General features: G+C 71.2%; 57 protein-coding genes (1 of these 57 only partly in view). 25 read left to right on the top strand and 32 right to left on the bottom strand.

Features of this window, described 5'->3' with window-relative positions; genetic code table 11:
- The first annotated feature begins 315 nt into the window (after window positions 1–315).
- The 3 genes from LNK82_RS27595 (at window position 316) to LNK82_RS27605 (ending at window position 5,059) form a co-directional block, all read left to right on the top strand.
- Complete coding sequence (locus tag LNK82_RS27595) at window positions 316–1,737, top strand: MBOAT family O-acyltransferase (protein WP_230569928.1); 1,422 nt, start codon at window positions 316–318, stop codon at window positions 1,735–1,737.
- 383 nt (window positions 1,738–2,120) lie between these two features.
- Window positions 2,121–3,350, top strand: coding sequence for an MFS transporter (locus tag LNK82_RS27600; protein WP_230569929.1), 1,230 nt, complete (start codon window positions 2,121–2,123; stop codon window positions 3,348–3,350).
- Window positions 3,351–3,652: 302 nt separating this feature from the next.
- The gene (locus LNK82_RS27605; RefSeq protein WP_230569930.1) at window positions 3,653–5,059 is read left to right on the top strand and encodes a GGDEF domain-containing protein; all 1,407 of its coding nucleotides are present in this window, start codon (window positions 3,653–3,655) and stop codon (window positions 5,057–5,059) included.
- Window positions 5,060–5,295: 236 nt separating this feature from the next.
- Here LNK82_RS27605 and LNK82_RS27610 read toward each other — a convergent pair whose 3' ends face one another.
- From LNK82_RS27610 to LNK82_RS27625, 4 genes are all read right to left on the bottom strand, one after another.
- Window positions 5,296–6,126, bottom strand: coding sequence for a metal ABC transporter permease (locus LNK82_RS27610; RefSeq protein WP_230569931.1), 831 nt, complete (start codon window positions 6,124–6,126; stop codon window positions 5,296–5,298).
- Window positions 6,127–6,133: 7 nt separating this feature from the next.
- Complete coding sequence (locus LNK82_RS27615) at window positions 6,134–6,961, bottom strand: metal ABC transporter ATP-binding protein (protein WP_230569932.1); 828 nt, start codon at window positions 6,959–6,961, stop codon at window positions 6,134–6,136.
- A complete protein-coding gene (locus tag LNK82_RS27620; protein ID WP_230569933.1) occupies window positions 6,958–7,902 on the bottom strand; it encodes a metal ABC transporter solute-binding protein, Zn/Mn family in 945 nt (314 codons plus the stop codon). The genes LNK82_RS27615 and LNK82_RS27620 overlap by 4 nt, the downstream gene beginning before the upstream one ends.
- Before the next feature lie 160 nt (window positions 7,903–8,062).
- The gene (locus LNK82_RS27625) at window positions 8,063–9,163 is read right to left on the bottom strand and encodes an ABC transporter ATP-binding protein (protein ID WP_230569934.1); all 1,101 of its coding nucleotides are present in this window, start codon (window positions 9,161–9,163) and stop codon (window positions 8,063–8,065) included.
- 115 nt (window positions 9,164–9,278) lie between these two features.
- On the opposite strand from LNK82_RS27625, the gene LNK82_RS27630 reads away from it, so the two are divergent.
- The 3 genes from LNK82_RS27630 to LNK82_RS27640 are packed head-to-tail and all read left to right on the top strand — an operon-like array spanning window position 9,279 to window position 10,573.
- Window positions 9,279–9,845, top strand: coding sequence for a histidine phosphatase family protein (locus LNK82_RS27630; protein WP_230569935.1), 567 nt, complete (start codon window positions 9,279–9,281; stop codon window positions 9,843–9,845).
- A 52-nt stretch (window positions 9,846–9,897) separates the two neighbouring features.
- On the top strand, window positions 9,898–10,176 hold the full coding sequence (locus LNK82_RS27635; protein WP_230569936.1) for a type II toxin-antitoxin system Phd/YefM family antitoxin: 279 nt from the start codon (window positions 9,898–9,900) through the stop codon (window positions 10,174–10,176).
- A complete protein-coding gene (locus tag LNK82_RS27640) occupies window positions 10,169–10,573 on the top strand; it encodes a PIN domain-containing protein (protein ID WP_230569937.1) in 405 nt (134 codons plus the stop codon). The genes LNK82_RS27635 and LNK82_RS27640 overlap by 8 nt, the downstream gene beginning before the upstream one ends.
- A gap of 40 nt (window positions 10,574–10,613) precedes the next feature.
- Here LNK82_RS27640 and LNK82_RS27645 read toward each other — a convergent pair whose 3' ends face one another.
- The 3 genes from LNK82_RS27645 to LNK82_RS27655 all read right to left on the bottom strand — a co-directional run bounded on the left by LNK82_RS27645 (window position 10,614) and on the right by LNK82_RS27655 (window position 13,749).
- Entirely contained in the window at window positions 10,614–11,507 is an 894-nt protein-coding gene (locus tag LNK82_RS27645) for a sugar ABC transporter permease (protein ID WP_230569938.1), read from the bottom strand.
- A complete protein-coding gene (locus LNK82_RS27650) occupies window positions 11,507–12,427 on the bottom strand; it encodes a carbohydrate ABC transporter permease (RefSeq protein WP_372470666.1) in 921 nt (306 codons plus the stop codon). Before LNK82_RS27650 ends, LNK82_RS27645 begins: the two co-directional genes overlap by 1 nt.
- A gap of 65 nt (window positions 12,428–12,492) precedes the next feature.
- A complete protein-coding gene (locus LNK82_RS27655; protein WP_230569939.1) occupies window positions 12,493–13,749 on the bottom strand; it encodes an extracellular solute-binding protein in 1,257 nt (418 codons plus the stop codon).
- Between the two features lie 226 nt (window positions 13,750–13,975).
- Between LNK82_RS27655 and LNK82_RS27660 the strand changes: the two genes are divergently transcribed.
- The 4 genes from LNK82_RS27660 to LNK82_RS27675 all read left to right on the top strand — a co-directional run bounded on the left by LNK82_RS27660 (window position 13,976) and on the right by LNK82_RS27675 (window position 18,785).
- A complete protein-coding gene (locus LNK82_RS27660) occupies window positions 13,976–15,025 on the top strand; it encodes a LacI family DNA-binding transcriptional regulator (protein ID WP_230569940.1) in 1,050 nt (349 codons plus the stop codon).
- Window positions 15,026–15,132: 107 nt separating this feature from the next.
- Window positions 15,133–16,236, top strand: coding sequence for a LacI family DNA-binding transcriptional regulator (locus LNK82_RS27665; RefSeq protein WP_230569941.1), 1,104 nt, complete (start codon window positions 15,133–15,135; stop codon window positions 16,234–16,236).
- 366 nt (window positions 16,237–16,602) lie between these two features.
- Window positions 16,603–18,366 carry a hypothetical protein gene (locus LNK82_RS27670; protein ID WP_230569942.1) on the top strand — a complete coding sequence of 588 codons (1,764 nt, stop codon included), beginning with the start codon at window positions 16,603–16,605 and terminating at the stop codon, window positions 18,364–18,366.
- A gap of 56 nt (window positions 18,367–18,422) precedes the next feature.
- A complete protein-coding gene (locus LNK82_RS27675; protein WP_230569943.1) occupies window positions 18,423–18,785 on the top strand; it encodes a hypothetical protein in 363 nt (120 codons plus the stop codon).
- Between the two features lie 47 nt (window positions 18,786–18,832).
- On the opposite strand, the gene LNK82_RS27680 is transcribed toward LNK82_RS27675, so the two are convergent.
- Window positions 18,833–19,474 carry a hypothetical protein gene (locus LNK82_RS27680; protein ID WP_230569944.1) on the bottom strand — a complete coding sequence of 214 codons (642 nt, stop codon included), beginning with the start codon at window positions 19,472–19,474 and terminating at the stop codon, window positions 18,833–18,835.
- A gap of 139 nt (window positions 19,475–19,613) precedes the next feature.
- Here LNK82_RS27680 and LNK82_RS27685 point away from each other — a divergent pair, with 139 nt between their 5' ends.
- The 3 genes from LNK82_RS27685 to LNK82_RS27695 all read left to right on the top strand — a co-directional run bounded on the left by LNK82_RS27685 (window position 19,614) and on the right by LNK82_RS27695 (window position 21,555).
- On the top strand, window positions 19,614–20,105 hold the full coding sequence (locus LNK82_RS27685) for a beta-class carbonic anhydrase (protein WP_230569945.1): 492 nt from the start codon (window positions 19,614–19,616) through the stop codon (window positions 20,103–20,105).
- Window positions 20,106–20,178: 73 nt separating this feature from the next.
- Window positions 20,179–21,054 (top strand): HhH-GPD family protein, encoded by an 876-nt coding sequence (locus LNK82_RS27690; RefSeq protein ID WP_230569946.1) that lies wholly within the window; start codon window positions 20,179–20,181, stop codon window positions 21,052–21,054.
- Between the two features lie 3 nt (window positions 21,055–21,057).
- Window positions 21,058–21,555: a 2'-5' RNA ligase family protein gene (locus tag LNK82_RS27695; protein ID WP_230569947.1), complete on the top strand. Its 498-nt coding sequence runs from the start codon at window positions 21,058–21,060 to the stop codon at window positions 21,553–21,555.
- Here the strand turns inward: LNK82_RS27695 and LNK82_RS27700 are convergent.
- Window positions 21,504–22,250 carry an alpha/beta fold hydrolase gene (locus LNK82_RS27700; RefSeq protein ID WP_230569948.1) on the bottom strand — a complete coding sequence of 249 codons (747 nt, stop codon included), beginning with the start codon at window positions 22,248–22,250 and terminating at the stop codon, window positions 21,504–21,506. The genes LNK82_RS27695 and LNK82_RS27700 overlap by 52 nt on opposite strands.
- Before the next feature lie 17 nt (window positions 22,251–22,267).
- On the opposite strand from LNK82_RS27700, the gene LNK82_RS27705 reads away from it, so the two are divergent.
- From LNK82_RS27705 to LNK82_RS27720, 4 genes are read left to right on the top strand one after another with little or no spacing between them, the layout of a single operon-like run.
- Window positions 22,268–23,740 (top strand): M1 family metallopeptidase, encoded by a 1,473-nt coding sequence (locus LNK82_RS27705; protein WP_230569949.1) that lies wholly within the window; start codon window positions 22,268–22,270, stop codon window positions 23,738–23,740.
- A gap of 39 nt (window positions 23,741–23,779) precedes the next feature.
- Window positions 23,780–24,391 (top strand): CGNR zinc finger domain-containing protein, encoded by a 612-nt coding sequence (locus LNK82_RS27710; protein ID WP_230569950.1) that lies wholly within the window; start codon window positions 23,780–23,782, stop codon window positions 24,389–24,391.
- Between the two features lie 9 nt (window positions 24,392–24,400).
- Complete coding sequence (locus tag LNK82_RS27715; RefSeq protein ID WP_230569951.1) at window positions 24,401–24,709, top strand: antibiotic biosynthesis monooxygenase family protein; 309 nt, start codon at window positions 24,401–24,403, stop codon at window positions 24,707–24,709.
- 25 nt (window positions 24,710–24,734) lie between these two features.
- The gene (locus tag LNK82_RS27720; protein ID WP_230569952.1) at window positions 24,735–25,532 is read left to right on the top strand and encodes an SIR2 family NAD-dependent protein deacylase; all 798 of its coding nucleotides are present in this window, start codon (window positions 24,735–24,737) and stop codon (window positions 25,530–25,532) included.
- On the opposite strand, the gene LNK82_RS27725 is transcribed toward LNK82_RS27720, so the two are convergent.
- Window positions 25,504–26,475: an endonuclease/exonuclease/phosphatase family protein gene (locus LNK82_RS27725; RefSeq protein ID WP_308257283.1), complete on the bottom strand. Its 972-nt coding sequence runs from the start codon at window positions 26,473–26,475 to the stop codon at window positions 25,504–25,506. The genes LNK82_RS27720 and LNK82_RS27725 overlap by 29 nt on opposite strands.
- Window positions 26,476–26,493: 18 nt before the next feature.
- Here LNK82_RS27725 and pcp point away from each other — a divergent pair, with 18 nt between their 5' ends.
- The gene (gene pcp, locus LNK82_RS27730) at window positions 26,494–27,126 is read left to right on the top strand and encodes a pyroglutamyl-peptidase I (protein ID WP_230569953.1); all 633 of its coding nucleotides are present in this window, start codon (window positions 26,494–26,496) and stop codon (window positions 27,124–27,126) included.
- A gap of 72 nt (window positions 27,127–27,198) precedes the next feature.
- Here the strand turns inward: pcp and LNK82_RS27735 are convergent, their stop codons facing one another.
- Window positions 27,199–29,757 (bottom strand): ATP-dependent Clp protease ATP-binding subunit, encoded by a 2,559-nt coding sequence (locus LNK82_RS27735; RefSeq protein WP_230569954.1) that lies wholly within the window; start codon window positions 29,755–29,757, stop codon window positions 27,199–27,201.
- A gap of 351 nt (window positions 29,758–30,108) precedes the next feature.
- On the opposite strand from LNK82_RS27735, the gene LNK82_RS27740 reads away from it, so the two are divergent.
- Entirely contained in the window at window positions 30,109–30,909 is an 801-nt protein-coding gene (locus LNK82_RS27740) for a (2Fe-2S)-binding protein (RefSeq protein WP_230569955.1), read from the top strand.
- Window positions 30,910–31,097: 188 nt separating this feature from the next.
- Here LNK82_RS27740 and LNK82_RS27745 read toward each other — a convergent pair whose 3' ends face one another.
- The 5 genes from LNK82_RS27745 to lysS all read right to left on the bottom strand — a co-directional run bounded on the left by LNK82_RS27745 (window position 31,098) and on the right by lysS (window position 36,184).
- Window positions 31,098–31,889 (bottom strand): ABC transporter ATP-binding protein, encoded by a 792-nt coding sequence (locus tag LNK82_RS27745; RefSeq protein WP_230569956.1) that lies wholly within the window; start codon window positions 31,887–31,889, stop codon window positions 31,098–31,100.
- The gene (locus LNK82_RS27750) at window positions 31,886–32,965 is read right to left on the bottom strand and encodes a FecCD family ABC transporter permease (protein WP_230569957.1); all 1,080 of its coding nucleotides are present in this window, start codon (window positions 32,963–32,965) and stop codon (window positions 31,886–31,888) included. The genes LNK82_RS27745 and LNK82_RS27750 overlap by 4 nt, the downstream gene beginning before the upstream one ends.
- Window positions 32,962–33,951 (bottom strand): FecCD family ABC transporter permease, encoded by a 990-nt coding sequence (locus tag LNK82_RS27755; protein ID WP_230569958.1) that lies wholly within the window; start codon window positions 33,949–33,951, stop codon window positions 32,962–32,964. Before LNK82_RS27755 ends, LNK82_RS27750 begins: the two co-directional genes overlap by 4 nt.
- Window positions 33,952–34,210: 259 nt before the next feature.
- Window positions 34,211–34,558, bottom strand: a complete 348-nt coding sequence (locus tag LNK82_RS27760) for a histone-like nucleoid-structuring protein Lsr2 (protein WP_053715841.1) — start codon at window positions 34,556–34,558, stop codon at window positions 34,211–34,213.
- A 114-nt stretch (window positions 34,559–34,672) separates the two neighbouring features.
- Window positions 34,673–36,184 carry a lysine--tRNA ligase gene (gene lysS / locus LNK82_RS27765; protein WP_230569959.1) on the bottom strand — a complete coding sequence of 504 codons (1,512 nt, stop codon included), beginning with the start codon at window positions 36,182–36,184 and terminating at the stop codon, window positions 34,673–34,675.
- A 62-nt stretch (window positions 36,185–36,246) separates the two neighbouring features.
- On the opposite strand from lysS, the gene LNK82_RS27770 reads away from it, so the two are divergent.
- The gene (locus tag LNK82_RS27770) at window positions 36,247–37,002 is read left to right on the top strand and encodes a class I SAM-dependent methyltransferase (protein ID WP_230569960.1); all 756 of its coding nucleotides are present in this window, start codon (window positions 36,247–36,249) and stop codon (window positions 37,000–37,002) included.
- Window positions 37,003–37,011: 9 nt separating this feature from the next.
- Here the strand turns inward: LNK82_RS27770 and LNK82_RS27775 are convergent, their stop codons facing one another.
- From LNK82_RS27775 to LNK82_RS27795, 5 genes are all read right to left on the bottom strand, one after another.
- Window positions 37,012–37,797, bottom strand: coding sequence for a type III pantothenate kinase (locus tag LNK82_RS27775; protein WP_230569961.1), 786 nt, complete (start codon window positions 37,795–37,797; stop codon window positions 37,012–37,014).
- A gap of 11 nt (window positions 37,798–37,808) precedes the next feature.
- A complete protein-coding gene (gene panD / locus LNK82_RS27780; protein WP_230569962.1) occupies window positions 37,809–38,291 on the bottom strand; it encodes an aspartate 1-decarboxylase in 483 nt (160 codons plus the stop codon).
- Window positions 38,292–38,301: 10 nt separating this feature from the next.
- Complete coding sequence (gene panC / locus LNK82_RS27785) at window positions 38,302–39,192, bottom strand: pantoate--beta-alanine ligase (protein ID WP_230569963.1); 891 nt, start codon at window positions 39,190–39,192, stop codon at window positions 38,302–38,304.
- Complete coding sequence (locus LNK82_RS27790) at window positions 39,189–40,079, bottom strand: Rossmann-like and DUF2520 domain-containing protein (protein WP_230569964.1); 891 nt, start codon at window positions 40,077–40,079, stop codon at window positions 39,189–39,191. The genes panC and LNK82_RS27790 overlap by 4 nt, the downstream gene beginning before the upstream one ends.
- A 91-nt stretch (window positions 40,080–40,170) precedes the next feature.
- Window positions 40,171–41,343 (bottom strand): PrsW family intramembrane metalloprotease, encoded by a 1,173-nt coding sequence (locus LNK82_RS27795; RefSeq protein WP_230569965.1) that lies wholly within the window; start codon window positions 41,341–41,343, stop codon window positions 40,171–40,173.
- A 30-nt stretch (window positions 41,344–41,373) separates the two neighbouring features.
- Between LNK82_RS27795 and LNK82_RS27800 the strand changes: the two genes are divergently transcribed.
- A complete protein-coding gene (locus LNK82_RS27800) occupies window positions 41,374–42,285 on the top strand; it encodes an SAM-dependent methyltransferase (protein ID WP_230569966.1) in 912 nt (303 codons plus the stop codon).
- A gap of 3 nt (window positions 42,286–42,288) precedes the next feature.
- Here the strand turns inward: LNK82_RS27800 and LNK82_RS27805 are convergent, their stop codons facing one another.
- Window positions 42,289–42,612: a cupin domain-containing protein gene (locus tag LNK82_RS27805; protein WP_230569967.1), complete on the bottom strand. Its 324-nt coding sequence runs from the start codon at window positions 42,610–42,612 to the stop codon at window positions 42,289–42,291.
- A gap of 64 nt (window positions 42,613–42,676) precedes the next feature.
- On the opposite strand from LNK82_RS27805, the gene LNK82_RS27810 reads away from it, so the two are divergent.
- The 3 genes from LNK82_RS27810 to LNK82_RS27820 all read left to right on the top strand — a co-directional run bounded on the left by LNK82_RS27810 (window position 42,677) and on the right by LNK82_RS27820 (window position 44,723).
- Entirely contained in the window at window positions 42,677–43,105 is a 429-nt protein-coding gene (locus LNK82_RS27810) for a MarR family winged helix-turn-helix transcriptional regulator (RefSeq protein ID WP_230570123.1), read from the top strand.
- Window positions 43,106–43,168: 63 nt separating this feature from the next.
- Complete coding sequence (locus LNK82_RS27815) at window positions 43,169–43,654, top strand: DUF1203 domain-containing protein (RefSeq protein ID WP_230569968.1); 486 nt, start codon at window positions 43,169–43,171, stop codon at window positions 43,652–43,654.
- Between the two features lie 4 nt (window positions 43,655–43,658).
- The gene (locus tag LNK82_RS27820; protein ID WP_230569969.1) at window positions 43,659–44,723 is read left to right on the top strand and encodes an NADH-quinone oxidoreductase subunit D; all 1,065 of its coding nucleotides are present in this window, start codon (window positions 43,659–43,661) and stop codon (window positions 44,721–44,723) included.
- Window positions 44,724–44,729: 6 nt separating this feature from the next.
- On the opposite strand, the gene LNK82_RS27825 is transcribed toward LNK82_RS27820, so the two are convergent.
- Genes LNK82_RS27825 through ftsH form a run of 8 tightly spaced genes read right to left on the bottom strand, consistent with a single transcriptional unit; the run spans window position 44,730 to window position 52,244 of the window.
- Window positions 44,730–46,463, bottom strand: coding sequence for a DUF6779 domain-containing protein (locus LNK82_RS27825; RefSeq protein WP_230569970.1), 1,734 nt, complete (start codon window positions 46,461–46,463; stop codon window positions 44,730–44,732).
- Between the two features lie 50 nt (window positions 46,464–46,513).
- The gene (locus tag LNK82_RS27830; protein WP_230569971.1) at window positions 46,514–46,966 is read right to left on the bottom strand and encodes a DUF3180 domain-containing protein; all 453 of its coding nucleotides are present in this window, start codon (window positions 46,964–46,966) and stop codon (window positions 46,514–46,516) included.
- 17 nt (window positions 46,967–46,983) lie between these two features.
- Window positions 46,984–47,640, bottom strand: coding sequence for a maleylpyruvate isomerase family mycothiol-dependent enzyme (locus tag LNK82_RS27835; RefSeq protein ID WP_230569972.1), 657 nt, complete (start codon window positions 47,638–47,640; stop codon window positions 46,984–46,986).
- A 53-nt stretch (window positions 47,641–47,693) separates the two neighbouring features.
- Window positions 47,694–48,176 carry a 2-amino-4-hydroxy-6-hydroxymethyldihydropteridine diphosphokinase gene (gene folK / locus LNK82_RS27840; RefSeq protein WP_230569973.1) on the bottom strand — a complete coding sequence of 161 codons (483 nt, stop codon included), beginning with the start codon at window positions 48,174–48,176 and terminating at the stop codon, window positions 47,694–47,696.
- Window positions 48,169–48,531 carry a dihydroneopterin aldolase gene (gene folB / locus LNK82_RS27845; RefSeq protein ID WP_230570124.1) on the bottom strand — a complete coding sequence of 121 codons (363 nt, stop codon included), beginning with the start codon at window positions 48,529–48,531 and terminating at the stop codon, window positions 48,169–48,171. The genes folK and folB overlap by 8 nt, the downstream gene beginning before the upstream one ends.
- A gap of 28 nt (window positions 48,532–48,559) precedes the next feature.
- Entirely contained in the window at window positions 48,560–49,348 is a 789-nt protein-coding gene (gene folP / locus LNK82_RS27850; RefSeq protein ID WP_230570125.1) for a dihydropteroate synthase, read from the bottom strand.
- A 29-nt stretch (window positions 49,349–49,377) separates the two neighbouring features.
- On the bottom strand, window positions 49,378–50,001 hold the full coding sequence (gene folE, locus LNK82_RS27855) for a GTP cyclohydrolase I FolE (protein WP_230570126.1): 624 nt from the start codon (window positions 49,999–50,001) through the stop codon (window positions 49,378–49,380).
- A 17-nt stretch (window positions 50,002–50,018) separates the two neighbouring features.
- On the bottom strand, window positions 50,019–52,244 hold the full coding sequence (ftsH, locus tag LNK82_RS27860; protein WP_230569974.1) for an ATP-dependent zinc metalloprotease FtsH: 2,226 nt from the start codon (window positions 52,242–52,244) through the stop codon (window positions 50,019–50,021).
- A 422-nt stretch (window positions 52,245–52,666) separates the two neighbouring features.
- Here ftsH and LNK82_RS27865 point away from each other — a divergent pair, with 422 nt between their 5' ends.
- A complete protein-coding gene (locus LNK82_RS27865; RefSeq protein WP_230569975.1) occupies window positions 52,667–54,367 on the top strand; it encodes a substrate-binding and VWA domain-containing protein in 1,701 nt (566 codons plus the stop codon).
- Window positions 54,368–54,526: 159 nt separating this feature from the next.
- Here the strand turns inward: LNK82_RS27865 and hpt are convergent, their stop codons facing one another.
- Both hpt and tilS read right to left on the bottom strand, forming a co-directional pair.
- Window positions 54,527–55,078, bottom strand: coding sequence for a hypoxanthine phosphoribosyltransferase (gene hpt / locus LNK82_RS27870; RefSeq protein WP_106616505.1), 552 nt, complete (start codon window positions 55,076–55,078; stop codon window positions 54,527–54,529).
- Window positions 55,079–55,095: 17 nt separating this feature from the next.
- On the bottom strand, window positions 55,096–55,581 hold the 3' portion of the coding sequence (tilS, locus tag LNK82_RS27875; protein WP_230569976.1) for a tRNA lysidine(34) synthetase TilS. The gene runs 426 nt beyond the window's last position; only the last 486 of its 912 coding nucleotides appear in the window; its start codon lies beyond the right edge, outside the window; the stop codon is at window positions 55,096–55,098.

The raw sequence follows: 55,581 nt of genomic DNA on the forward strand, positions 1-55,581 counted from the left end.
CCTGACCGAACTCCCAGCGATCATCCGCATCGTGACCAGCCTCGAGTACTACCGCCTCGGCTGGTGACCAACTTCTGAATAACGCTCTAGGACTCTCGCACCGCGAACGTAGGACTCTCGCGTCACTCTCACGGACCTGAGCGTTCGACACACGGGACCTGAGTGTTCGACACGCCCGACCCGAACGTTCGACACACGGGACCTGAGTGTTCGACACGCGGGACCCGAACGTTCGACACGCGGGCGGTGTGAGGTGTGGCCGTTTGTGGGTGATCCGGACCGGAGGGGCGTGAGCGGCGGATAAGGTCTGCGGCGATGTCCTTCGCCAGCCCGCTGTTCCTGTGGTTCTTCCTCCCGGTCGTGCTCGCGGCCGTCCTCGTCACGCCCAGGAACTGGCGCAACGGCGTCGTCGCCGTGGCGAGCCTGCTGTTCTACGTCTCCGGCGCGGGCGGCACGACGCTGTTGCTGCTCGCCTGCATGGCGGTCAACTACCTGGCCGGGCGGCGCCTGGAGCCGGGCGCGCCGGGCGACCGCAGGCTGGTCCTGGTCGGCTCGATCGCGCTCAACCTCGGCGTGCTGCTGATCTGGAAGTACGCCGGGTTCGCCACGGGGCAGTTGCACGACATCGCCGCCGTCGTCGGCGCCGACCTGCCGGTGATCGAGCTCGCGCTCCCGATCGGCATCTCCTTCTACACGTTCCACCACATCTCGTACGTGGTCGACGTGTACCGCGGCGAACGCCCCGCCCTGCGCGAGCCGGTCGCCTTCGTCACCTACATCGCGATGTTCCCGCAACTCGTCGCCGGTCCGATCGTGCGGTTCCGCGAGATCGCCGACCAGCTGCCGCAGCCCCGCCTGCACCGCTGGGACGACGTCGCGGCCGGCTTCCCCCGCTTCGCCCTCGGCCTGTGCAAGAAGGTGATCATCGCCGACTCGCTCGCGCCGATGGTCGACGCCTGCTTCGCCACCCCGGCCGACGAGATGACCACGTCGATCGCCTGGCTCGGCGCGATCGGCTACACGCTCCAGCTCTACTTCGACTTCTCCGGCTACTCCGACATGGCCATCGGCCTGGGCCGGATGCTGGGCTTCCGGCTGCCGGAGAACTTCGCCCGCCCGTACTCGTCGGTCACGATCACCGACTTCTGGCGCCGCTGGCACATGTCGCTGTCGCGCTGGTTCCGCGACTACGTCTACATCCCGCTCGGCGGCAACCGCGGCGGCGTGCTGCAGACCTACCGCAACCTGTCGATCGTTTTCGTGCTCACCGGTTTCTGGCACGGCGCCAACTGGACGTTCCTGGTGTGGGGTTTGTTCCACGGCGGGCTGCTCGTGCTGGAGCGCCGATTCGGCTGGGATTCGACGCCTGCCGCCACCCGCACCCGAATTGCCCGCCGGGTCCTGACCATGCTCCTGGTGGTAATCGGCTGGGTGTTCTTCCGCTCCGCCGATCTCGGTACGGCGTTCACAATCATCGGCCACATGTTGTTGCCGGATCTCAGCGGGTTGACCGACGCCGTCGCGGCCGCGGCGACCAATCAGCGCATTGTGCTGCTGGTGCTCGCGCTGGCGATTGTCGCAATGCCCGATCACCCGGTGAGCGGGCCTTACCTGGAGTCTTCCCGGGACCGGATCGCCACCGCCGCCAGGGTCTCGCTGATGACGGTCGGCGTCGGCTACGCGGCGATCCTCGTCGCGAGCGGCACGTTCAGCCCGTTCCTCTACTACCAGTTCTGAAGATCGCCCCACCACGGGCCGCGAAGATCGACAAGCGGGCGATGTTCAACAATTGACTCACCAACCGGCTCGAGGCCGTCGGCGACCGCAGGAACGCGCTGGCCCGGTCGGACCAGCCGTCCGTGCCCAATGGTGGTCGCGGTCGACGTAGGGTAGGCGAGGATTGCTCACGCCGAGTCACCTACCGTCAACTGTCAAGAATAAGTGGGCGATTTTTCGCCGTTGCAACTACTTTATGTAACCGACCTGCTCCGTTCGGGTACACAGTGTGGTAGGACAGAGATTGCACATCCGGCAGCTTCTACCGTGCTAACCGAGGGAATTGTTACTTCGGGTGGGGGTAACGTGACTCACTCATCGGGGCCGACCAACCTGGGGGAGTTGTGACTTCCGGGGGGACCATCCGCGCGCTCGTGGGCAACCGCGAGTTCCGCGGCATGTGGATCGGCTCGACGGTGTCCACCGTGGGCGATCAACTCGCGGCGGTCGCGCTCTCCCTGTTGGTGTTCGAGCGCACCCAATCCGCCGCGTGGACCGCCCTCACGTGGTCGTTGACGCTGTTCCCGCCGCTGGTCTCGGGCCCGCTGCTGGGCTGGGTCGCGGACCGGTTCCCCCGCCGCACGGTGATGGTGTGGTGCGCGTGGCTGCAAGCCGCCCTGGTCGGTCTGATGGCCATTCCCGGCACGCCGCTGTGGCTGATGATCGTGCTGCTGGTCGTCGTGCTGATGATCTCTTCGCCGTTCCTGGCGGCGCAGGAGGCGAGCCTGCCCCACGTGCTGCCGGACAAGCGCTACGACGACGGCGTGGCGTTGTTCGGCACGTCGGTGGACGTCGCCCAGATGGTCGGCCTGGCCGCCGCGGGCTTCCTCGTCACGAACGCCGGCGCCGGCGTCGCGCTCGCGATCGACGCGGCCTCGTTCGTGTGGGTGGCGATCCTGGTGCAGCTGTCGGTCAAGCACCGGCCGGCCGCCGACCCGCGCGGCGCGAAGCGGGAGCCCGATCCCGAAGCCCCGAAGAGGGCGTTCACGCTCCTGGTCACGGAACCGCGGCTGCGCAGCCTGATGGGCATGCGCCTGCTCGCCGGCCTCGCGATGGTCCCCGAGGGACTCGCCGTGCCCCTGGCGGCGAGTCTGGACGCGGTGTGGGCCGTCGGCCTGATCCTGGCCATCGAGCCCGCCGCCAACGTCCTCGGCGTGGCCGTGCTGTTCCGGTTGGTGCGTGATCCGGCGAAACGCGAGCGGCTGATCGGTCCGCTCGCCATACTGTCCTTGGCCCCACTGGTCATGTTCGCGTTGCACCCGAACCTGACCTGGACCATCGCACTACTGGTGATCGCCGGTATGGCCGGCGCGTACCACACGCCCGCTCGCTCGGCGTGGATGCGCATCCTGCCCGACGCCTACCGCGGTCGCGCGTACGGCATCGGCCGTGCCGCTCTGCGCTCGTCGCAGGGCGGCGGGATGGCGTTGGCCGGTGTCGTGGCGCACTCGATCGGCTCGGTGACCGCGACGATCGCGGGTGCAGGCGGCATCGGGCTGTTGCTCGCCACGCAGGCGACCGTAGCCTGGCGACGGGCCCGCACCCGGAACGATCCGAAAGCGGTGGCGATCTGAAACGGACTCATCACATATCGCGATTGTCAAACATGAAGGACCCCTCGGCTGCGGCCCGCTAGCCCGCGGGCACGTACGGTGAACATTCGGTCCGGGATGGAGGGAGCGGCTCACATGTCGCGGTTGCGCATGGCGAACACCTCCTCAGTGCGCATCTCGGGCACGGACGTGCCGCTGCGAACGGCGTTCGCCACGCGGCGCCGGGCAGAGGGTAGGGGGTCGTGGTGAAGAACAGTTTGACTGACCAGAAGGCCTCTGGGGCAGTCGGCCGGCCCTCGATTCGCAACTGGGATCTGTGGACGTTGCGACCGGCCGCGCTGGCGTACTTCTTCTTCATCGAATCGGCGGTGGCGGCTGCCGCCATTTGGCTGCTCACCGGCCTCGACTCGGTCTCGAACGCCGACTGGCTCAGATTCGGCGCGGTGATGTTCGCCATCACCGTGCACCTGATGATCGTGCGTCGGGCCGAGGAGTCGCGCCGCAACGAGTCGGCCGGCCCGCACATCGACCTGACCTCGGTCTGGACGTTCGCCGCCGCCATCGCGCTGCCCGGCGCGCTGGCGGTGCTGGCCACGATCTGGATGCGGATCCTGATCCAGCCGATCGCGCGACGCCAGCCGTACCGGTTCGTGTTCAGCTCCGCGAGCATCCTCGGCGGCACCATGCTGGCCTGGGCCGTGGTGCACCTGTCCGGCACGTCGCTGCTGGCCACCGGCAGCATCCCGACCGACCTGGGCCTCGTGCTCGTGCTCATCGTGGCCGGGGTGGTCAACTGGGGCGCGCAGGGCATGAACATCGCCGTCGCGTTGAAGATCGTCACCCCGCACACCCGCATCCAGGAGTTCCTGGGCTCGCGCGCGGACAACATGCTGGAGCTGAGCACGCTCGGCGCGGGTGCCATGCTCGGCATGCTGATGACCACCCACTGGGTGGGTCCGCTGCTGCTGGTCTTCCCGGTGATCCTGGTGAACTCGCTGCTCTACCACGCCGCGCAAAGGCGGGCGCACCTCGAACGGCTGCTGCGCGAGCAGGAGCAGCTGCAGGCGCGGCTGGCCGAGGACGCGCACACCGACTACCGGACCGGCCTGCTCAACACCAACGGCCTCGCCGAGTACGGGGGCAGGCTCACCGACCGCTGCCGCCACGACAACCAGCCGGTGACCGTGCTGGCCATCGACCTGGACCACTTCAAGCGGATCAACGACACCTGGGGCCACCCGGCGGGCAACGCCGTGCTGGCCGAGGTGGGCCGGATCCTGCGGGAGAAGCTGCGGCCGGGCGACGTGGCCGGGCGCGACGGCGGCGAGGAGTTCGTCGTGGTGCTCGCCGACACGGGCCTGGCCCAGGGCACGGCCATCGCCGAACGGGTGCGCGAGGCGATCGGCGAGATGTCCGTGATGACCACCGACAAGCACCGCAACACCGTCACCCTGCGCGGCCGGAACCTCCCACTGACGGCGGACGGGCCGGACGTGCGCGCCATCTCGGCGTCCATCGGCGTGGCCGTGCTGCCGGACAACGGCGACTGCCTGATGGACGCGCAGCACTGCGCCGACGCCGCGCTCTACGCGGCCAAGGAGAACGGGCGCAACCAGGTGCGGGTCGCCGGCGGCGAGATCCGGCTGCTGCCCGCGCCGCGGGGCGACCAGCCGGTGGCCGAGGGCGCCGCGGACCAGTCGGCCGCCGCCGAGGTCACCCGCACCGCGTAAGTCCCCCACCTGCCGGCCGCGACCGGCGCTCGGCGCACGGGCGTGGCGGGCGTGACGACGCGGGACCGGACAGCCGGGAGCACGACCGGGCCCGCCACCGCAGCCGCGGTGGTCGGCCGACGTGGTCGTCCTGCTTCGCATGGCACCTGTCGTCTCCGCACGGCCCGCGTCCGGCGACCGGGCCTCCGGTGCCCCCTACGACCGCGAGTACCCACTCGCGGGGCATCCCAAACGTGTTACTGGACTCTTTCCCTCTTGCGGCTCATGAGGCGGCAGACCAGGTAGATGAAGAACGAGACCGCGGTGACGAACGCGCTCACCGGCATGCCTGGCGCGAGCGACAGGATCATCCCGCCCAGCACGGACACCTCGGCGAACACCACGGCCAGCACCGTGGCCCGCAGCGGGCTCGCGGTGACCCTGGTCGCCGCCGCCGCGGGCGTGATCATCAGCGACAGCACGAGCAGCGCGCCCACCAGCTGCACGCTCAACGCCGTCGCCACGCCCACCAGCACCGCGAACACCACCGACAGGGCCCGCACCGGCACACCGCGCGCCACGGCCACGGCGGCGTCCACGCTGGCGAAGTGCAGCGGACGGTAGATGACCGCGAGCACCGCCAGCACGGCGACCGACGCGCCGATGAGCAGCCACAGGTCGGTCGACCCGACGCTGACCACCTGACCGGTCAGCAGGCCGAACTTGTTCGCCGCACGCCCGTTGTAGAGGGCCAGGAACAGCACGCCGAGGCCGAGGCCGAACGCCAGGATCGCGCCGATCACCGAGTCGCGGTCCGAGTCGCGCGTGCTGAGCAGGCCGAGCAGCAGCGCGGCGACGACCGAACCGGCCAGCGCGCCGTACCCGACGCCGACGCCGAGCAGCAGGGCCGCCGCGCCGCCGGTGAACGCCAGCTCGCTCGTGCCGTGCACCGCGAACGCCATCTTGCGCGTCACCACGAGGGGGCCGAGCAGCCCCGCCACCAGCCCGAGCACGGCGCCCGCGACGAGCATCGGCTGGACGTAGCGCAACAGGTCCAGCGTCTGCCCGATGTCGAAGAAGTTCTCCATCAGTCCTTCACTCCGCCACGTGGTGCGGCTCGTCCTCGCACACGTGCTGCGCGCCGACCACGTGGATCTGGTCGCGCACGCGGACCACTTCGACGTTCGTGCGGTACAGCTCGGTCAACGTCCGCGAGGTCATCACCTCGGCGGGCGGGCCGATCCGGAACCGGCCCTCGACCAGGTACAGCACCCGGTCGACCAGCGGCAGGATCGGGTTGATCTCGTGGGTCACGAACAGCACGGCCGTGCCCTCGGCCCGGCGCCGGGCGTCGATCAGGTCGCTGACCACGCGCTGGTGCGCGAGGTCGAGCGAGAGCAGCGGCTCGTCGCACAGCAGCACCTCGGGGTCGCCGACCAGGGCCTGCGCCACCCGCAGCCGCTGCTGCTCGCCGCCGGAGAGCAGGCCGACGGGCTCGTCGGCGTACCTCGTCGCGCCGACGGACTCCAGCGCCGCGTCCACCCGGGCCCGGCGTTCGCGGCGGGTGCGCCAGCCGACGCCCCAGCCGTGCCCGTCCAGGCCGAACCCGACCAGGTCACGGCCGCGCAGCGCGAGGCTCGAGTCGATCGCCCGCTGCTGCGGGATGTAGCCGATGCGCCGGTTGCCGCCCGCGACCCGGACCGTGCCCGCGGACAGCGGTTGCAGGCCGAGCAGCACCCGGATGAGGCTGGTCTTGCCCGAGCCGTTCGGCCCGAGCACGGCCACGAACTCGCCGGGGGCGACGTCCAGGTCCAGGCCGTCCCACAGCACGCGGTCGCCGTAGGACAGCCGCGCGCCGCGCAACGCGACCGCCGCGCGCGTGGACCTGTCCGCCACCTGAGCCGTCCCGCCCGACAACGTCATGCGCCGAGCGCTCCCACCAGCGAGTCGACCTGCTTCGTCATCCAATCAAGGTAACCCGTGACGCCTTCCGGCAGCGTCTCGGTCACCTCGGCGATCGGCACGCCCGCCGCCTTGGCCTGGTCGACCACCTGCCGCGTGCCCGCGTTCTCCGTCTGCGCGTTGTTGACCAGCGCGGCGACCTGCTTCTGCTCGATCAGGCGGATGACGTCGGCGAGCGCGGCGGCGGGGATGTCGGTCTCGTTCTCCACGGCCTCGCTGAACGACTCCGGCGTGACGTCCTCGACGCCCGCGGTGTCGAGCAGGTAGTGCGCCACCGGCTCGGTCGCGACCACCTTCTTGCCCGCGCCCTTGCCCTCGACGCGCTGCTCCAGCTCGGTCAGCTTGGTCGTGAAGTCCTCGGCGTTGGCCTCGAAGGTCGACTTCTTGTCCGGCGCGATCGCGCCGAGGTCGGCGGCGGCCTGGTCGGCGACCTTGCGGACGGTCTCGAAGTCGTACCAGACGTGCTCGTTGACGGCGTGGTCGTGGTGCTCCTCGCCCTCCGGCTCGGCCGACGTCTCGGGCTCCTCGTGCTCGGAGGCCTTGCCGGACACCGGGAACGCCTCGATCTTCTTCGCGCCCTCGGTCTCGGGGCCGAGCAGGGTGGCGAAGAAGTCGTCGTAGCCGCCGCCGTTGAAGATGACGAGCTTGGCGTCGCGCACCGCGGCCAGGTCGGACGGCTTGCTCTCGTAGGAGTGCGGGTCGCCGGACGGGTCGTCGATGATGGCGCTGACCTGCACGGCGTCGCCGCCGACGGCCTTGACCACGCTGCCCCACACGTTGGTGGAGGCGACGACCTTGATCGCGCCGTCGTTCGCGGCGGGGGTGTCCTGGGCACCGCAAGCGGTGAGGGCGACGGCGGTCGCGGCGGCCACCGCGCCGAGCAACACGTTGCGGACAGTCATCAGAGCACTCCTCGACAGGCGGACGCACAGGCAATGGAAACCGTTGTCGAGTTCAGTTTAGAACGCTCCGCTACCGACACGCCCACCGACCGGGTGTTTTACATGCCACAGGGGCCACTTCACCGTCGCGCGGGAGGTGGCCCCTGTGGCTCGAAGATCGTCAGTCGGTCAGGCGGTGGCCGGACTCCGGGTGGAACAGGTGGACCTCGCCGGCGTCACGCACGGCGACCTTGACGGTCTGGCCCAGGGTCGGCGGCGTGCGGCCGTCGACGCGGACCACGAACCGCTCGGGCACGTCGCCGATGCGGACAGAGCCGTGCATGAGCGCGTCCGCGCCCAGCTCCTCGACCAGCTCGACGGTCATGTCCATGCCCTGCTCCGAGGAGCTGACCAGGGCCAGCGACTCGGGCCGGATGCCGAACGTGACCTCGGACAGGCCCTCGCCCGCCGCCTTGTCCAGCGCGCGGCGCTCCAGCGGCACCACGATGCCGTCGAGCTTCGCGCCCTCCGACGTCAGCGGCACGGTCTTGAGGTTCATCGCGGGCGAGCCCATGAAGCCGGCGACGAACGCGTTGGCCGGCTTGTCGTACAGGGCGCGCGGGGTGTCGCACTGCTGGAGCAGGCCGTCCTTGAGCACGGCGACCCGGTGGCCCATGGTCATGGCCTCGACCTGGTCGTGCGTGACGTAGATCGTGGTGGTGTCCAGGCGGGCCTGGAGGGCGGCGATGTTCGCGCGGGTCTCCACGCGGAGCTTCGCGTCCAGGTTGGACAGCGGCTCGTCCATGAGGAACACGGAGGGCTCGCGGACGATCGCGCGGCCCATCGCGACGCGCTGCCGCTGGCCGCCGGACAGCGCCTTCGGCTTGCGGTCCAGGTACTTCTCGAGGTCCAGCATCTTGGCCGCCTCGGCGACCTTCTCCCGGATCTCGGTCTTGTTGACGCCGCGCAGCTTGAGCGCGAAGCCCATGTTCTCCGCGACCGTCATGTGCGGGTACAGCGCGTAGGACTGGAACACCATCGCGATGTCGCGGCCCTTGGGCGGGACGTTGGTGACGTCCTTGCCGCCGATGTGGATGGCGCCCTCGTCCACGTCCTCCAGACCCGCGAGCATCCGCAGCGCGGTGGACTTGCCGGAGCCGGACGGACCGACCAGAACCAGGAACTCGCCGTCGGTGACGTCCAACGACAGCTCGTCGACCGCGCGGACCGGCGGGTTGCCGGAGAAGATCCGCGAAGCCTTGACGTAGGCGACCTCAGCCATGCCACGCACCTTTCACTACCCAAGCTTTGCCGCAACGCTAGGGATTGCAAGCGCTTACGGGAACGGGTGAATTGGTCTAGTTCCGGATCGGTTCAGGCCCTGGTAGTGGTGGTACATGGCCACCGAACTCGTGCTCGTCCGCCATGCGACCTCCGTTGCGCCCACGCCGGGCGGCCCCGACGAGCTGGCTCGTCCGCTGCGGGACTCGGGCCTGGTCCAGGCCCGTGACCTGGTGGAACAACTGCGGGCACTGCGTCCGACGGCGGTCCTGTCGAGCCCTTACCTGCGTGCCGTGCAGACGGTCCAGCCGACCGCCGATGCCCTGGGTGCGACCGTCGAGACCAGGTGGGACCTGCGGGAGTGGGACTCGGGCATCCCACCGACGCCCGACTACGCGCGGCACTACGCGCACAGCTGGGACCACCCGGACTTCGCGCGGCCGGGCGGCGAGAGCCTGGCCGCGCTCAGCGACCGGGTGCGGCGGGCGTTGACGGCGGTGGCCGAGGAGCACGACGGTGGCGTGGTGCTCATCGGGACGCACGGCACGTTCGCCGCACGCACCCTCCTCGCGGCCGGCCACCCGGTCGGTTGGACGTTCCTGAAGGACATGCCGATGCCCGCTGTCCACCGGGTCCGATGGGGCGGCGATCACCCGATCGAGGCGTCCGGACCAGGCCTTTGACCAGCGGTATTGCCGCTGGCGCGCGGCACGCCGGCTCCCTAACCTCTCCGCCATGAAGGTCATCGATCAACGGGAGTTCGACCAGAACCCCGCTCAAATCATGGAAGCAGTCGAGGCGGGCGAGACCTATCACGTCACCCGCGACGGCACCGAGGTCGCCGAACTGCGCCCCCCGACGTACCGGCAGCCCTTGAACACCGACGAGGTCATCGCCGTGGTCAAGGACCTGCCGCCGGTCGACTACGCGGAGATGCGCGCGGAGGCGGACGAGTTCTGGGGCAACGAGGACCGCCTCGGCGACGACGACCCGTGGGAGCGTCGGCGTGGCTGAACGTCGACCGGCCGGTGTCCTCGACACCAACGTTTACATCGACCTGGCGAAGGTCGACCGGATGGAACTCCCGGAGCGCTTCGAACTGACCACCATCACCTTGGCGGAACTGCAGCAGGGCGTCGCGCTGGCGAAGGAGGCGACAGCCCGCGACGATCGCGGCAAGCGGTTGCGTGCCGCGATCGCGGGTTACTACCCGCTGCCCTTCGACCGACGGGCGTCCGCTCGGTTCGGCAGCCTGGTCGGCCTGACGATCGCAGCCGGCCGCGACCCCCGATCGCGCAAGTTCGACCTGATGATCGCCGCCATCGCCTCGTCCAACGACCTGCCGCTCTACACCCGCAACCCGAAGGACTTCGTCGGCCTGGAGGAGTTGGTCGAGGTCGTCGAGGTGTGATGGGAGGGCCTCCACGACGAGGTGGAGGCCCCCGTCCGCATCAGCCCTTCACCGCGCCCGACGACAGGCCCGTCACCAGGAACTTCTGCACCAGGTAGAACACCACGATCGCGGGGATCGCGACCAGGATCGAGGCCGCCGCCAGGTGGCCCCACTCGGTCCGGTTCTGCTGGACGAACACCTGCAGCCCCACGGCCAGCGTCTTCGACTCGTCCGCCGCCGACAGGAACGCCGACGCGAACGCCACCTCGCCCCACGCCGTCAGGAACGCGTAGAACGCCGTCACGGCCAGCCCCGGCCGGGCCAGGGGCAGCACCAGCCGCCAGAACACGCCGAACGGCGACAGGCCGTCCACCCTCCCCGCCTCGTCGATGTCGGTCGGGATGGTGTCGAAGTAGCCCTTCAGCATGTACGTGCAGAACGGCACGGCGGTCGTGCAGTAGACGAGCACCAGGCCGAGCGACGTGCCCTGCAACCCGAGCGCCAGCAGGATGTTGTACAGCGGCACGATCAGCACCGCGAACGGGAACATCTGCACGACCAGGAACGACAGCATCAGCGACCGCTTGCCCGGGAACCGGAACCGCGACGCCGCGTACCCCGTCGTGGCGGACAGGAACACCGCCAGCACCGTGGTCATCAGCGCGATCAGCACCGAGTTGCCGAACCACGACAGGAAGTCGCCCTTCTCGCCGGCCAGGATCCGCCCGTAGTTGTCCAGGCTGGAGTCGTTGACCAGCTTCGGCGTGGTCTCCACGGCCTTGGCGTCCGGCTTGAACGACGTCACGAGCACCCAGAACACCGGGAACACCGCGATCAGCGACGCCACGACCAGCGCGCCGTGCAGCCCGACGCTGGCCAGCGGCGACCGCTGCGAGCGCTTGAGCCCCCGGGCCGGCTGGACGGCCTTCAAGGAAGCGGCTTCGACCGTCATCACCACACCTCGCCTTGCTTGCGCAGCGCGCGCCGGTACACGCCCGCGAACACGAGCAGCACGGACAGGATCAGCACGCCGTAGGTCGACGCCACCGCGAAGTCGCGGGACGCGCCGGAGAAGAACCGCTCGAACGCGTAGGTCACCAGGATCCGGGTGTTCGGGTTCGGCCCGCTGATCAGGTAGATGATCGCGAACATGTTGAACGTCCAGATGATGCCCAGCAGCACCACCGTGCTCGACACCGACCGCAGGCCGGGCAGCGTCACGTTGCGGAACCGCTGCCACGGCGTCGCGCCGTCCACCTCGGCGGCCTCGTAGAGGTCGCCGGGGATCGACTGGAGCCCGCCGAGCAGCGCCACCATCATGAACGGCACGCCGAGCCACACGTTGACGATGATCACCGCGACCAGCGCCCAGTCCGACTGGCCGAGCCACACCGGCGGGTCGTCCAGGCCGAGGAAGCGCAGGAACTGGTTGATGATCCCGTACTGCGCGTTGAACATGTACTTCCACGCGAACGCGCTGATGAACGCGGGCACGGCCCACGGCAGGATCAGCAGCACCCGGTACGCCGCCCGGCCTCGCACCTCCCGGTTGAGCAGCAGCGCGAGGCCCAGGCCGATCGTGTAGTGGAAGAACACGCAGCCGAACGTCCAGACCAGCGTGCGCACCAGCGTCGACCAGAACGCGCCGTAGCTGGGGTCGCCGGACAGGACGTTCAGGTAGTTGTCGAGGCCAACGGAGACGTAGGTCGCCGGCCGGTCGAGGATCGGGTTGGCGATGTTGCCCTCGTTGATGTTGGTGAAGGTGAAGAACACGCCCTGCGCGAGCGGGAACAGCACCAACACCGCGATGACCACCACGACCGGCAGCACCATCGCGTACGCGTACCAGTGCCGGTCCAGGAACCTGCGCACCGAAGTCTCCCTTCGCCGCCTCGCGGCGCCCGGCCCACGACCGGGCCGGGCGCCGCGAGGGATGGTCAGCCGACGGTGTACTCGGGGACGACGGTGTCCTGGTACTTCTTGGCCACCTCGTCCAGCGCCGTCTTGGCGTCCTTCTTGCCCGCCAGCACGTCGGCGTAGGCGATCTTCAGCGGGTCGAACAGCTCGCCGCCCTCGGGGATCCACGCGCGCGGGTGGGCGGCGGTGACGACCGGCTCGAAGGCGGACACGACCGCGTTGGCCTTCACGTCGGCGTTCCCGTAGGCCGACTTGCGGGTGGGCAGCAGGCCCAGTTCCTTGGCGATGCGCACCTGCGACTCGGTGCTGCTCATGCAGGCGATGAACTTGACCGAGGAGTCCTTGGCCTTGGTGCCCTGGCGGATCACGTAGTCGTGGCCGCCGACCGGCGCGGAGCCCTTGCCGGCGGTGGCGCCGGGGACGGGCGCGATGCCCAGGTTGGCGGGGTCGGCGAACGCGGCGCCCTTGAGGTAGTCGGCGACCGACCACGGGCCGTTGACCACCATGGCGACCTCGCCCGAGGTGAACGCGGCCTGCATGTTGTTGTAGGAGTTCGTCGGGTCCAGCGCGGTGGACGCGGCCTTGGCGTCCAGCAGGCCCTTGGCGGTCTCCAGCGCCTTCACGTTGTCCGCGGAGTTGACCACGATCTTCTTCGCGTCGGCGTCGACCAGGTCGCCGCCCTCGCCGTAGATGAACGGCAGCGCGTAGTAGGCGTCGTTGTTGACGAAGATGGTCTTCTCGCCGCCGAGCTTGGCCGCGGCGGCCTTGACCTCGTCCCACGTCTTCGGCGGCTCGACACCGGCGTCGGCCAGCAGCTTCTTGTTGTAGAACAGCGCCAGCGAGTCGGTGACCTGGGGGACGCCGTAGGTCTTGCCGTCGTACTTGGTGGAGCCGAGCGGCGTGTCCAGGAAGTCGGACGTGTCGTTGACCAGCTCCGTGCCGGCCAGGTCGACCACGTAGCCGAGCTTGGCCAGCTGCGACACCCACGCGACCTCGGCGCGGAAGACGTCCGGGCCCTGACCGCCCTGCGCGGCGGTCTTGTAGTTGTTCAGGGCCGCGTCGAAGGGCACGGTCTCGGTCTTGACCTTGTAGCCGCCCTTGGTCGCGCACTCCTGCGCGATCGCGGCGAACACCGGGCCCTCGTTCGGGCCGCTGGTGTCCCAGAAGGTGATCTCGCCGGAGTCGCCGGACGCCGATCCGCCGTCGCCACCACCGCACGCGGTGAGGACGAGGGCGGAGACGGCCGCCACTGCGGTCACGAGGGTGGTACGTCGCATCGTTGCTGTCGTCCCTCCTGCGGGCCTCCACCGTGATGAAGGCTCTTGCAAGAACTTGCGAAATTGTTGACGCGGATTTCATCCCGCCGACCAGGGCCGGGTCAAGGGTCTTGACGTAACCAAGCCGTAACGGCCCAGGCCGGGCGGAGGAAACCAAGGTGGGCGTTGCAAAAATTTGCCGCTGACGGCAGGCTGCACGTCACCCACAAGTCTGCGAGGAGGCACGGTGTCCGGTCTGTCCGAGATCGCCAGGGCAGCCGGGGTGAGCATCTCCACGGTCAGCCGGGTGCTCAACCGCCGGGCGGGCGTGAACGACGAGACGCGCCAGCGGGTGCTCGCGGTGCTTGCGGAAATGCCTTACACGCCGCGCGGCCTGGGCGCGCTGCAACGCACCGGTGTGATCGGCCTGCTCGTGCCCGAGTTGTCGAACCCCGTGTTCCCGGCGTTCGCCGAGGCGTTGGAGGTGCGGGCCGCGCGGCTGGGGTACTCGTCGCTGCTGTGCAACACGCGTGCCACCGGCGCGGGGGCGATGGGCGAGGAGGAGTACGTGCGGATGCTCCTCGCGCGCGGCGTCGAGGGCATGGTGTTCGTGTCGCCGGAGATCACCAACGTCGAGGTGCCGCTCGGCCAGGCGCCGCGGCCGTCGTACTACGCGAAGCTGCTGGCGGACGGCGTGCACATGGTGTTCCTCAACGGCGCGACGCCGTCGTTGGACGTGCCGGACGTGACCGTGGACGAGCAGCACGCGGGGTACGCGGCGACCCGGCACCTGGTCGAGCTGGGCCACCGGCGGATCGGGTTCGTGTCGGGGCCGGCGCGGGCGCTGCCGTCGCGGCTCAAGCGGGCCGGGTGGGCGGCGGCGCTGGAGGAGGACGGGCTGCCCGCGACCTCCGACTTCGTGGCGCACGCGCCGTTCGGGCCGGAGGGCGGGGCGGAGGCGGTGGCGACGCTGCTGGACACCGTGCGGCCGACGGCGGTGATCTGCTCGTCCGACCACATGGCGATCGGCGTGCTGCGGGAGGCGCACCGGCGCGGGCTGACCGTGCCGCGGGACCTGTCCGTGGTGGGGTTCGACGACATCCCGCTGGCGTCGTACTGCTCGCCGTCGTTGACCACGCTGGCGCAGCCGATCGAGGAGATGGCGGCGGCGGCCGTGGACGAGTTGGTGCACCGGCTCGACCCGGATCGGCGACGACGTCCGGCGGGGAATTACACGCGTGTTTTCCGGCCGCGGTTGGTCGTGCGCGAGTCGTCCGCTGAGCCCCTATTGGTTTAGACCATTGTACCCCGAGGTAACCATCCCTCATCTGCACTGATGACGATTTAGAGGGACGCCGGTCACCCCCACTTCTGCAAATGGTTCTGAACCGTTACGGTCACTTCATGGCGCGGTCGATGCATGTGCGACGCCCCGCGACGCTCGCCTCACTGGCGGCGGAGCTGGGTGTTTCCCGGACAACGGTGTCCAACGCGTACAACCGTCCCGACCAGCTCTCGCCAGAGCTGCGACGCCGGGTGTTGGAGACAGCGAGACGACTCGGGTACCCGGGGCCCGACCCCGTGGCCCGTTCACTGCGGACGAGGAAGGCCGGTGCGGTGGGCCTGCTGCTCACCGAGAACCTGTCCTACGCGTTCCGCGACCCGGCGGCGATCGGGTTCCTGGAGGGGTTGGCGCTCGCGTGCGAGGACGCGGGCACCGGGCTGCTGCTCGTGCCGGCGAACCCCGAGCGCGAGGACGTGGCGGCCGTGCACCGGGCCGGGGTGGACGGTTTCGTGGTGTACTCCGTGCCCGACGACGACCCGCACCTGGCGGCGGTGCTCGAGCGGCCCGTGCCGACGGTCGTGTGCGACCAGCCCGACCTCGGCAACGTCGACCGCGTCGGCATCGACGACCAGGCGGCCATGCACGCGTTGGCGCAGCACCTGATCTCGTTGGGGCACCGGCGGGTCGGCGTGGTGTGCATGCGGCTGGCCCGTGACCGCAACGACGACTTCGTCGTGCCGGAGCGGCAGCAGGCGGCGCACTTCCACGTGCAGCGGGCCCGGTTGGCCGGGTTGGCGCAGGCGTTCGCGTCGGTCGGCGTGGACTGGGAGACCGTGCCGGTGGCCGAGCGGTTCGACCACACCATGGCCTCCGGCGCGTCGGCGGCGGCGCAGGTGCTGGAGCGCGACCCGCAGATCACCGCGCTGATCTGCACGTCGGACATACTGGCCCTGGGCGCGATGGCGGAGGTCCAGCGGCGCGGCCTGCGCGTGCCGGTCGACATCACCGTCACCGGTTTCGACGGCATCCGCGAGGCGGAGCAGGCCGGTCTGACGACGGTGCGCCAGCCGGTCCTGGAGAAGGGCCGCGCGGCGGGCAAGCTGCTCCTGGACTCGGCCGAGCGCACCCGCCCCCGAGCCGTCACCCTGTCCACCGAACTGATCCACGGCACCACCGCCGCCCCACCGCGCGGGACGGCGGAGGAACGCTGGTTCGGCCCGTGACCGGAACCCGGTCCTGACGGCCACCACCCACCGCTCTTGAACCCTTCGCAGGGGTCCTCGCCAAGGGGACCCCTGCTTTCGTTTGCGCGAGGGCTCCCGGCCGGGCGCGGACGTGAGCCCCGCTCACCGATCGACATGATTCCGAATGGCTGCGGAATACCCATCGGCCACCTATCCGAGAAATGCGGAATGGGCCAATCCGGTCACTACCGTGGATACGGGTAACACCGCGGGTATGCCACCGATAGTACCGGCGAGGTTCCACCGAGCGGAGCTAGGTCGCCGGAGCGACCGCAAGGACAATGGTGGCGGGCCGGGAGGCAGCATGAGTCGCGATCACCGTGACGCGCACGGCAGGTGCGGGCGATGAGCGTCGCGACCGGGACGGGCACCGCCGAAGAGGTGCTCGACCCGGCCGAGAAGAAGCGCCTGCACGAACGCGGAGCTCTCCGCTTCGCGTTCGCCGTGACCATGGTCCTGTCCTTTTCCTCGGTTGTCGTGACCGCCAGCGGGTCATGGCAGTACGCGGAATCGCACTGGTACGTCTACCTCGGTTTCTCATTCTTCACGCTCATCTCCTCCACCGCGTGCCACGTGTTCATCTTCCAATTCCTGCCCACGCGCAAGCGGTTCAAGTCCGACATGCAGGTCGTGGACGCCGACTACGACCGATTCCGGGATGAGAAGAGCGAGTTCAGCACTTCCCTCTCCGAAGCGCAGCTGCCGATGTTCGTCGACTCGCTGATCAACCCGAAAGCGACCCGCGGCCGGATCATCGAGGAGATCCGGCCGATCCGCCGGGTCCTCCACCAGTCCGTCTCCACGACGGTGAAGTCCGCCGACGCCGACGTCGACGTCATCTACCCGCTGATGACCCCTCAGAAGGGGTCGCTGCAGGACCACCTCGTGCTGCGGATCAACGGGGACGACACGGCCGCCACGTTGACCTACCACGAGTACCTCGTCCTCATGGCGAGCATGCTCCGCGCGCTGGTCGCGGCGCCGAAGCTCAAGGTGAGCCAGGCCGACTGCGATCGGCTGGACACCATCACCGCCAAGGCGTTCGGCCACATCGCCAGGCGCGGCCGGATCGAATCCGCCCAGGCGAGGGATCTCGCGGAGTGCGTCTCCGAGATCGAGCGGATCGCGACGAGGCTGAAGGACGACCAGCCCGGGCAAGCCGATGACGAAGTGGAACTGCTCAGGCTGACCGTGGGCCTGATCACGAAGATGGCCGGCAACTACGCCATCGTCGTGGTGCTGCCGCACGACGTGTTCCAAGGCGGCCGGGCCATCGTGACGTACCAGCGGTACATCATCCCGCAACTCGTCCGCGCCCCGGTCAGGCAGTTCGCGCGATACCTCCGCGATCGCGCCCGAATGCTGCTGGGCACCCGGCCCATCAGCCTCGAGATCCAGCTGAACAACGCCGCGCTCGCCCGCTCCTACCACCTCAACGTGTTCGCCCCGGACGGCATGCACCTGGGCGAACAGGAGCTGATCAACGGAAACGGCCGGTTCAGCTCGCGCAACGAGGCGCGCAAGCCCTCCGATCCCTACAAGCGCTTCCGCAAGCGCCTCGGCCAGGGGTACCTGCACCTGTACCTGCGGTCCATCCCGGCCGACCTCGCCGACAACCTCCGAGTGCGGATGCGCTTCTACGAGACCCCGCCCGGATCCATGGCCCCGACGATGATGGCGGCGCTCGCGAGCTTCGCGTTGATCTACATCGCGGGCGCGGTGATCTCGGCCGCGAACAAGACGTTCGACAGCGACTTCCCGGCGCTCGTCCTCGCGTTCCCCGCGCTGGCCGCGGCGTTCGTGGGATTCGACAAAGGCGCCGGCCAACTGCTCGGCGGCACCTTGGCGTCACGCGCGTCGTCCCTGACGACGATCATCGTCTCGCTACTGGCGAGCGGTCTGTACATGGCGCAGACGGCGGACGAGATGACCATGAAGTCAGCGTTCGAGCTGATGCTGATCGACAGCACCTGGTGGCAGGTGCTCGCATCCTTGGCCTTGCTGAACTTCACGGTTTCTTCATTCGTCTGGGTGACAAGGACGTACAGCTACTACTGGCTCGCCTCGCGCGAGACGGGCGAGAACACCGGATGGGACGGTCACCGATGAGTTTGACCAGCGACCAGCGCATTGACCCGGGCTCACAGTTACCCCATACTCCGACCATGCCGGGCGACGGGTTACGCGACGGGTCGGGACACGATCTCGGCGCGGGTTTGCTCGGCAAGCTCCTGCGTCTGCTCGAAAGGCTTTCCTCGCGAGCCGCGCACTCCGATTCCGAATCGAAGTGGTCGGTGTACACGGGTGAAGGACGGGCCACCGCCGCGGGCAACGAGTGGATTCAGAACATCGATGTGGAAAGGTTGCTCCGGCGGCCCGTCGCCCGAGCGGCGTTCGCCGCGACCGTGGCGATCAACAATCAGCCCGAGGCCACCGGCGAGGCCGGCGAGGCGGCGTTGCTGGAGGAGTACCGGCGACAGTTGCGCCGCATACAGGACGAAGATCGCGCCAACCGCCCGTCCACCTGAACCGTCGTCATCGGATCGGCCCACTACTCGGCCGGCGGCGATAGGCCTCACGTCACGCGGAAGATCACCGGGTTGCTCGCCTTGCCCGCCACGACCGCCGTGAGCAGGTAGTCGCCCGCACCCAGCCTGGAGTGCTTGCGGCAGCCCGGTTCCGACGTGCCGCCCGTCCACCGCAGGCCGTAGGCGAACCGCTCACCCGGCCGCATCACGCGCACCTCGGACCCCTGGGTGGCGAAGCAGTCGTTGCTCGACCACAGCCGCGTCGCGCCGTCCACGCTCGTCACGACGAGCTCGCGCACCTGCCGCCCGATCTCCTTCGCGCACGGCAGCGGGCCGGTGTTGGAGATGGCGATGGTGAACTCCACGGGGCGCCCGGCGGGAGCCGAGGGGTTGTCCACCTCGGCCACCACGGCCACCTGCGCGTCGTCGCACGGCGGTGGCGGCCCCGGCGGCAACGTGGGAGGCGGAGGCGGAGGCGTCGTCGAGGACGACGAGGTGACCACCGGCGTCGCGGGCGGCTCCGGCGGGCGGGACGACGGCTGGGCGGCCACCGGCGCCTGCTCGCCTCGCCCGATCAGGACGCCGACCAGCCAGACCGCGAGCACCAGCGCCACCACCGCCCCGGCGACCGCGAGCGCGCGCCGCCGCCAGTACACCGACCGCGGGTGCGGGCCTGTGTGCTCGGTCACGCGGTCGAAGGTAGCCGGGTCGCGTGGAATTGCCGGGGAAGCATCGGTCCCCCGATGAGGTGAACGTGAGGTTCGCCCGATTCACTTGCCCGCCATCCGGGAGGCAGGTTCCAATCCCAGGGAACAACGGAGGTGTGCGATGACCGCGATCGACGAGCTGCTCCACCGCAACGCCGAACTGGGCAACGTGGTCCCCGGCGACCGTTCCTCGCCGAAGCCCTCGATGCAAGTGACGATCCTGACCTGCATGGACTCCCGCATCCGGGTGTTCGAGATCTTCGGCCTCAAGCAGGGTGAGGCGCACGTGCTGCGCAACGCGGGCGGTGTGGTGACCGACGACATGATCCGCTCCCTGGCGCTGAGCCAGCGCAAGCTCGGCACCCGCGAGGTGCTGCTGGTGCACCACACGAACTGCGGCCTGCAACTGGTCACCGAGGACGAGTTCAAGGACGAGCTGGAGGAGGCCTCGGGGATGCGCCCGCCGTGGTCGGTGGAGGCGTTCCGCGAGGTGAAGGACAGCGTGCGCGGCTCGATGAACCGGGTCCGCAACAGCCCTTACCTGCTGCACCGCGACCAGGTGCGCGGCTTCGTCTACGACGTGCACACCGGCGAGCTGACCGAAGTCGTCTGACCGAAGTCGTCCGGCCGGAGTCGCCCGAACCGGAAGTGGGCGGCGAACCGGTCGTGGAAGACTGTGCGGCGCTATGAGCCTGGACGCCGAGCTCCTCCTCGACTGGTTCGCCGACACCGCCCGCGACCTGCCCTGGCGACGGCCGGAGTGCACGGCGTGGGGCGTGCTGGTCAGCGAGATCATGCTGCAGCAGACCCCGGTCGCGCGGGTCGAACCCATCTGGCACGAGTGGCTGGCCCGCTGGCCGACGCCGTCGGCGATGGCCGCGGCGAGCCAGGGCGAGGTGGTGCGCGCCTGGGGCAAGCTGGGCTACCCGCGCCGCGCCCTCCGGCTGCACGCCGCCGCGCAGGCCATCGCCGAGCAGCACGACGACGTCGTCCCGAGCGACGTGGACACCCTCCTCGCCCTGCCGGGCATCGGCGCGTACACGGCGCGGGCCGTCGCGGCGTTCGCCTACGGGCAGCGGTGCCCGGTGGTCGACACGAACGTCCGCCGCGTCGTGGCACGGGCCGTGCACGGCGCGGGCGACGCCGGTCCGCCGTCCACCACCAAGGACATGAAGGACGTCGAAGCCCTCCTCCCCGAAGAGGAGGCGCGCGCCGCCGTCTACTCCGCCGCCCTGATGGAGCTGGGCGCGCTCGTCTGCACGGCACGCGCGCCCAAGTGCGCCGACTGCCCCGTGTTCGACGCGTGCGCGTGGCAGCTCAACGGCCGCCCCGCGTACGACGGCCCGGCCAAGGTCGTGCAGAAGTTCGCGGGCACCGACCGGCAGGTGCGCGGCCTGCTGCTGGACGTGCTGCGCGGCACCAGCGAACCCGTGGCGAAGACCCGGCTCGACGTGGTCTGGTCGGACGCGGGCCAGCGGGACCGGTGCCTGCACTCGCTGCTCGTCGACGGCCTGGTCGAGCAGACGCACGAGGGCCTGTTCGCGCTGCCCGGGGAGCACTGACCCGTGCACGCGCTCGTGGTGTTCTTCGACGCCGAGGCCGACGAGGCCGTGCGGTCGCTGTGGCGGCGGATCGGCGCGAGGTCCGGGCTGCCGCCGCACCTGACCTACGCGGCGGCGGGCACGATCGGGCCGAAGGTGCGCGCCGAGCTGCGCGAGGACCTGTCCCGGCTGTGGCTGCCCGACGTCTGGCTGCACACCCTCAGCGCCACGGGGAACACCCTCCAGCTCGGCGCGGTCGTCGACGCCGAGCTGCTGGCCGTGCACTCGGCCGTGCACGACGTCCTCGCGGGCCGCGTGAAGCACCCCGACGCCGAGCACCTGCCGGGCAACTGGGTGCCGCACTGCACGCTGGTCGACGGCGAGGACGCCGACGTGAAGGCCGCGTTCGCCGAGCTGCACCCGATCACGCCGATCCGCGCCAAGACCCGCGAGATGGCGATCGTGGACACTCAGACGGGGTCGATCGACCCGCTCAGGAACGCCTCCACCGCGCCCCGGTAGACCTCCGGCGCCTCGTCGTGCACGACGTGCCCGGACTCCGGCACCACCAGGTGCGTGGCCCCGGTCCGCCGCGCCACCTCGGCCATCTGCCCGGCGCGCAGCCCGCCGCGACCCGCCTCGACGACGAGCATCGGGCACCGGATCGCGTCCACGTGATCCCAGTACGCCCGCTCGCCCCACTCGGCGGCGATCTCGTACAGGTCGGGCAGGTGCGCGATGAGGTGCCAGCCGTCCTCGCGCTCCTCGAACATCTCCTCCACCCGCGGCACGTCCACGACCGTCCGCACGTGCGCCAGGGACTCGAACGCCGGCGGCCACGAGTCGAAGTACCACTTCCACTCCTCCACCGTGCGGCCTCGGTTGTCCGGCACCACGTCCTCGGCCACGACCGCGCGCACCAGGTCGGGCCGGGTCGCGGCGAGCGCCCACGCGTGCAGCCCGCCCATCGAGTGCCCGATCACCACGGCGGGCGCGAGGTCGTGCCGCTCGATCACCTCGGCCGCGTCGGCGACGAAGTCCTCCGTCCGGTACGGCCCCCGCACCGGGTTGCGGCCGTGCCCCCGCGCGTCCGGGGCGACCACGCGCCCGTACGGCTTGAGCCACTGCGCCACGGTCCACCACGTGCTCGCCCGGCTCATCAGGCCGTGGAGCAGCAGGATGCCCTGCCCCGATCCCCCGAACTCCGCAACGCTCATGCGTGCATCATGTCGGCATGGCCATCAGTCCCAAGGCGCGCCCGTACCTGATCGTCGTCATCGTGGTGCTGGTGGTGGCCGGGATCGTGGTGGCCAGGCTGCCGAGGGACCAGCCGACCGCGACGCCGACGACGCCGCCCGCGACCACCCCTCCCGTGGTGAACGCGGAGGGCGGCGACGGCGCGGGCGACGCGTACTACCCGCAGGACGGCAACACCGGCTACGACGTCCGCGCGTACGACGTGTCGGTCACCTACGACCCGGCGACCAAGCGGCTGGACGGGGTCGCGAAGATCACCGCCAGGGCGACCGCCGACCTGTCCCGGTTCAACCTCGACCTGTACGCGCTGAAGGTCTCCGGCGTCGACGTGCGCGACCAGGCGGCCGACTACCGCCAGGAGGGCGACCACGAGCTGGTCGTCACGCCCGGAGCGCCCCTGGCGAACGGCGAGGAGTTCACGACCACCGTCCGGTACGGCGGCGAGCCGACCGTGTTCGAAGACCGCGCGCTGGGCCGCAGCGGTTGGCAGACCTCCTCGTCCGGTGGGGCGTTCGCGGCGGGTGAGCCGCACTCGGCGACCACCTGGTTCCCCGCCAACGACACACCGCGCGACAAGGCGTCGTTCGCGCTGACCGCACGCGTGCCGGAGGGCTGGTCGGTGATCTCCAACGGCGTCGAGGGCGGCTCCACCACCGCCGACGGCTGGACGTCGTTCCGCTGGGTCGCCGAGCAGCCCATGGCCACCTACCTGACCACGATCGCGATCGACCGGTGGACCGTCGAGCGGTCGACGCTGCCCGACGGCACGCCCGTGGTGGACGCCTACGCGCCGGGCGCGGAGGCCGGCAGGCGGCACCAGGAGCGGCTGCCCGAGGTGCTCGCGTTCCTGTCGGAGAAGTTCGGGCCCTACCCGTTCTCCTCGGCGGGCGGGATCTTCCTGGCCGACGACATCGGCTTCTCGCTGGAGACCCAGACCCGGCCCATCTACGCGGGCTGGGCCGACCTCGACACCGTCGTGCACGAGCAGGCGCACCAGTGGTTCGGCGACTCGGTGAGCCTGGAGAACTGGGCCGACATCTGCCTGAACGAGTGCTTCGCCTCCTACGCCCAGTGGCTGTGGGCGGAGGCCAAGCAGGGCGTCGACCTGGACGACCGCTACCTCGCCGAGGTCGAGCGGGTCGCCGACCGCGAGACGTACTGGGGCCGCAAGCTCTACGACATGGGTCGAGGCAACGAGTTCCGCGGCGTCTACGACAAGGGGCAGCTCGCCCTGCACGCGTTGCGCCGCCAGATCGGCGACCCGGCGTTCGACCGCGTGGTCAAGGACTGGACGGCGGCGAACCGGGACGGCAACGCGTCGTGGCCGGAGTTCGAGGCGCACGTGGAGCAGGTGTCGGGGCAGGACCTGGACGCGTTCTTCACCGCGTGGTTCCGCGGCGACGAGGCGCCCGCCGACGAGTTCCTGTACCCGGGTCCGCTGCGCAGGTGACTCCCCTGACCGGCTCGTGAAACTGGCTACAGTGGTTACATGGCGACGTGGACGAGGACGCTGACGCGCCCGGACGGGCAGAGCTTCCGCTTCGACCCCGGCAGCTTCGCGATGGAACTGCTGGTCAGCGGCGGCCCGGGCGAGCTGCGGGTGTTCGAGGCGCTGCACCGGCCGGACGACCTGGCCGCGTGGCTGGTCGACTCGCGCCTCGCCGCGACCGCGCCGTTCACGGCGGCCGACGTGCGCGTCACCGAAGCCGAACTGGTCGCGGTGAAGCGGCTGCGCGACGCGTTCTGGGGCGTCGCGCGGGCGATGGTCCGGGGCGCCGACCTGCCGGCGGAGGGCCTGGAGGTCTTGAACGCGGCCACCGCCGAGACGCCGCGGCCCGTCGTCGACCCGCGCACGCGCGCGCTCACCTGGGCCCGGCCGATCACCGGCACGCAGGTGCTCGGCGCGGCGGCCCGTGACGCGGTCGAGCTCGTCGCGCACGGCGGTGTGCGCGCGTGCTCGGCGGCCGACTGCGGCCTGCTGTTCGTGGACGCCTCCCGGGCGGGCAACCGCCGCTGGTGCTCGATGGAGCGGTGCGGCAACAGGCACAAGGTCCGCGCGCACCGGGCCCGCCACGAGACGGAACCGGCCGCGGCGCAGTAACGTCGGGGCATGGCGGTTGTGAAGATCAATGCGATCCACGTGCCCGACGGCTCGGGCCCGGAGCTGGAGAAGCGGTTCGCCGCGCGACTGGGCGCGGTGGACTCCGAGCCCGGCTTCCTCGGCTTCCAGCTCCTGCGGCCGGTCAAGGGCGACGACCGGTACTTCGTGGTCACGCAGTGGGAGACCGAGGAGGACTTCCAGAACTGGATGGGCGGCCGGGCCAAGGAGGCGCACTCGGGCGAGCGCGCCAAGCCGGTCGGCACCGGGTCGGACCTGCTGGAGTTCGAGGTCGTGCTCAGCTCCGAAGCGAAGAAGTGATCCCCCCGGAAGTGTCATCCCAGCGGTGAACGAGGCGCTCGACCGCGCGGCGGAGCTGATCTCCTCCGCCGACGCGGTGCTGGTGTGCGCGGGCGCGGGGATCGGCGTCGACTCCGGCCTGCCCGACTTCCGCGGCGCGACCGGCTTCTGGCAGGCGTACCCGCCCTACGAGCGGCTCGGGCTGCGGTTCGAGGAACTCGCCGACCCGGTGCACTTCGCGGAGGACCCGACGCTCGCGTGGGGCTTCTACGGGCACCGGCTCGACCTGTACCGGCGCACGGTGCCGCACGACGGGTTCCGCGTGCTGCGGGAGTGGGGCGCGCGGGTGTTCACGTCGAACGTGGACGGCCAGTTCCAGCGCGCCGGGTTCGCCGACGTGGCCGAGGTGCACGGGTCGATCCACCACCTGCAGTGCGTGGAGCCGTGCACGGACGACGTGTGGCCCGCCGACGACGTCGTGGTGGACGTGGACCCCGGGTCGATGCGCGCGACCGGGCCGCTGCCGTCGTGCCGCAACTGCGGTGGGCTCGCGCGGCCGAACATCCTCATGTTCGGCGACTGGTCGTGGGTCGGCGGGCCGTCGCAGAAGGCGTTGGACGCCCTGGCGCAGTGGCGGCGCGCGCACCGGAACCTCGCCGTGCTCGAACTCGGGGCGGGTGTCGCGGTGCCGACCGTGCGGCGTCAGGCGGAGCTGGCCAGTGCCGCGTCGGGCGCGCTGATCAGGATCAACCCGCGCGAGCCGGAGGTGCGGCACGGGCGCGGCGTGTCGTTGCCGATGGGCGCGTTGGCGGCGATCACCGAGCTGGCACGACGAATCGGGTGACCACGGCCCGGTGGTCCGAGCCGGGGATGTCGACCACCGTGAACTCCTCCACCGGGCACCGCTCGTCGACCAGCACGTGGTCGATGGCCACCGGCGGCGGCCACAGCGCGCCGGACGGCCAGGTCGGGTCCAGGCCCGCGCCCACCTGGTCGGCCGCGTCGACGTAGCCGGTGTTGAGCAGCCGGCGCAGGCCCACGTGGTCCAGGGTGGCGTTGAAGTCGCCCGCGAGTACGCGCACCGGCCCGTCCAGCTCCCGTTCCGGCAGGCCCGCCATGTCCCGCTGCCAGTTCTCCGGCCCGGCGTCGACCACCGGCGGCAGCGGGTGCACGGACAGCACCTCCAGGTCCTCGCCGGGCACGTCGACCAGCGCGCCCGCCTGGCGCAACGTGCTGGGCGGCGTGAGCGTGCGCGGGAACACCGGGTAGCGCGACGCGACGCCGGAGCCGGAGCCGCCCGGCTCGTCCAGGAAGTGCCGGTACGGCAGCACCTCGGCCAGGCCCGCGCGCTCGAGGTCGCGCACCATCTCCGGGGTCAGCTCCTGCAACGTGAGCACGTCGACGTCGTGCGCCTTCACCGCCGCCACCACCACCTCCGCGTCGGCCATCCCGACCAGCAGGTTCGCCGCCATCACGGTGACCTCCTGGCCGACGCCGACCGGCCGTGAGTCGGGGAACGCCCGCGGCGCGACCGCCGCCACCAGCACCACCGCGACCAGCAACGTCACCGTGCCGACCGCCCAGCGCCGCAGCAGCAGCGCCAGCGCGCCCAGCGCCACGCCCGCCGCCGTGAAGTAGGGCGTGAGGGCGGTCGTGGCGAGCATGTGCCGGGTGCCGTCGATGCCGAGCAGCCGGGTGAACGCCGCGAGCAGGAACGCGATGGCCGCCACCACCAGCAGGAACGTCGTCCCCTTGCGCCTGGTGCGGCGTTCCTCGATGTCGACCACGCGATCTAGTCTGCCCGAGTGGACGTGTTGCTGACGGGGTTCGAGCCGTTCGGCGGGGAGCGCACCAACCCGTCGTGGGACGCGGTCGACGTGGTGCGACCGGACGGTTACCGCCTGGTGAAGTTGCGCCTGCCGTGCGTGTTCGGCGAGTCGATCGCCGTGCTGCGCGACGTCCTCGCCGCCCGCCGCTACGACCTCGTCGTGTGCGTCGGGCAGGCGGGTGGACGGGCCGGGATCACGCCGGAGCGCGTCGCGGTGAACCTGGACGACGCCCGGATCCCGGACAACGCGGGCGCGCGGCCCATCGACGAGCCGGTGGCGCCCGGCGGGCCGGCGGCGTACTTCACCGGGCTGCCGGTGAAGGCGTGCGTGGCGGCGTTGGAGGCCGAGGGCATCCCGGCGTCGGTGTCGCACTCGGCGGGCACGTTCGTGTGCAACCACGTGTTCTACGGCCTCATGCACCTGATCGCGACCGAGCACCCGGACGTGCGCGGCGGGTTCGTGCACGTGCCGTTCTCGCCCGAGCAGGCCGAGGCGGGCGGTCACCCCAACCTGCCCGTCGCCACGACGGCGCGGGCGCTGGAGCTGATCGTCCGCACGTCGCTGACCACGTCCACCGACCTGCGCGTCACCGCCGGCACCCTGCACTGACCCGGCGCCCACCGGCCGGAACGCGAAACGCCCCCCGGGCGGACCCGGGGGGCGTTTCGGTCGATCGTCACATCAGGCGGACTCGGAGTCCGAGTCGCCGCCCGAGTCGCCACCGGAGGCGGCCAGGTCGACCGGCGGGGCGTCCGGCACCTGCAGCGGCTTGGTCTCGCCGCGGAAGGTGAAGTGCGCCTTGTCGTCGGCCTCGGACTCGCCGTCCCAGCCCTCGACGTCGGTGATGATGATCTGGCCGGGCTGGATCTCCCCGAACAGGATCTTCTCCGACAGCTGGTCCTCGATCTCGCGCTGGATCGTGCGACGCAGCGGCCGGGCGCCCAGCACGGGGTCGAACCCGCGCTTGGCCAGCAGCATCTTCGCGCGATCGGTGAGCTCGATCGCCATGTCCTTGTTCTTCAACTGCGTCTCGACACGGGCGATCATCAGGTCCACCATCTTGATGATCTCGTCCTGCGTGAGCTGGTGGAAGACGATGATGTCGTCGATGCGGTTGAGGAACTCGGGCCGGAAGTGCTTCTTCAGCTCGTCGTTGACCTTGTTCTTCATGCGCTCGTAGTTGGACGCGGTGTCCTGACCCGAGGTGAAGCCCAAGCCGACGGCCTTGCTGATGTCCGACGTGCCCAGGTTGGACGTGAAGATGATGACGGTGTTCTTGAAGTCCACCGTCCGGCCCTGACCGTCGGTCAGGCGGCCGTCCTCCAACACCTGGAGCAGCGTGTTGTAGACCTCCTGGTGCGCCTTCTCGATCTCGTCGAACAGCACCACGGAGAACGGCTTGCGGCGCACCTTCTCGGTGAGCTGGCCGCCCTCTTCGTAGCCGACGTAGCCGGGAGGGGCGCCGAACAGGCGCGACGCCGTGTAGCGGTCGTGGAACTCGCCCATGTCGATCTGGATCAGGGCGTCGTCCTCGCCGAACAGGAAGTTCGCCAGCGCCTTCGACAGCTCGGTCTTGCCGACACCGGACGGGCCGGCGAAGATGAACGAGCCCGACGGGCGCTTCGGGTCCTTCAGACCCGCCCGCGTGCGGCGGATCGCCTGGCTGACCGCCTTGACGGCGTCGACCTGGCCGATGATCCGCTTGTGCAGCTCGTCTTCCATGCGGAGCAGACGCGTGGTCTCCTCCTCGGTGAGCTTGAACACGGGGATGCCGGTCCAGTTCGCCAGCACCTCGGCGATCTGCTCGTCGTCCACCTCGGCGACGACGTCGAGGTCGCCGTCCTTCCACTGCTTCTCCCGCTCGGCCTTCTGGCCCAGCAGCGTCTTCTCCTGGTCGCGGAGCTTCGCGGCGCGCTCGAAGTCCTGCGCGTCAATCGCGGACTCCTTGTCCCGGCGCACGTCGGCGATCTTCTCGTCGAACTCGCGCAGGTCCGGCGGCGCGGTCATCCGGCGGATGCGCATCCGCGCGCCCGCCTCGTCGATGAGGTCGATCGCCTTGTCCGGCAGGAACCGGTCGTTGATGTACCGGTCGGCCAGCGTGGCGGCGGCGACCAGCGCGGAGTCGGTGATCGAGACGCGGTGGTGCGCCTCGTACCGGTCCCGCAGACCCTTGAGGATCTCGATCGTGTGCTCCAGCGACGGCTCGCCGACCTGGATCGGCTGGAACCGGCGCTCCAGGGCGGGGTCCTTCTCGACGTACTTGCGGTACTCGTCGAGGGTGGTCGCGCCGATGGTCTGGAGCTCGCCCCGGGCCAGCATGGGCTTGAGGATCGACGCGGCGTCGATCGCGCCCTCGGCGGCGCCGGCGCCCACCAGGGTGTGGATCTCGTCGATGAACAGGATGATGTCGCCGCGCGTGCGGATCTCCTTGAGCACCTTCTTCAGGCGCTCTTCGAAGTCACCGCGGTAGCGCGAGCCCGCGACCAGCGAACCCAGGTCCAGCGTGTAGAGCTGCTTGTCCTTCAGCGTCTCGGGCACCTCGCCCTTGACCACCATCTGGGCCAAGCCCTCGACGACGGCGGTCTTGCCCACGCCGGGCTCGCCGATCAGGACCGGGTTGTTCTTGGTGCGGCGGGACAGCACCTGCATGACCCGCTCGATCTCCTTGGTGCGCCCGATCACCGGGTCGAGCTTGCCCTCCCGCGCGCTGGCGGTCAGGTTGCGCCCGAACTGGTCGAGGACCAGGGACGAGGACGGGGTGCCCTCACCGCGGCCGCCGGACTCGGCCGGCTCCTTGCCGCCGGAGTAGCCGGACAGGAGCTGCAGGACCTGCTGGCGCACCCGGTTGAGGTCCGCGCCGAGCTTGACCAGCACCTGCGCGGCGACGCCCTCGCCCTCGCGGATCAGGCCGAGCAGGATGTGCTCCGTGCCGATGTAGTTGTGTCCGAGCTGCAGCGCTTCGCGCAGTGACAGCTCGAGCACCTTCTTGGCGCGCGGGGTGAAGGGGATGTGGCCGGATGGGGCCTGCTGACCCTGGCCGATGATCTCTTCGACCTGCTGGCGGACGCCCTCCAGCGCGATCCCCAACGACTCCAGCGCCTTGGCGGCGACACCTTCACCCTCGTGGATCAACCCCAGGAGGATGTGCTCGGTGCCGATGTAGTTGTGGTTGAGCATCCGGGCCTCTTCTTGGGCCAGGACAACCACCCGCCTCGCGCGGTCGGTGAACCTTTCGAACATTCGCACTCCCTGACTGCTGCGCCGGCGGTCCTCGGGCTCACCCCTGGCCGACCGTCTGGCTGACCGTTGGAGAGCGCGGCACCGTGGGACCACTGTAGTCGTCAGCCCCGACACTCTCAGTTCCCGATCGCAGGCAGCCGTCTTCGGGGATCTCTGACATCGGTATCAACGCGTGATCTGCCAGCGGGATTCCACGGAACGGACGTTGTCCGCTGAGCGCGAACATTCAGCCGTTCGGCGACACCGGGGGTGACCGGGGTCACCGAGGCGGTGCAAGTTAGGGGAACCTCGGTAAGGTTAGGCAAGCCTCAACCCAAGCGAGCATCTCCAACCGACGAGGACCTTCTGGACATGACCGTACCGGCGCGGACGACGGTGTGCGACGTGACGACCCCCGTCGCGCGGTCGCTCGGGCAGGTGTCGCTGTACGAGGGTTTCGAGGTGCGGTTCGGCCTGCCGGCCGAGCGTGGCGACTGGGTCCTGTGCTCGGAGTTCACCGGCGAGCCGCAGCGGTTCGACGCGTGGCGCAAGGCGCTGGCGGAGTGGCTGCGGGAGCAGCACGGCGAGGCGCCCGAGCGCACCACGGCCGGTTACGTCATGAGCTGGTACCTCAACGTCGTCGGCGTGCTGGGCGGGCTGCTGTTCCACACCGCGCGGCGGGTGCCGTCGCTGCGGCCGGCCGACGTGGCGATCAAGGTGGCGGCCGGTGGCCGGCCGCACGTGGTCGGGGTGGCGTTGCTGAACGACGAGTTCGCGTGCCTGCCGGACGACCCGGAGGCCGACCACCCGGCGGCGACGGTGGTGGCCGACGAGACGGCGTTGGCGGCGTTGCTGAGGGCCCGGTTCGCGGCGCACAGCGCGCAGTTCGTGGGCGCGTTCGGGCCGACCGTGCGGCTGGGGCGGCGGATGCTGTGGGCGGCGGCTACGGACGCGCTGGACAGCGCGGCGTGGACGGCGGGCCAGGTGTGCGGCGACGAGACGGCGGGCGTGATGGACTCGGCGCTGCTGCTGCCGGCCAAGCTCGACCCGTTCACCTCGGCGTCGACCCTGAAGGCGACGGACACGGGCTGGACCCGCCGCCGCGAGAGCTGCTGCTTCCACTTCGTGCTGCCGAACGCCGACGCCTGCGCCACCTGCCCCCGCGTCTGCTGACCCGGCGTGTCGAACCTCCAGCGCCCGCGTGTCGAACCTCCAGGTCGCGCGTGTCGAACCTTCAGCGCCCGCGTGTCGAACCTTCAGGACCCCCGAGTTCAACACTCAGGTCGGCTCGCGTGTCCTGAACGTTGAATTCGGGGGTCCTGAGCGTTCGACACGCGGGACCTGAAGGTTCGACACGCGGGTCAGTGGTGGTGGCTGATGGGGATGACCAGCGGGGTGTGGGAGACCGGGTCGGGGACGACGCGGGCGGTCAGGCCGAAGACGTCCAGCAGGTTCGGTTCGGTCAGCACGTCGGACGGGGCGCCGGACACGACGATCCGGCCGGCCTTCATCGCGACCAGGCGGTCCGCGTAACGGGCGGCCAGGTTCAGGTCGTGCAGGACCATCACCACGGTCCGGCCGAAGTCCCGGTGCAGCCGGCGCACGAGGTCCAGCACGTCGATCTGGTGCGCCAGGTCCAGGTAGGTCGTCGGCTCGTCCAGCAGCAGCAGGTCCGTGCCCTGCGCCAACGCCATCGAGATCCACGCCCGCTGCCGCTGCCCGCCGGACAGCTCGTCCACGGTCCGGTCGGCCAGCTCCGCCATCCCCGTCATCTCCAGGGCCGAGGCCACCGCCGCCTCGTCCTCCGGCGACCACTGCCGGTACCACGCCTGGTGCGGGTGCCGCCCGCGCGCCACCAGCTCGGCCACGGTCAGCCCCTCGGGCGCTTGCGGCGACTGCGGCAGCATCGCCAGCACCTTCGCCACCTCACGGGTGGGCGTCCGGTCGATCCGCTTGCCGTCCAGCACCACCGCGCCCGCACGCGCGGGCAGCAGCCGCCCCAGAGCGCGCAGCAACGTCGACTTGCCGCACCCGTTGGGCCCGATCACCGCCGTCACCGAACCGGACAGCACGTCCAGATCCAGCCCGGACACCACCAGCCGCTCCCCGTACCCCACGGACAGCGACTGCGCCTGCAGCCGAACAGCGGTCATACCCGTGCCTCCCGGCGACTGCGGACGAGCAGGTACATCAGGTAAGGGGCGCCGAGCACCGCCGTCACCACGCCGACCGGCAGCTCGAACCCGCCGAACGCGAGCCGCGCGACCAGGTCCGACACGACCACCAGCAGCCCGCCGACCACGGCCGACCCGAGCAGCGGCGGCGTGGCGGTCCCGGCCACCCGCAGCGCGATCTGCGGCGACGCCAGCGCCACGAACGCCACCGGTCCGGCCGAAGCCGTGGCCACGGCGGCCAGCACGACCGCGATCAGCAGCATCACGCTGCGGGCCCCGTTGAGCCGCACGCCGAGCCCGCGCACGGTGTCGTCGTCGAACTGCAGCGCGCCCAGCAGCCGCGAGCCGACCAGGGCCGCCGGGATCAGCACCGCCAGCGCCAGCCCGACCGGCACGACGTGCTCCCACCCGCGCCCGTTCAGGCTGCCGGTGATCCACACCATCACCCGCGCCGCGTCGGTCACGTCGCCGACGGTCAGCAGGTAGTGGGTGAAGTTGCCGGTCACCGCCGAGACGCCGATGCCGACGAGCACCAGCCGGAACCCCTCGATCCCCCGCCGCCACGCCAGCCCGTAGACCAGCAGCCCCGCCAGCAGCCCACCGCCCAGCGCCGCCAGCGGCACGCCGACCGCCGCCACCGTCCCGCCGACCGCGCCCATCGACCCGGCGAACGTGATCACGGTGACCGCGCCGGCCCCAGCGCCCCACGTCACGCCGAGGATGTCCGGGCTCGCCAACGGGTTGCGCGCGATCGACTGGAACACCGCGCCCGCCACGCCGAGCGCCGCGCCGACGAACACCCCGGTCAACGCTCGCGGCAGCCGCAGGTCGAGCACGATGAACCGCTGCCCGCGCTGACCGCCGCCCAGCAGCACGTCGAACACCTGCCCCAACGGGATCGGGAAGTCGCCGCGGGCGACGCTCACCGCACCCGCGAGCACCACCAGCGCCAGCCCCGCGGCCACCACGGCGAACGGCCGCCAGCGCAGCGGCCCCGACACGGGCCCGACCCGGAAACCCCTGGTCAAGGTCACCTTGTCGACAACGCCCCTCACAGCTTCACCAGCTTCCGCCGCCGCACCAGGGCGATGAAGAACGGCGCGCCGACCAGCGCCATCACGACGCCGACCTCCAACTCGCCCGGCCTCGTCACGACCCGTCCGACGACGTCCGCGACCAGCAGCACGATCGCGCCGATCACCCCGGCGAACGGCAGCAGCCACCGGTGGTCCGGCCCGGTCAGCGCCCGCGCCGCGTGCGGCACGACGAGCCCGAGGAACCCGATCGGCCCGCACACCGCCACCGCGCCGCCCACCAGCAACGTCGTCGCGACCACGCCGACGACCCTGGTCGCCGCCACCCGCTGCCCCAGCGACCTGGCCACGTCGTCACCGAGCGCCAGCGCGTTCAGCCCGGGCGCGTTGGCCGCCGCCAGCACGAGCCCGAGCACCAGGAACGGCAGCACCTGCCACAGCACGACGAGGTCCCGCCCGGCGATGCCGCCGACCTGCCAGAACCGGAACGCGTCGAGGCTCTGCCGGTCCAGCAGCACGATCGCGGACACCAGCCCGTGCATGAGCGCGCTCACCGCCGCGCCGGCCAACGCCAACGTCACCGGCGTCGGCCCGGTGCGCCCCGACCCCAGCAGGAACACCACGACGCTGGCCACGAGCGCGCCGCCGAACGCGAACCACACGTACCCGTAGAGGCTGGTCACGCCGAGCGTGAAGATCGACAGCACGACCGCGAACGCCGCGCCCTGCGTGACGCCGAGGATGCCCGGGTCGGCCAGCGGGTTGCGGGTGTGGCCCTGCATCAGCGCGCCGCCGACGCCCAGCGCGACACCGACCGCGATGCCGAGCAACGTGCGCGGCACCCGCAGTTCGCGGACGACGATGTCGTTCTCGAGGCCCGTCGGCGAGGTCAACGCGTGCCAGACGTCCGCGATCGGGATGTCCTTCGCGCCGATGGCGACGCTGGCGAGCGCGACCAGGGCCAGGAGTCCGACGAGCAGGGCCAGGCGGGTGGGGCGGAGGGCCACGGCGCTTGCTCCTCCCACGGCGACCCGACCTTCGGTGAGGTAAGCCTAACCGAACACGGTCCGATCACCGCCGAGCACGCTCCGTGCCGCCGAACGGTCGAGCAGTCGATCACCTGAGTGCGCGACGACGAACGCATAATGGATCTTCACAACCGGCGATCGCGAGTCCCGAAAAACAACCGAGGGGCGCCGGAGGATTCCGGCGCCCCTTCGTCGATTGACGTAATTGCCGTGGCCTGCGCCACGTGCACAACTCGCGTCAGCCCTGCTGGTGGTAAGCCTCCAGCACCTCGGCCGGGATGCGCCCGCGATCGGAGACCTTCATCCCCTGCTTGCGCGCCCACTCCCGAATGGCCTGGTTCTGCTCGCGATCCGCCGAAGCCGGACGAGCTGCCTTCACACCGGCCGGACGACCCGGGCCGCGCTTGCGACCGCCCGCCTTGCGGGCACTGGCGACGAAGTCGGCGAGAGCGTCGCGGAGCCTGCCCGCATTGCTCGCGGAAAGGTCGATCTCGTAGGACACGCCGTCCAATCCGAAGCCGACCGTCTCCTCCGCCTTCCCACCGTCCAGGTCATCGACCAGGGTCACGGTGACCTTCTGCGCCATGCGTATCCTCCTGGACTCGAATGCGCGGTGTTCCCCGACCGCGACCTAAAGCATTGGCGAGTGCAGGTTAGCGCACAACTGGAGGAATGCGCCGCCTGGAGTCCGAGAAGTTACTCATTCCGGGCGCACGAGGGGGAACAGGATCGTCTCCCGGATACCGAGACCGGTGAGCGCCATCAGCAGCCGGTCGATGCCCATTCCCACACCACCGCTCGGTGGCATTCCGTACTCCAGTGATCGCAGAAAGTCTTCGTCGACCGGCATCGCCTCGGTGTCACCGGTCGCCCCCAGGCGGGCCTGGGCTTCCAACCGCTCCCGCTCGACCACCGGGTCCACCAGTTCCGAGTATCCCGTGGCCAACTCGAAACCGCGCACGTACAGGTCCCACTTTTCGGCCACACCCGGCCGGGTGCGGTGCTGACGGGTGAGCGGCGAGGTCTCCAGGGGGAAATCACGCACAAACGTGGGCGCGTGCAGGGTGTCTCCGACGAGGTGCTCCCACAGCTCCTCGACCAGCTTCCCGTGCCCGAGCTTCGGGTCCGCGTCCAAGCCGTGCTTGTCCGCCAGCTCCAGCAACCGCTCCGAAGAAGTTTCGGGCGTGACTTCCTCGCCCGCCGCTTCGGACAACGAGTCGTACATGCTCAACGTGGTCCACTCGCCGCCGAGGTCGTACTCGGTGCCGTCGACGAGCGTCACCACGTGCGAACCGGCGATCGCCATCGCGGCTTCCTGGATCAGCTCCCGGGTCAGCACCGCGTTGGTGTCGTAGGTGGCGTACGCCTCGTAGTACTCCAGCATGGAGAACTCGGGCGAATGCGACGAGTCCATGCCCTCGTTGCGGAAGTTGCGGTTGATCTCGAAGACCTTCTCGATACCGCCCACCACGCACCGCTTGAGGTACAGCTCGGGCGCGATCCGCAGGAACAGGTCGATGTCGAGCGCGTTCGACCGGGTCACGAACGGCCGGGCGCTCGCGCCGCCCTGCAACGTCTGCAACATCGGGGTCTCGACTTCGATGAAACCGCGCCGGTGGAACGACTCCCGCAACGAGCGCACCACGGTGGCCCGGTTGCGCACCGTGTTCCGGGCCTGCTCGCGCAGGATCAGATCCACGTACCGCTGCCGAATGCGGGTTTCCTCGGCGAGTTCCTTGTGCGCGACCGGCAACGGGCGCAACGCCTTCGCCGCCATGGACCACCGGTCGGCCATCACCGACAGTTCGCCGCGGCGGGACGTGATGACCTCGCCGTGCACGAATACGTGGTCGCCCAAGTCGACCTCGGACTTCCATTCGCCGAGCGACTGCTCGCCGACGCCGTTCAGGCTCAGCATCGCCTGGAGTTCGGTGCCGTCGCCCTCGCGCAGCGTGGCGAAGCACAACTTGCCGGTGTTGCGGATGAACATGACCCGGCCGGTCACACCGACCACATCACCGGTCGCGGTGTCCGGTTCCAGTCCCTGATGCGCTTCGCGCACCTCGCGCAACGTGTGCGTGCGCGGTACTTCGACCGGATACGGGTCGACACCGCGTTCCAGCAGTCGCGCCCGCTTCTCCCGGCGCACCCTCAGCTGCTCGGGAAGATCGTCGTCGCTGGTCGCGGAACCGGTCGCTGGCTGCTCACTCACAAGACGAAGGGTACGGAAAGACCACTCGGGAAATCGAACCGGATCTCACTAGGCTCTTGCGGGTGACGGGAGATGACTTGCGGGCCAGGCGGGCGAACTCCTTCGGAGCCCACGCCTCGGCGTACGCGCAACACCGACCGGACTACCCCGCCGAGGCCATCCGGTGGGTGCTGGAGCCGCTGGGCGAGGGTCCGCACCAGGTGCTCGACCTCGGTGCGGGCACGGGCAAGCTGACCGGCGGGCTGCTCGCCGAGGGGCACCACGTGACGGCGGTGGAGCCGGACGAGGCGATGCTGTCGGAGCTGGTGCGGCACCACGGCGCGGCGCGCGCGTTGCCCGGCAGCGCGGAGCGGATCCCCGTGCCGGACGGCACGGTCGACGCCGTCGTGGTCGGCCAGGCGTTCCACTGGTTCGACCCGGCGCGGGCGATGCCCGAGATCGCCCGCGTGCTGCGGTCGGGCGGCGTGCTGGCGGCGATGTGGAACGACTACGACGACTCGGCGCCGTGGATGGCGGAGTTCGTCCGGACCGCGCAGTCCAGCGTCAGCGCGCAGGACGAGCTGGCCTTCGACCCGATGACGAAGCACGAGCTGTTCACCGACGCGGTGCGGCGGGTCTTCCCGCACGTGCACCCGCGCACCGCCGAGTCCCTGGTGGCGATGGTGAACACCCACTCGCACGCCCTGGTGATCCCCGAGGAGGAGCGGGCCGAGCTGAACGCGCGGATGCTCGCGTTCCTCAAGTCCCGCCCCGAAACCGCCGAGGGCGAGTTCGACCTCCCCCTGGTCGTCTACGTGACGCGCACGCGGAGAGTCTGACGGCGGTCGTCAGGCCCTGTTCCGCTCGAACACCAGGCGCAGGCCCAGCAGGGTCAGGTCCGGCACGTGCGACTGGATCGTGGCCGACTCCGACACGACCAGGGGCGCCAGGCCGCCGGTCGCGATGACCGCGACGGGGCCGGGCTCGCTCTGCTGGAGCTCGTCCACGATCCGGCGCACCAGGCCGTCCACCTGGCCGACGAACCCGTAGACGATGCCGGACTGCAGGCACTCCACGGTGTTCTTGCCGATCACCGACCGCGGCCGCACCAGCTCGACCTTGCGCAGCTGCGCGGCGCGGGCCGCCAGCGCGTCGACGGAGATCTCGATGCCCGGCGCCAGCGCGCCGCCGAGGAACTCGCCCTTCGCGGAGATCACGTCCAGGTTCGTGGACGTGCCGAAGTCGACCACCACGCACGCCGTGCTGTGCAGGTGGTGCGCGGCCAGCGTGTTGATCACCCGGTCGGAGCCGACCTCCTTGGGGTTGTCCACCAGCAGCGGCACGCCGGTCCGCACGCCCGGCTCCACCAGGACCTTCGGCACGCCCGCGTAGTACCGGCCGAGCATCACGCGCAGCTCGCGCAGCACCGCGGGCACGGTGGACAGCGCCGAGATGCCGGTGATCTTGTCCGCGTACTCGCCGAGCAGGCCGCGCATCGTCAGCGCCAGCTCGTCGGCGGTCATCCGGGCGTCGGTGCGCATCCGCCAGTCGCGGATCAGCGCGGCGGACTCGCCCGCGCCGTCGTACAGGCCGAGCACGATGTTGGTGTTGCCGACGTCGATGGCGAGCAGCACAGCGCTTCCCCCTAGTCCTCGGCCTGGATCAACGCGTCCAGCGCCGCCGCGTCCTCGGTCTCCGCCGCCACCGGCTCCGGCAGCGCGGTCGCGGACCCGTTCACCAGGCCCGAGCCCTCCGGCGCGTGCGCCGGGTCCGCGCCGAGCTCGACGACCTTGTTGTCGGCGTCGACGAAGACCACCTTGGGTTCGTACACCCGCGCCTCGGCGTCGTCCATCTGCCCGTAGGCGATGAGGATCACCAGGTCGCCCGGCTTGACGAGGTGCGCCGCCGCGCCGTTGATGCCGATCACGCCGGTGCCGCGCTCGCCGGGGATGACGTAGGTCTCCAGGCGCGCGCCGTTGGTGACGTCCACGATCGCGACCTGCTCGCCGGCCAGCAGGTCGGCGGCCTCCATCAGGTCCTCGTCCACCGTGACCGAGCCGACGTAGTGCAGGTCGGCCTGCGTGACGGTGGCCCGGTGGATCTTCGACTTGAGCATGGTGCGGAACATGGCGGTCCCCTTACTCGTCACCGGTGCCGAGCAGCACGGCGGCGTTGTCGATCAGTCGGGTGGAGCCGACGCGGGCGGCCACCAGCAGGCGGGCGTCGCCGTTCTCCGGCGCCGGGCCGAGGTCGGGCGCGCGCAGCTCCAGGTAGTCGAGGTCGACGCCGGGCGCCGCGGCGAGCGTGTCGCGCGCGGCCTTGAGCACGGCGTCCGCGCCCTGGCCGCTGACGTACGCGCCGGCCACCAGGGCGGCGGACAACGCGGTCGCGGCGGTGCGCTCCTCGTCGGACAGGTAGCGGTTGCGGGAGGACAGCGCCAGGCCGTCGGGCTCGCGCACGGTCGGCACGCCGACCACGTCCAGGCCGAAGTTCAGGTCGCGCGCCATCCGGTGAATCAGCGTGAGCTGCTGGTAGTCCTTCTCGCCGAACACCGCGTAGGTCGGCTGCACGATGTTGAACAGCTTGGCGACCACGGACAGCACGCCGGCGAAGTGGCCGGGGCGGGTCCGGCCCTCCAGCTCGTCGCCGAGCGGGCCGGGGTTCACCGTGACCGTGCTGCCCGGCAGGTACATGTCGTCCACGGACGGGGCGAACACCAGGCCCACGCGCTCCTCGCGACAGATGTCCACATCGGAGTCGAAGCTGCGCGGGTAGCGGTCGAAGTCCTCGTTCGGGCCGAACTGGGTCGGGTTCACGAAGATCGAGACGACGACCACGGTGTTCTGCATGACCTGCGCTTCGCGGATCAGCTTGCGGTGACCCGCGTGCAGCGCGCCCATGGTCGGCACCAGGGCGATGTTGCGGCCGGCCGCTTTCAACGCCTTCGTGACGCGGCGCAGCCGATCCGGGTCGCGGTGCACCGTCACGTCGTTCGGCGTGTAGTCGTCCTTGGTGAGCGGCTTGGTCATGCTTGTCCCTCGAGGGTGGTGCGGACGTCGGACGCGAGTTCGGGCTTGAGCAGCCCGGCGGCCTGGGCGCGGGCCGCGGTGCGGAGCGCGAGGATTCGGTACGCGGGGAGCGCCTCGGTGTCCGCGAGCACCGCCAGGTGCTTGGCCACGGTGCCCGCGTCGCCGCGCGCGACGGGGCCGGTGAGGGCGCGGTCGCCGTGCCGCAGGGCGTTGTCCAGGGCGGCGGACAGCAGCGGGCCCAGCATCCGCTCGGCGTCCTGGATGCCCGCGTCGCGCAGCAGGTCCGCGCAGTCGGCGACCAGCGTGATCAGGTGGTTGGCGCCGTGCGCGAGGGCGGCGTGGTAGAGCGGGCGGGCGGCCTCGGGCACGCGCACCGGTTCAGCGGACATCTCCACCACCAGGGCCTCTCCGACGTGCCACGCGACCTCGTCGTCGTCGGCCGCCGTGACGCCGACCGAGCAGGCGTTCATCCGCTGCACGTCCTCGGCCCGGCCGGTGAACGTCATCACGGGGTGCAGGGCCACGCACAGCGCGCCGAGCCCGGCGGCGGGCCGCAGCACGTCCACGCCCTGCGCGCCGCTGGTGTGCACGACGATCTGCCCGGCGCGCAGCGACCCGGTGGCGACGAGGCCGCGGACCAGGCCGGGCAGCTCGTCGTCGGGCACGGCGAGCAGCACCAGGTCGGCGGAGGCGGCCACCTCGGGCGGCGACAGCACGGGGACGTCGGGCAGCAGCTCTTCGGCGCGGCGCAGCGAGTCGCGGGAAACGGCGGAGACAGCGCTCACGACGTGTCCCGCCCGGGACAGCGCGGCGCCCAGCACCGAACCCACCCGGCCGGCCGAGATGACTCCCACGGCCAACCGCGCGGGGCGGGGGGTCGCGTCCATGCGACGTACTCCTTCACCGCGGCGTTCCAGTCCCGATGCTCGGGTACCGGACGACGGCCGCGAGCGTAATCCGGTGTGCTGCGGTGGGCCGTCAACTGCGACGAACGCCACCCGCGGCCTTCAGCGCGCCCGGCGCGTCCACGGCGGCCTGACGTGCGGCGACGAGGGCGGCGAGCAGCTTCTCGTGACGTTGTTCCGCGTCGTGGCCCGCGGTGCCGTTGGCCATGCGGTGACGCAGGAACGCCAGTTCCGTGGCGGCGACCTGGTAGCCCGCGACCGCTTTGGCCGCCTGGTCGCCGACGCGCCGCCGCACCGTGCGCCGCCACCGGCTGCGGCCCTGCAGGCTGGCCAGCAGGGTGACCTCGCTGGAGGCGATCCACTTGTTGGCGGCCATGGCGGGCAGCTGGCCCGCCACGATCCGCTGCTCGCGGCGGCGCTGCCAGACGACCATCAGCACCATGCCGGCGAAGATCGGCACCATGATCAGGAAGTAAAGGTTGATGAAGGTGGAGCCGGTGCCGACGGTGGTGGAGAAGTTCCACAGCGAGTGCAGGCCGGCCGCGCCGAGGTAGCCCAGGACCGGCGCGGCGATGCGCACCTTCCGGCTCGTGGTCATGGCCGCGATGCCGATCCCGATGCCGGTCATCGACGTGAACAGCGGGTGCGCGAACGGCGAGAGCACCCCGCGCAGGATGAACAGCGCGATCACGCCGCTGCTCAGGTCGCCGAACCCGCTGTCGGAGAAGACGCGGGCGAAGTACCAGATGTTCTCGGTGAACGCGAAGCCGGCGGCCGTCACGCCCGCGTACACCACACCGTCCACCACACCGTCGAACTCCTGGCGGCGGCGCAGGAACAGCACCACGATGAACGCGGCCTTCGCGGCCTCCTCGGTGATCGGCGCGCCGATCACGGCGGCGAACGTGCTGCCATCGCCGCCGTCGATGAGCTGGCCGAGCACGTGCGCGCTCTGGTTGAACACCAGGGAGGTGATCGTCGCGCCGCACGCGCCCCAGAGGAACGCCAGCAGCAGGATCTTCGCGGGCTCCGGCTCCCAGCGGTCGACCCAGAGGTAGGCGCCGATCACCGCGAGCACGGGCAGCAGCGCGGCCACCGCGCCGACCATGATCGGCAGCAATCCCGTCTGGGACGTGCCGAGGCCGAGCAGGATCAAGCCGCACACGCCCAACGCGATCAGGCCCAGGACCGGGAGCAGGACGGTCCAGCGCTGCTGGTCGACGCGCTTGCGGGCGGGAGTGGTCACGGTGGGAAACCTTAAAGGGACACTTGACCGGTGGTGGAGTCGGAAGCCCTGTGGCGGGCGGCGTTGTACGGGCCGACCGGGTTCTTCACCCGCGGCGAGGTGCCGGCCGACCATTTCCGCACCGCGCCGCTGGTGGGTCCTGAGCTGGCCGAAGCGCTGCTCGTGCTGCTCGATCGGGTGGACTTCGCGCTCGGTCGGCCCTCGCGGCTGGATTTCGTGGACGTCGGCGCCGGCGGCGGTGAGCTGGCGGGGGCGGTGCGGTCCTCGGCGTCGGGCGCGCTGGCGGCGCGGTTGGTGGTGACGGCGGTGGACGTGGGACCCGCGCGGTCGGTCCCGGGCGTGCGGTGGACGTCGACGCTGCCGGACTCCGTGTGCGGGTTGTTGGTGGGGCACGAGTGGCTGGACGCGGTGCCCTGTCCGCTGGTCACGGGCCCGTCGTCGCACCCCTGGCTGGACCGGTGGTGGCCGGTGGGCGAGCGGGAACGGGCGGAGATCGGGCAGCCGCGGGACGTGGCGTGGGCGGATGCCGTGTCGCGGGTGGCGCGCGGTGCGGCGCTGGCGGTGGACTACGGGCACGTGCGGGCCGACCGGGTGGCGGGGCGGTACGCGGCGGGCACGTTCGCCGCGTACCGGGGCGGGCGCCGGGTGGAGCCGGTGTTCGACGGGACGTGCGACCTGACGGCGCACGTGGCGCTGGACGCGTGCGCCGAGGCGGCCGGTGGCGAGTGGGTGCTGGTCTCGCAGCGGGACGCGTTGGCCGCGTTGGGCCTGGTCGGCGCGGTGTCGCCCGGTGAGCCCGACTGGCTGGGCGCGGCCGAGCGGGCGTCGCGGATCGCCGAGCTGCGGGCGGAGGGCGGGTTGGGCTCGTTCGGCTGGCTGCTGCACGGCGTCGACGTGCCGGTGTCGTCCCTGCTCCCGCCCCTGCCGCCGTGGCGGCCCTGAGCCCTACAACGCCCAGGGCGGGGTGATGCGCTGGTCACCGACCAGGCCGGTGATCCCGACCGACGTGGCGACGAGGACCTTGGCCGGCCCACCGACCAGCTGGAACTCCACGTGCGGCGGGACGACGACCGTGTCGCCGGCGCCCGCCTCGACGTCGTTGATGGTCACCTGGCCCTCCAGCACGTGGAAAACCTCCTCCTTGTCGACCTGGTGCCGTTCGCTCTTCGCGTCCGCCGGCACCTCCACGGTCCACAGGGCGATCTGCGTGCTGCCGTTACGGGACGGGGACGCGTGGGGGTGGAACACGAAGCCGTGGCGCTCGAACATCGCTCTCCAAACTAGTCAACCAAGTTGTCTAGTTGCAGACTAGGCGACCGTGGAACCCGTGTCGATGCTGTTCGCCAGAACGTTCCGCGCGATGACCGACCGCTTCCACGAACGGCTGGCCGATCGCGACCTCGAACCACTGCGCCCGGCGCACGGCTTCGTCTTCCGCTACCTCGCCGCCCAACCCTCGGCCACCGCCGTCGACCTCGCCGCCCACCTGGGCGTCTCCAAGCAGGCCGCGACCAAGACCGTGGCCGAGCTGGTCGACTGGGGCTACGTCCGACGGGCGCCCCACCCGACCGACCGGCGCGCCCACGCGCTGACCCTCACCGGCAAGGGCCGGTCCTACCTCCGGTTCGCCGACGCCCTGTGGTCGGAGCTGGAGGACGAGTTCGCCTCCGTCGTGGGCGCCGAACGGCTGGCCGTCCTGCGCGAAGCCCTGGAGACCTACCTCGCCGACGCCGACGCGGAAGGCATCCGCCCGGTCTGGTGACCGCCCGACGCGACGGCCGAAGACCGCCGGCGGTGACGCCCGGCACGGGCGAAGGTCGAGCGCATGAGAATCCACGCGCTGCCGAACGACGTGCTGGACCGCGCCCGCGAGCGCGCCGGCGCCGACGAGCACCACGAGTGGCACGCCGAGTCACCCGGCGCGCCGCTGCGGTGCTGCCTGCGCAAGGCCGAGCCGGGCGAGCCGGTGGTCCTCTTCCGCCACCGCCCCGCCTCGGGCGCCGGACCGTACGAGGAGCTCGGCCCGGTGTTCGCGCATGCCGAGCCGTGCGACGGGCCGGTGACCACCGCGGCGTTCCCCGAAGCGTTCCGCCACGCGCCGCGGACCCTGCGCGCCTACACCGCCGAAGGCCGCATCCACGGCGGCGAGATCGCCGACCCGGAGCACCTCGTCGACCGCGTCGCCGCGCTGCTCGACGACCCGGACGTGGCCGAGGTCCAGGTCCGCAGCGTCTCCCACGGCTGCTTCCTGTTCGCGATCACCCGCGACCGGCCCTTGCCCCCGAACGGCGGCACGGCCGTGCGACGATGACCGGGTGGAGATCACCGTTGGCGTGGGCGCCGGTGCACGCCACCTCGGCGTGGACCGGGTGGTCGACCTCGGCCCCCTGCACCCGTCGGCGCACGGCGCGTACCGACTGCGCCTGGCGGTCCGCGACGACGAGGTCATCACCGCCGCCGCTCCCCTGGTCGGCCACCTGCACCGGGGCGCGGAGAAGCTGTTCGAGGTCCGCGACTACCGGCAGGTCCTCACCCTCGCCAACCGGCACGACTGGCTCGCCGCCTTCTGCAACGAGCTGGCCGTCGCGCTGGCCGTGGAGCGCATGACCGGCATGGACGTCCCACCGCGCGCCCAGGCGCTGCGGGTCCTGCTGTGCGAGCTCAACCGGATCATGGCGCACCTCGTGTTCCTCGCGCCGCTCACCGGCGCCCGCGACCGCGACGCCGTGCAGGCCGTGCTGGAGGAGGCGTCCGGCGGCCGGATCCACTTCATGGCCAACCGGATCGGCGGCCTGCGCGAGGACGTGCCCGCCGGCTGGACCGGCCGGGTGCGCGAGGTGCTGTCCACTGTGGACCCCGGTGAGGCGCCGGAGGGGTTGGCGGGCCTCGGTGTGCTCGACCGCGACGCCGCGCTCGCGTACGGCGTCACCGGTCCGATCGGCCGGGCGTCCGGTGTGGACTTCGACCTGCGCCGCGACGACCCGCTGCCCGGCTACCGGAACCTGGACGTGCGGCCCGTGGTCCGCACCGAGGGCGACGCGCTGGCCCGCGTCCGCGGCCTGGTGGACGAGGTCCGCCAGTCCGTCGCGCTCGCGAACCAGTGCCTGGACCAGCTGCCGGCGGGCCCGGTGAACCTGCGCCTGCCCAAGGCGGTCAAGGCGCCCGAGGGCTCGGTCTACACGTGGGTCGAGGCGCCGCTGGGCACGTCCGGCGTGCACCTCGCGTCCCGGGGCGAGAAGACGCCGTGGCGGCTGAAGCTGCGCACGCCGTCGTTCAACAACGTGCAGGCGCTGTCCGCGCTGCTGCCCGGCACGAAGGTGGCCGACCTGCCCGCGGTGCTCGGGTCGTTCGCCGTGGTCGTCGGCGACATCGACAAGTAGCAGGCCCTAGTCCTCGCGGCGACGACGGCGGCGCGGCGAGTCGCCGCCGCCGAACGCGGCGAGCAGCTCGCTGACCGACTTGCCATCCGCGTGCGCCCCGGCGGGCTCGGCGGGCTCCGGCGCGCTGCGCCGGCCGGCCGGCGTCGAGGTGTCCTCCCACGAGTCCCAGCGCTCGTCGGCCCGACGCCTGCCACCGGACTCGGCCGCGGGCTCGGCGGCCCGGCGACGGCCCTCGGGCGTCACGGAGGCCGACGCGGAATCAGCCGAACGACCACCGATCGCCTCCGGCTCGACCACCGGGCGGTGCCCGCCGGTCAGCTCGGCCGCGCGGCGCGACCGGCGCGCGTCGTCCTCGGCCTGCGCCCGGCGCGCGGGCTCCGCCACCGGAACGTGCTCACCGGTCAGCTCGACCCGCGTCACGGGTCGGCGCGCCGGCTCGGGACGGCCGACCGCCCGCTGCTCACCGGTCGTGCCGATCCGACGACCGGCCTCGCCACCGGCGGCGGACCGCTGCTCACCGGTCTGCTCGGGGCGGCCGACGGGCCGCTGCTCGCCCGTCGGGTCCGGCCGGCGGACGGGGCCGACCGGGCGGTGCTCACCGGTCACGTCGGCCCGCGCCGCGGGCCTGCGCGCCTCCACCGGCCGGTGCTCGCCGGTCAGCTCCACCCGCGCGGTGGACGGTCGGCGGGGTTCCGCGGACGCGGAGCGCTGCTCGCCGGTCGACTCGGTCCTCGGCACGGCCCGCTGCTCGCCCGTCCGCCGCGCGGCGCCGCCCGCGCCCTCGGGCCGCCGCACGGGTTCCTCGGCCAACGCATCCCGGCTGATCATCTCGGTCCGGTCGGCCACCCGGCTGCGCCGCTGCACGGTGTGCTCGGTCTTCGACGGCTCGGCGGGCCGACCGGCCGGTGCCGCCGGCGGGGCCAACCGCGCCGCCAGGTCCCGGCCCACGCGCTCCGTCGGCTCCTGCTTGGGCGCCTCCCGCCGCACCACCACCGGCGGCGTCGGGCGGGGCTGGGCCGTCGCGCGGGCAGGCTCGCGGCGCACCGGTTGGGCCTGCTCGCGCCGCGCGGGCTCGGGGCGCGTCGGTTCGGGACGCCGCACCTGGTCCTTGCGCGAGGTGTCGACGTTGACCCGCTCGATCAGCTCGGTCCGCTCGACCCGCTCCACCTGCGGCGCCTCCGCGGCCTTCTTCGTCACCGGCACGGCGGTGCCGGCGTTGATGATCCGCTGGTCACCCACCGCCATCAACCGGGACTGGTCGGACAGGGCGCGCATCCGGGTCGACTCGGCCCGCAGCGCCACCCGCTCGACCAGCACCTCGCCGCCGAGCAGGGCCTCCAGGTTCTCCCGCAGGGCGCGCAGCTCGCCGCGCAGCGCGTCCAGGTCGTCCTTGGCCTCCTCGCGCACCCGCTTGCGGGTCTCGGCCTCGACCTCCAGCTCGTACTCGCGCCGTGCGGCGATCTCGCGTTCGAGCTCGAGCTCGTAGACCGACTGCAGGTCGGCCACCTCGTCCTCGCGCTCGGAGATCTGCTTGCGGTAGCGGGCCGCGAGGAACGCGCCGACCAGCGCCGCCCACAGCGCGGCGACCACCGCCAACCGCAGCCAGCGGGCGTTGTCGCTCAGCACCAGCACCGCCGCGGCACCCAGTGCGAGCGTCAACGCCGCTACCAGCAGTAGTCGCCCAGAGCCACGACCGTGATCTTGCTGCTCGTCATCGTCCGACGCGCCTCGCCCGGTCATGGCGTCTACCGTACCGGTCAGTTACCCGATTGAGACCTCGGCGTCCGTATCTATTGATCGAGATGCGGGTCGTCGGGCGTCTTGCAGCACCGCTCCAGCCACAGCGCGGCGGCGATGAGCAGCGCCGCGCAGCCCGCTCCGACGCTCGCGCTGAGCACGTCGTGATCGGCCGCCTCGAACTCGCCGCGCGCCGGCAGCACGTACACCAGCACGCCCGCCCACGCGCCCAGCATGATCGCGCCGAGCAGCGACGACGCCTTGGCGAACGCCACCGCCCTGGCCGCGGTCAACGGCTCGACGGGCCGCGCGCCCGGCTTGCGCAGGATGCGGGCGCGCAGCGAGAACGCCAGCCACAGGTTGACCGCCGCGATCACCAGCAGGGTGAACCCGGCGAACGTCGGCAGCGGCGGCAGCGTGTCGTAGGCGAGCCTGATCAGCAGGTGCGCGAGCAGGCCCGCGACGAGTCCGACGGCGAGCAGGTCACGGGGTTTGGTGAACCTCACCCCACCATCGTCCCCGACTACTCGACCAAGGCGGTGTCGCGCCTGCCGAACAACGACAGCTCGGACAGCCACGGCCCCGGGTCGGTGTCCCAGTCGAGCGCGCGCACCTGGTCGTCGTCACGCCGCCCGCCCAGCACGCGCAGCAGCTCGAACGACGACGTCCGCAGCGCGCCCGCCGGCTCGCCCTCGCCGACGACCCGGTCGCCGTGCTCCAAGGTGATCCGCAGCGCGGGCAGGTGCTTGGCCCGCAGCCGCTTGTCCAGGTCCTGCAGCGGTCGCGTCAACGCCGCCCGCACCGCCACGTTGTCCCGCTCGCCCGGCTGCCCCAGCGCGGTGCGGATGTCGTGCTCGTGCGAGATGATCTCGGCGATCAGCACCGCGCCCATCGGCGAGTCGAACAGCCCCTCGGCGATCTGGAAGTTCCGCTCCCACTCGACCAGCAGCTCGCCCAGCGCGCGGCCACGCCGGTCGTGCACCTGCCGCTCGCCCCACGAGCCGTCGTCGACGCCCTCGAACCGCCGCTCGGTGAAGTCGCCGAGCCCACCGGCCAGGTGCGCGACCACGTCCCGGACCGTCCACCCCGGGCACGCCCCGACCGGCGCGTCGGGATCGCCGCCGGTGACCAGGCTGATGATCCGCCGCCGTGCGGCGTCGTAAGTGACCGCGTTGCTCATCGCGCCACCTCCGCGCCAAAGCTAACCCCGCCGCGCGGACGCCGCAGGGCTGATCACCTCAGCCGAAGATCATCCCGTCGGGTGACGCCGCCGAGGTCGAGGCCGGCGAGCAGGTCGCGCGCCGGGCCGTGACCCGGCACGACCGCGTCCGGCTCCACGTCCAGCCACGGCGCCAGCACGGACGCGCGGTCGTGCGCGCCGGGGTGCGGCAGCAGCAGCTCCGGGTCCGACGACCGCACGCCGTCCACCGTCACGACGTCCACGTCCAGCGTGCGGGGACCCCACCGCAGCTCGCGGACCCGCCCGGCGGCCCGCTCCACCGCCTGCCCGCGCCGCAGCCAACCCCACTCGTCCACGTCACCGGAGACGACCAGCACCGCGTTGAGGAAGTCGGGCTGGTCCGTCACGCCCCACGGCGCCGTCTCGTACACCGGGGACGCCGCCACCAGCACGTCGGCGAACCCGGCCACCGCGAGCCGCAGGTAGCCCAGCCGGTCGCCCAGGTTCGAGCCGAGCGACAGCACCGCCCTAGTCACGCGTGCGCCGGATCGTCACCGCGACGTCCTCGAACGCCAACGGGATCGGGGCCGACGGCTTGTGCACCGTCACCTCGGTCGCCCGCACCCGCAGGTCGGTCATCACCTCGTCGGCGACCTTGCCCGCCACCGTCTCGATCAGGTCGTACGGCCCGCCGGCCACGATCGCCGCCGCGCGCTCGGCCAGCTCGCCGTAGTGCAACGTCTCCCGCAGGTCGTCCGTGGCCGCCGCGCGCGAGAGGTCCAGCCACGCGGTGACGTCGACCAGGAAGTCCTGCCCGTCGCGCTTCTCGTGCTCGAACACGCCGTGGAACCCGCGCACCCGCAGGCCGCGCAACGAGATCCGGTCGGAAATCCCGCCCACCTCCGCCGAGCCCGCTCCGTCAGCCCGCATGACCCCGCCTCCACGCCCGCGCCACGGCCACCGCGTCCAACGAGCGGTCCACGTCGTGCACCCGCACGCCCCACGCGCCGACGAACGCCGCCAGCGCCGACACCGCCGCCGTCGCGTCCTCCCGGCCGTCCGGCGCCCGGTCCCCGAGCAGGGCGCCGAGGAACCGCTTGCGCGACGCGCCGACCAGCACCGGGAAACCCAGCTCCAGCAACGAGCCGAGCCCGTGCAGCAGCTGCCAGTTGTGCGTGGCGTCCTTCGCGAAACCCAGCCCGGGGTCGAGGATGATGTCGTCGGACGCCACACCGGCGGCCAGGGCGGCGTCCACCTGGCGGCACAGCTCGTCGCGCACCTCGCGCACGACGTCGTCGTACACGGCCAGCCGGTCCATCCGCCTGCTGTGCCCGCGCCAGTGCATCAGCACGTACGGCACGCCCGCCGACGCCACCAGGGGCGCCATCGCGGGGTCGGCCAGCCCGCCGGACACGTCGTTCACGATCGACGCGCCCGCGTCCAGCGCCGCCTGCGCCACCTCGGCCCGCGTGGTGTCCACGCTGACCGGCACGCCCTCGGCGACCAGCGCCCGGATCACCGGCGCGACGCGCGCGGCCTCCACCTCCGGCGACACCCGGTCCGCGCCGGGGCGCGTCGACTCGCCACCGACGTCGATCAGGTCCGCGCCGCGGCGGAACAGGGCCACGCCGTGCGCCACCGCGTCGTCCAGGTCGAGGTACCGGCCGCCGTCGGAGAACGAGTCGGGGGTGACGTTGAGCACGCCCATCACCACGCAGTGCCCCGGCCTGGGCACGCTCACCGCAAACGTCCCTTGATCAGCTCGATCGCCTCCGAGCGCGACGACGCCGAGCTGCGCAGCAGCCCCCGCACCGCCGACGTCGTGGTCCGCGAACCCGGCTTGCGCACGCCGCGCATGGCCATGCACAGGTGCTCTGCCTCGACCACCACGATCACGCCGCGCGGTTCGAGCCGCCGCATCAGCGCGTCCGCCACCTGCGAGGTCAGCCGCTCCTGCACCTGGGGCCGCTTGGCGTACAGGTCGACCAGGCGGGCCAGCTTCGACAGCCCGGTCACCCGGCCGTGCTCGTTGGGGATGTACCCGACGTGCGCGACGCCGTGGAACGGCAGCAGGTGGTGCTCGCAGAACGAGAACATCGGGATGTCGGTGACCAGCACCAACTCCTCGTGGCTCTCGTCGAACGTCTTGGCCAGCACGGCGTCCGGGTCGGTGTGCAGGCCGGCGAACAGCTCCCGGTACGCCCGCGCCACCCGTGCCGGCGTGTCGCGCAGCCCTTCGCGCTCCGGGTCCTCACCGCACGCGAGCAGCAGCTCGCGCACCGCCGCCTCGGCCCGCTTCTGGTCGAAGGGTGGGCGCGCGAGACCGGCCCCCCCGTTGACGGAGAGGCCGGTCTGGTCGATCGCGGTGCCGTGCTCGGTCACGTGCGGTTGTCCGGGTCCGTGTCGAAGGACCGCTTCCCCGCTTCCGCGTCCGTCGGCTCCGGCCGCCACTGCGGTGGCTGCGGTGCGCCGCCGGGCGCCGTCGCGGGCGTCCACCCGGGCGGTGCGCCGTAGTTCGGCGGGCCGGACGACGGGTGCTGCGGCTGCTGCTGCGGGTAGGCCTGCGGCTGCGGGCCCTGGGTCAGCACGCCGTTGTGGCCGTTCGGCGGCGTGGGGACGGGGTCCTGGACCGGCGGTTCGTCGTCCAGGGTGTCCTCGATCGCCGGCGGCCACGGCTCGCCGCGCTCCTTGGCCAGTTCCGCCGGGGTCTTGACCGGCGGCTTGTCCGAGGGGGTGCGGTGGCCGAAGTCGTTGAACTTCGTGATCCGCGGGCGCTTCTCGACCGCGGCGAAGATCCGCTCCAGTTCCTTCTGGTGCAGGGTCTCCTTCTCGATCAGCTCCAGCGTGAGCGCGTCGAGCACGTCGCGGTAGGTGTTGAGCACCTCGTACGCCTCGGTGTGCGCGGCCTCGATCAGCTCGCGGACTTCCTCGTCGATCTCGTGCGCGACCTCGAGCGAGTAGTCGGCCTGCCGGCCCGCCGTGCGGCCGAGGAACGGCTCGCCCTGCTCCTGGCCGTACTTGACCGCGCCGAGCCGGGCGGACATGCCGTACTCGGTGACCATCGCGCGGGCGATCTTGGTCGCCTGCTCGATGTCGTTGGACGCGCCCGTGGTCGGCTCGTGGAAGACGAGCTCCTCCGCGGACCGGCCGCCCAGCGCGAACACCAGCCGGGCGATCATCTCGGACCTGGTCATCAGGTCCTTGTCCTCCTCGGGCACGGAGAGGGTGTGACCACCCGTCCGGCCGCGGGCCAGGATCGTGACCTTGTAGACCGGGTCGATGTCCGGCATCGCCCACGCGGCCAGGGCGTGCCCGGCCTCGTGGTAGGCGGTGATCTTCTTCTCCTTCTCGGAGATGATCCGGCTCTTGCGGGCCGGACCGCCGATCACGCGGTCGACCGACTCCTCCAGCTCGATGCTGCTGATCACCGTGCCGTTCTTGCGCGCGGTGAGCAGCGCGGCCTCGTTGATCACGTTGGCCAGGTCGGCGCCGGAGAAGCCGACGGTGCGCTTGGCCAGGCCGTCCAGGTCCGCCTCGGGGGCCAACGGCTTGCCCTTGGCGTGCACGCGCAGGATCTGCTTGCGGCCCTTCAGGTCCGGCGCGGACACCGGGATCTGCCGGTCGAACCGGCCGGGGCGCAGCAGCGCCGGGTCGAGGATGTCGGGCCGGTTCGTCGCCGCGATCAGGATGATCCCGCCGCGCGAGTCGAAGCCGTCCATCTCCACCAGCAGCTGGTTGAGCGTCTGCTCGCGCTCGTCGTGCCCGCCGCCGAGGCCGGCGCCGCGGTGGCGGCCGACCGCGTCGATCTCGTCGACGAAGATGATGCACGGCGCGTTCTGCTTCGCCTGCTCGAACAGGTCGCGGACGCGCGAGGCGCCGACGCCGACGAACATCTCGACGAAGTCCGAGCCGGAGATCGAGTAGAACGGCACGCCGGCCTCGCCGGCCACGGCGCGCGCGAGCAGCGTCTTGCCGGTGCCGGGCGGGCCGTACAGCAGCACGCCCTTGGGGATCTTCGCGCCCAGGGCCTGGTAGCGGCCCGGGTTCTGCAGGAAGTCCTTGATCTCGTAGAGCTCTTCGACGGCCTCTTCGGCGCCCGCGACGTCGTTGAACGTCGTCTTGGGCATGTCCTTGGACAGCTGCTTGGCCTTGGACTTGCCGAAGTTCAGGACGCGGTTGCCGCCGCCCTGCGAGTTGTTCATCATCCACATCAGCAGGAGCAGCAGCAGACCCAGCGGGATCATGTACAGCAGCATCTGCATCAGGAACGAGTCCTGCGTGACCTTGGTCTCCACGACGGGCTTGTTGCCCGCCTGGTCGAGGATGGTGAAGACCTCGTCCGTCGAGCTCGCCGGGAACTGGGCGCGCACGCGGTTGCTGCCCTCGACGGTCACCCCGTCGTTGAGGGTGAGCTTGAGGAGCTGCTCCTTGTCCTCGATCGTGGCTTCCTTGACCTGGCCGTCCCGGATCTGTTGCAGTGCCTGGGACGTCTTGATCGGGGTGTAACCCCGGTTGTCGTCGAAGAGCACGTTGAAGGCGTAAAAGAGCAACAACACCGCCACGATCCACAGCAGCGGGTTGCGAAGCAGGCGCTTGCGGTCCATGCACTTACGGCCGGCGGGCGGCCTCGACCCTCCCTGACTTGTCGACGGGCGTAGACGGGCACACCCGTCCGACCAGACTACCGCCCATGGCTCGGGCGAAGCGCTCCGCGTGCGGGCCCTGTCGCGTCTTGCCGGACCAACGGGCGAGGGGCGCCCGGTGTTCCCGTGGTGACCGCGAACACGGATCCCAGGTCAACGAGGTTCACCCGGCGGGTTGACCCGATCGTGAACCGGTGCGGGCTCGATCCCGTAACTACTCACGAGGGGTTACCGGGCACTAGCAGGTGGCGACAACGTGAGGGCCACTCGAGTGACGTAGAACACGAGAGTTTGTCATGTGAGTGAGCCGTGTCATCCTCGGCAACCAACCGAGTGTTCCTCGCCCACCCGAAAGGGTGAACACCGACCGAAGGTACGAAGCAATGTCAGCTCGCAACCCGGACCGCCCCGGCCGCCTCCGCCGCGTGATCCTGCCCGTCGGCGCGCTGCTCGGCGTCGTCGCCGCCGCGGGCGTCACCGTGGTGGCGCTGCGAGCCACCAGCGGACCCGAGTGCAAGGGCACCCTACCGCTCAAGATCGCGGTGACGCCGGCGATCGAGGAGGTCGTGCGCGGCGCGGCCGACGACTACCAGGCGACCCAGCCGATCGTGGACGGCAAGTGCGTGCAGGTGCAGGTCGAGGCGCGCGGCGCCGCCGACGTGGCCAACGAGCTGCCGACCGCCCAGATCAACCCGCCCGCGCTGTGGGTGCCGGACTCGTCCATGTGGGCGGCCGAGACCCAGCGGCAGGCCGGTGACGAGGGCGTGGAGGCGCCGCGGCTGGACATCCACGACCCGCTGGCGAGCTCGCCGCTGGTGATCGCGGGCTCGGAGCAGGCCATGACCGCGCTCGGCTGGCCGATCACGCCCGTGACGTGGGCGAAGGTCGTCGACCCGAAGGTGCCGGTGACGCTGAGCGACCCGACCACGTCCACCGAGGGCCTGGCCACGCTCGCGGTCATCCGGGCGCAGCTCGGCAACCCGGACGGCACGCCGAAGCCGGAGCTGATCGGCGCGCTGCTGCGGGTCGGCCGCAACGCGCTGCCGTCCGTGCGCGACGCGTTCGGCAAGGTCGTGCAGGGCGCGGAGAACGCGCCCGTGTTCACCGCTTCGGAGCAGTCCGTGCTGTCGGCCAACCGCACGGCCGGGTCGCGCCGGGTCGTCGCCTCCTACCCCAAGGAGGGCACGGTCTCGTTCGACTACCCCCTGGTGCGGGTGAGCCGGTTGAGCGAGCAGGCGGGCACGGCGCAGGCCGCGGAGGGCTTCGAGCGGGCGTTGCGCACCGGCCGGACCGCGCAGCGGTTCGCCGAGGCCGGCTTCCGCGCGCCCGACGGCAAGGCGCCCGGCGGCTGGACGAACGAGGAGCACGGCGTGCGCGGCGACGACGTGGCCGTGCTGAAGACGCCGGACCCGGACCAGGTCTCCGAGCTGCTGCGCACGTGGGGCGCGGTCAGCCTGGACACCCGGCTGCTCGCGGTGCTGGACGTGTCCGGCTCGATGGCCGAGAAGATGAGCAACGGCCAGACCCGGGTCGAGGCGGCCCGGGAGGCGGCGCTGACCGCGTTGGGCATGCTGCCCGACACCTCGGAGATCGGCCTGTGGGCGTTCTCGACGAACAAGAAGCCGCCGAACGACTGGATCGAGCTGGTGCCGGTCGGTCCGCTCGGCGAGCCGATCGGCGGCGCGCCGCGGCGCGTGCAGCTGCAGAAGGGCGCGGGCAACCTGCCCGCCCTGGTCGGCGGCGGCACGGCGTTGCACGAGACGGCGCTGGCCGCGTTCCGGCACGTGCAGCAGACCTACGACCCATCCAAGATCAACTCGGTCACGCTGATCACGGACGGCAGCAACGACGACATCTCCAGCATCGACCTGCCCGGCCTGCTGGCCACGTTGAAGCAGGAGTCCGACCCGTCGCGGCCGGTGCCGATGATCATGGTGGGCCTGGGCGCGGACGCCGACATGAACGCGCTGCGGCAGATCGCCGAGGCCACCGGCGGCAAGGCCTACCAGGCGATGGAGCCGGAGGACATCCGCGGCGTCCTGCTGGACGGCATCTCCCAACGCCGCTGCCGGCCGAATTGTTAGGCCGCTGCTCCGCAGACGGCGGCTCGGTCGCCTGGAAGTCGGTCGTTCGCGCCCTGATTCCCGACGATCGAAAAGCGTGATCGCCGGGAATGAGGACGCGAACGACCGACGCGACCTCGCGGGGGGTGGTCCGGTCGGAGGCCGCCCCCGTTCACGTGCTCAGCTTGAGTAGACCTTGGGGTCCAAGGCGCCGATGTAGGGCAGGTCGCGGTAGCGCTCGGCGTAGTCCAGGCCGTAGCCGACCACGAACTCGTTCGGGATCTCGAAGCCGACGTACTTGACCGGCACCTCGACCTTGACCGCGTCCGGCTTGCGCAGCAGCGTGCAGACCTCCAGCGACCGCGGCTTGCGCGACGCCAGGTTCTTGAGCAGCCACGACAGCGTGAGGCCGGAGTCGATGATGTCCTCGACGATGATCACGTCGCGGTCCGCGATGTCCCGGTCGAGGTCCTTGAGGATGCGCACCACGCCGGAGGACGAGGTCGACGAGCCGTAGGAGCTCACCGCCATGAACTCCAGCTGCACCGGCACCGGCAACGCCCTGGCCAGGTCGGTCATGAACATCACCGCGCCCTTGAGCACGGTGATCAGCACCAGGTCGTTCCCGCCGTCGGCCGGGTAGTCAGCCGCGACCTTGTTGGCCAGCTCGGTGACCTTGTCGCTGATCTCCTGCTCGCTGATGAGCACGGAACTGATGTCGCCGTCGTACACGGACGGTTCCCCTTTTGTCATGACTGCACTGGTTCCACTCGCAGCCTGCCATGCGCGCGCCGCGCCACAAAGCCGCCGGGCAGCCACACGCCGCCCTGCCCACGCCACTCGCTCACCAGGGCGTCCACCCGGCGCAGGTGCGAGTCGGACAACTCGGGCACGTTCTCCTCCAGCAGCCAGCGGCGCAGGACGCGGCGGCGCAGGGCGGTCGGCAGGCGTCCGACGTCGTCCACCGAGCGGCGGTCGCCGTCGAACGCCTCGGCCAGCTCGTCCAGCGCGTCGTTGTCCTCGCGCAGGTGGGCGGCGGTGCGGGCGAGGGCGTCGGCGACACCGCCCTGGAGCACGTCCTCCAGCAGCGGGAGGACCTCGCGGCGCAGGCGGACCCTGGTGTAGCGCGGGTCCTCGTTGTGCGGGTCGCGCCACGGCGTGAGGCCGAGTTCGTCACATGCGGCCTCCGTCACGGCCCGGGAGACCCGCAGCAGGGGACGGCCCCACGGCGGGTC

This window comes from Saccharothrix luteola, assembly GCF_020859565.1.
Taxonomy (GTDB): Bacteria; Actinomycetota; Actinomycetes; order Mycobacteriales; family Pseudonocardiaceae; genus Actinosynnema; species Actinosynnema luteola.

What these genes read in the sequence shown, in the direction of transcription:
- LNK82_RS27625 (WP_230569934.1), bottom strand. Translation starts at nt 9,163, where the DNA reads ATGGCTGAGGTCGCCTACGTCAAGGCTTCGCGGATCTTCTCCGGCAAC.
- LNK82_RS27760 (WP_053715841.1), bottom strand. Translation starts at nt 34,558, where the DNA reads ATGGCGCAGAAGGTCACCGTGACCCTGGTCGATGACCTGGACGGTGGG.
- LNK82_RS27715 (WP_230569951.1), top strand. Translation starts at nt 24,401, where the DNA reads ATGGCGGTTGTGAAGATCAATGCGATCCACGTGCCCGACGGCTCGGGC.
- LNK82_RS27690 (WP_230569946.1), top strand. Translation starts at nt 20,179, where the DNA reads ATGAGCCTGGACGCCGAGCTCCTCCTCGACTGGTTCGCCGACACCGCC.
- LNK82_RS27675 (WP_230569943.1), top strand. Translation starts at nt 18,423, where the DNA reads ATGCCGGGCGACGGGTTACGCGACGGGTCGGGACACGATCTCGGCGCG.
- LNK82_RS27670 (WP_230569942.1), top strand. Translation starts at nt 16,603, where the DNA reads ATGAGCGTCGCGACCGGGACGGGCACCGCCGAAGAGGTGCTCGACCCG.
- folP (WP_230570125.1), bottom strand. Translation starts at nt 49,348, where the DNA reads ATGGGCGTGCTCAACGTCACCCCCGACTCGTTCTCCGACGGCGGCCGG.
- LNK82_RS27700 (WP_230569948.1), bottom strand. Translation starts at nt 22,250, where the DNA reads ATGAGCGTTGCGGAGTTCGGGGGATCGGGGCAGGGCATCCTGCTGCTC.
- LNK82_RS27615 (WP_230569932.1), bottom strand. Translation starts at nt 6,961, where the DNA reads ATGACGTTGTCGGGCGGGACGGCTCAGGTGGCGGACAGGTCCACGCGC.
- LNK82_RS27865 (WP_230569975.1), top strand. Translation starts at nt 52,667, where the DNA reads ATGTCAGCTCGCAACCCGGACCGCCCCGGCCGCCTCCGCCGCGTGATC.
- LNK82_RS27645 (WP_230569938.1), bottom strand. Translation starts at nt 11,507, where the DNA reads ATGACGGTCGAAGCCGCTTCCTTGAAGGCCGTCCAGCCGGCCCGGGGG.
- panC (WP_230569963.1), bottom strand. Translation starts at nt 39,192, where the DNA reads ATGACCAAGCCGCTCACCAAGGACGACTACACGCCGAACGACGTGACG.
- LNK82_RS27665 (WP_230569941.1), top strand. Translation starts at nt 15,133, where the DNA reads ATGGCGCGGTCGATGCATGTGCGACGCCCCGCGACGCTCGCCTCACTG.
- LNK82_RS27710 (WP_230569950.1), top strand. Translation starts at nt 23,780, where the DNA reads ATGGCGACGTGGACGAGGACGCTGACGCGCCCGGACGGGCAGAGCTTC.
- LNK82_RS27815 (WP_230569968.1), top strand. Translation starts at nt 43,169, where the DNA reads ATGAGAATCCACGCGCTGCCGAACGACGTGCTGGACCGCGCCCGCGAG.
- LNK82_RS27685 (WP_230569945.1), top strand. Translation starts at nt 19,614, where the DNA reads ATGACCGCGATCGACGAGCTGCTCCACCGCAACGCCGAACTGGGCAAC.
- LNK82_RS27635 (WP_230569936.1), top strand. Translation starts at nt 9,898, where the DNA reads ATGAAGGTCATCGATCAACGGGAGTTCGACCAGAACCCCGCTCAAATC.
- LNK82_RS27610 (WP_230569931.1), bottom strand. Translation starts at nt 6,126, where the DNA reads ATGGAGAACTTCTTCGACATCGGGCAGACGCTGGACCTGTTGCGCTAC.
- ftsH (WP_230569974.1), bottom strand. Translation starts at nt 52,244, where the DNA reads ATGGACCGCAAGCGCCTGCTTCGCAACCCGCTGCTGTGGATCGTGGCG.
- LNK82_RS27630 (WP_230569935.1), top strand. Translation starts at nt 9,279, where the DNA reads ATGGCCACCGAACTCGTGCTCGTCCGCCATGCGACCTCCGTTGCGCCC.
- LNK82_RS27705 (WP_230569949.1), top strand. Translation starts at nt 22,268, where the DNA reads ATGGCCATCAGTCCCAAGGCGCGCCCGTACCTGATCGTCGTCATCGTG.
- LNK82_RS27835 (WP_230569972.1), bottom strand. Translation starts at nt 47,640, where the DNA reads ATGAGCAACGCGGTCACTTACGACGCCGCACGGCGGCGGATCATCAGC.
- LNK82_RS27735 (WP_230569954.1), bottom strand. Translation starts at nt 29,757, where the DNA reads ATGTTCGAAAGGTTCACCGACCGCGCGAGGCGGGTGGTTGTCCTGGCC.
- LNK82_RS27825 (WP_230569970.1), bottom strand. Translation starts at nt 46,463, where the DNA reads ATGACCGGGCGAGGCGCGTCGGACGATGACGAGCAGCAAGATCACGGT.
- LNK82_RS27620 (WP_230569933.1), bottom strand. Translation starts at nt 7,902, where the DNA reads ATGACTGTCCGCAACGTGTTGCTCGGCGCGGTGGCCGCCGCGACCGCC.
- LNK82_RS27595 (WP_230569928.1), top strand. Translation starts at nt 316, where the DNA reads ATGTCCTTCGCCAGCCCGCTGTTCCTGTGGTTCTTCCTCCCGGTCGTG.
- LNK82_RS27745 (WP_230569956.1), bottom strand. Translation starts at nt 31,889, where the DNA reads ATGACCGCTGTTCGGCTGCAGGCGCAGTCGCTGTCCGTGGGGTACGGG.
- panD (WP_230569962.1), bottom strand. Translation starts at nt 38,291, where the DNA reads ATGTTCCGCACCATGCTCAAGTCGAAGATCCACCGGGCCACCGTCACG.
- LNK82_RS27790 (WP_230569964.1), bottom strand. Translation starts at nt 40,079, where the DNA reads ATGGACGCGACCCCCCGCCCCGCGCGGTTGGCCGTGGGAGTCATCTCG.
- LNK82_RS27810 (WP_230570123.1), top strand. Translation starts at nt 42,677, where the DNA reads ATGCTGTTCGCCAGAACGTTCCGCGCGATGACCGACCGCTTCCACGAA.
- LNK82_RS27805 (WP_230569967.1), bottom strand. Translation starts at nt 42,612, where the DNA reads ATGTTCGAGCGCCACGGCTTCGTGTTCCACCCCCACGCGTCCCCGTCC.
- LNK82_RS27740 (WP_230569955.1), top strand. Translation starts at nt 30,109, where the DNA reads ATGACCGTACCGGCGCGGACGACGGTGTGCGACGTGACGACCCCCGTC.
- LNK82_RS27655 (WP_230569939.1), bottom strand. Translation starts at nt 13,749, where the DNA reads ATGCGACGTACCACCCTCGTGACCGCAGTGGCGGCCGTCTCCGCCCTC.